At 70.0% G+C, this 54,650-nt stretch carries 54 protein-coding genes and 2 tRNA genes (1 of these 56 running past the window's edge); 21 read left to right on the forward strand and 35 right to left on the reverse strand.

From position 1 onward, the window contains the following. The first annotated feature begins 127 nt into the window (after positions 1-127). The 5 genes from VFR90_RS05325 to VFR90_RS05345 all read left to right on the forward strand — a co-directional run bounded on the left by VFR90_RS05325 (position 128) and on the right by VFR90_RS05345 (position 8,488). Complete coding sequence (locus tag VFR90_RS05325) at positions 128-4,933, forward strand: hypothetical protein (protein ID WP_326405050.1); 4,806 nt, start codon at positions 128-130, stop codon at positions 4,931-4,933. Between the two features lie 121 nt (positions 4,934-5,054). After that, entirely contained in the window at positions 5,055-5,483 is a 429-nt protein-coding gene (locus VFR90_RS05330) for a hypothetical protein (protein ID WP_326405051.1), read from the forward strand. A gap of 619 nt (positions 5,484-6,102) precedes the next feature. Further along, positions 6,103-6,474, forward strand: coding sequence for a DUF3489 domain-containing protein (locus VFR90_RS05335; protein ID WP_326405052.1), 372 nt, complete (start codon positions 6,103-6,105; stop codon positions 6,472-6,474). After that, the gene (locus VFR90_RS05340; protein WP_326405053.1) at positions 6,471-6,872 is read left to right on the forward strand and encodes a DUF2924 domain-containing protein; all 402 of its coding nucleotides are present in this window, start codon (positions 6,471-6,473) and stop codon (positions 6,870-6,872) included. The genes VFR90_RS05335 and VFR90_RS05340 overlap by 4 nt, the downstream gene beginning before the upstream one ends. After that, complete coding sequence (locus VFR90_RS05345) at positions 6,869-8,488, forward strand: recombinase family protein (protein ID WP_326405055.1); 1,620 nt, start codon at positions 6,869-6,871, stop codon at positions 8,486-8,488. The genes VFR90_RS05340 and VFR90_RS05345 overlap by 4 nt, the downstream gene beginning before the upstream one ends. A gap of 219 nt (positions 8,489-8,707) precedes the next feature. On the opposite strand, the gene VFR90_RS05350 is transcribed toward VFR90_RS05345, so the two are convergent. From VFR90_RS05350 to VFR90_RS05365, 4 genes are all read right to left on the reverse strand, one after another. Then, a tRNA-Ser gene (locus tag VFR90_RS05350) sits at positions 8,708-8,795 on the reverse strand. 60 nt (positions 8,796-8,855) lie between these two features. Continuing rightward, the gene (gene serS / locus VFR90_RS05355) at positions 8,856-10,151 is read right to left on the reverse strand and encodes a serine--tRNA ligase (RefSeq protein WP_326405057.1); all 1,296 of its coding nucleotides are present in this window, start codon (positions 10,149-10,151) and stop codon (positions 8,856-8,858) included. 1 nt (position 10,152) lies between these two features. Further along, positions 10,153-11,112 (reverse strand): 4-hydroxy-3-methylbut-2-enyl diphosphate reductase, encoded by a 960-nt coding sequence (gene ispH, locus VFR90_RS05360; protein WP_326405058.1) that lies wholly within the window; start codon positions 11,110-11,112, stop codon positions 10,153-10,155. Further along, positions 11,112-11,567, reverse strand: a complete 456-nt coding sequence (locus tag VFR90_RS05365) for an FKBP-type peptidyl-prolyl cis-trans isomerase (protein ID WP_326405059.1) — start codon at positions 11,565-11,567, stop codon at positions 11,112-11,114. The genes ispH and VFR90_RS05365 overlap by 1 nt, the downstream gene beginning before the upstream one ends. Before the next feature lie 115 nt (positions 11,568-11,682). Between VFR90_RS05365 and radC the strand changes: the two genes are divergently transcribed. Together radC and VFR90_RS05375 are read left to right on the forward strand one after the other, a co-directional pair. Next, positions 11,683-12,351, forward strand: coding sequence for a RadC family protein (gene radC / locus VFR90_RS05370; protein WP_326405061.1), 669 nt, complete (start codon positions 11,683-11,685; stop codon positions 12,349-12,351). Positions 12,352-12,389: 38 nt separating this feature from the next. Further along, positions 12,390-13,061, forward strand: coding sequence for a Smr/MutS family protein (locus VFR90_RS05375; protein WP_326405129.1), 672 nt, complete (start codon positions 12,390-12,392; stop codon positions 13,059-13,061). A gap of 7 nt (positions 13,062-13,068) precedes the next feature. On the opposite strand, the gene VFR90_RS05380 is transcribed toward VFR90_RS05375, so the two are convergent. From VFR90_RS05380 to VFR90_RS05400, 5 genes are all read right to left on the reverse strand, one after another. Beyond that, the gene (locus VFR90_RS05380; protein WP_326405063.1) at positions 13,069-13,797 is read right to left on the reverse strand and encodes a TetR/AcrR family transcriptional regulator; all 729 of its coding nucleotides are present in this window, start codon (positions 13,795-13,797) and stop codon (positions 13,069-13,071) included. A 118-nt stretch (positions 13,798-13,915) separates the two neighbouring features. Next, the gene (locus VFR90_RS05385) at positions 13,916-14,842 is read right to left on the reverse strand and encodes an AraC family transcriptional regulator (protein WP_326405065.1); all 927 of its coding nucleotides are present in this window, start codon (positions 14,840-14,842) and stop codon (positions 13,916-13,918) included. Between the two features lie 26 nt (positions 14,843-14,868). Continuing rightward, positions 14,869-15,267, reverse strand: a complete 399-nt coding sequence (locus tag VFR90_RS05390) for a group II truncated hemoglobin (RefSeq protein ID WP_326405067.1) — start codon at positions 15,265-15,267, stop codon at positions 14,869-14,871. A gap of 37 nt (positions 15,268-15,304) precedes the next feature. Beyond that, positions 15,305-16,126 (reverse strand): MinD/ParA family protein, encoded by an 822-nt coding sequence (locus tag VFR90_RS05395; RefSeq protein WP_326405069.1) that lies wholly within the window; start codon positions 16,124-16,126, stop codon positions 15,305-15,307. Then, positions 16,123-16,869, reverse strand: coding sequence for a GGDEF domain-containing protein (locus tag VFR90_RS05400; RefSeq protein WP_326405070.1), 747 nt, complete (start codon positions 16,867-16,869; stop codon positions 16,123-16,125). The genes VFR90_RS05395 and VFR90_RS05400 overlap by 4 nt, the downstream gene beginning before the upstream one ends. Before the next feature lie 184 nt (positions 16,870-17,053). On the opposite strand from VFR90_RS05400, the gene VFR90_RS05405 reads away from it, so the two are divergent. The 3 genes from VFR90_RS05405 to cheB are packed head-to-tail and all read left to right on the forward strand — an operon-like array spanning position 17,054 to position 19,722. Next, entirely contained in the window at positions 17,054-17,896 is an 843-nt protein-coding gene (locus tag VFR90_RS05405; RefSeq protein WP_326405072.1) for a CheR family methyltransferase, read from the forward strand. Positions 17,897-17,921: 25 nt separating this feature from the next. Beyond that, the gene (gene cheD / locus VFR90_RS05410) at positions 17,922-18,590 is read left to right on the forward strand and encodes a chemoreceptor glutamine deamidase CheD (RefSeq protein ID WP_326405074.1); all 669 of its coding nucleotides are present in this window, start codon (positions 17,922-17,924) and stop codon (positions 18,588-18,590) included. Positions 18,591-18,600: 10 nt separating this feature from the next. Further along, a complete protein-coding gene (gene cheB / locus VFR90_RS05415) occupies positions 18,601-19,722 on the forward strand; it encodes a protein-glutamate methylesterase/protein-glutamine glutaminase (RefSeq protein WP_326405076.1) in 1,122 nt (373 codons plus the stop codon). Here the strand turns inward: cheB and hemW are convergent. The 5 genes from hemW to VFR90_RS05440 all read right to left on the reverse strand — a co-directional run bounded on the left by hemW (position 19,709) and on the right by VFR90_RS05440 (position 24,348). Then, positions 19,709-21,007, reverse strand: coding sequence for a radical SAM family heme chaperone HemW (hemW, locus tag VFR90_RS05420; protein ID WP_326405077.1), 1,299 nt, complete (start codon positions 21,005-21,007; stop codon positions 19,709-19,711). The genes cheB and hemW overlap by 14 nt on opposite strands. Next, positions 21,004-21,630, reverse strand: coding sequence for a non-canonical purine NTP pyrophosphatase (locus tag VFR90_RS05425; RefSeq protein ID WP_326405078.1), 627 nt, complete (start codon positions 21,628-21,630; stop codon positions 21,004-21,006). Before VFR90_RS05425 ends, hemW begins: the two co-directional genes overlap by 4 nt. Positions 21,631-21,640: 10 nt before the next feature. Beyond that, positions 21,641-22,366, reverse strand: coding sequence for a ribonuclease PH (rph, locus tag VFR90_RS05430; protein WP_326405079.1), 726 nt, complete (start codon positions 22,364-22,366; stop codon positions 21,641-21,643). 80 nt (positions 22,367-22,446) lie between these two features. Continuing rightward, entirely contained in the window at positions 22,447-23,367 is a 921-nt protein-coding gene (locus VFR90_RS05435; protein ID WP_326405080.1) for a PP2C family protein-serine/threonine phosphatase, read from the reverse strand. 12 nt (positions 23,368-23,379) lie between these two features. Further along, a complete protein-coding gene (locus VFR90_RS05440; RefSeq protein WP_326405081.1) occupies positions 23,380-24,348 on the reverse strand; it encodes a serine/threonine protein kinase in 969 nt (322 codons plus the stop codon). Between the two features lie 28 nt (positions 24,349-24,376). Here VFR90_RS05440 and VFR90_RS05445 point away from each other — a divergent pair, with 28 nt between their 5' ends. The 4 genes from VFR90_RS05445 (at position 24,377) to VFR90_RS05460 (ending at position 28,592) form a co-directional block, all read left to right on the forward strand. Next, a complete protein-coding gene (locus VFR90_RS05445; protein ID WP_326405082.1) occupies positions 24,377-25,297 on the forward strand; it encodes a YicC/YloC family endoribonuclease in 921 nt (306 codons plus the stop codon). Positions 25,298-25,311: 14 nt separating this feature from the next. After that, entirely contained in the window at positions 25,312-25,992 is a 681-nt protein-coding gene (gene gmk / locus VFR90_RS05450) for a guanylate kinase (RefSeq protein ID WP_326405083.1), read from the forward strand. A 26-nt stretch (positions 25,993-26,018) separates the two neighbouring features. Next, on the forward strand, positions 26,019-26,222 hold the full coding sequence (gene rpoZ / locus VFR90_RS05455; protein WP_326405084.1) for a DNA-directed RNA polymerase subunit omega: 204 nt from the start codon (positions 26,019-26,021) through the stop codon (positions 26,220-26,222). Between the two features lie 141 nt (positions 26,223-26,363). Beyond that, positions 26,364-28,592 carry a RelA/SpoT family protein gene (locus tag VFR90_RS05460; RefSeq protein WP_326405130.1) on the forward strand — a complete coding sequence of 743 codons (2,229 nt, stop codon included), beginning with the start codon at positions 26,364-26,366 and terminating at the stop codon, positions 28,590-28,592. A gap of 36 nt (positions 28,593-28,628) precedes the next feature. Here the strand turns inward: VFR90_RS05460 and VFR90_RS05465 are convergent, their stop codons facing one another. Both VFR90_RS05465 and greB read right to left on the reverse strand, forming a co-directional pair. Continuing rightward, a complete protein-coding gene (locus VFR90_RS05465) occupies positions 28,629-29,000 on the reverse strand; it encodes a hypothetical protein (RefSeq protein ID WP_326405085.1) in 372 nt (123 codons plus the stop codon). Beyond that, positions 28,997-29,614 carry a transcription elongation factor GreB gene (greB, locus tag VFR90_RS05470; RefSeq protein ID WP_326405086.1) on the reverse strand — a complete coding sequence of 206 codons (618 nt, stop codon included), beginning with the start codon at positions 29,612-29,614 and terminating at the stop codon, positions 28,997-28,999. Before greB ends, VFR90_RS05465 begins: the two co-directional genes overlap by 4 nt. A gap of 74 nt (positions 29,615-29,688) precedes the next feature. Between greB and VFR90_RS05475 the strand changes: the two genes are divergently transcribed. Further along, a complete protein-coding gene (locus VFR90_RS05475) occupies positions 29,689-30,174 on the forward strand; it encodes a hypothetical protein (protein WP_326405087.1) in 486 nt (161 codons plus the stop codon). A gap of 63 nt (positions 30,175-30,237) precedes the next feature. Here the strand turns inward: VFR90_RS05475 and paaZ are convergent, their stop codons facing one another. The 10 genes from paaZ to paaK all read right to left on the reverse strand — a co-directional run bounded on the left by paaZ (position 30,238) and on the right by paaK (position 40,555). Continuing rightward, positions 30,238-32,304, reverse strand: a complete 2,067-nt coding sequence (gene paaZ, locus VFR90_RS05480; protein WP_326405088.1) for a phenylacetic acid degradation bifunctional protein PaaZ — start codon at positions 32,302-32,304, stop codon at positions 30,238-30,240. After that, positions 32,304-33,446 carry an ABC transporter substrate-binding protein gene (locus VFR90_RS05485; RefSeq protein ID WP_326405089.1) on the reverse strand — a complete coding sequence of 381 codons (1,143 nt, stop codon included), beginning with the start codon at positions 33,444-33,446 and terminating at the stop codon, positions 32,304-32,306. Before VFR90_RS05485 ends, paaZ begins: the two co-directional genes overlap by 1 nt. 35 nt (positions 33,447-33,481) lie before the next feature. Beyond that, positions 33,482-34,708, reverse strand: a complete 1,227-nt coding sequence (gene pcaF, locus VFR90_RS05490; RefSeq protein ID WP_326405090.1) for a 3-oxoadipyl-CoA thiolase — start codon at positions 34,706-34,708, stop codon at positions 33,482-33,484. Between the two features lie 22 nt (positions 34,709-34,730). Next, entirely contained in the window at positions 34,731-35,354 is a 624-nt protein-coding gene (locus VFR90_RS05495; protein WP_326405091.1) for a TetR/AcrR family transcriptional regulator, read from the reverse strand. A gap of 8 nt (positions 35,355-35,362) precedes the next feature. Further along, the gene (gene paaE, locus VFR90_RS05500) at positions 35,363-36,460 is read right to left on the reverse strand and encodes a 1,2-phenylacetyl-CoA epoxidase subunit PaaE (protein WP_326405092.1); all 1,098 of its coding nucleotides are present in this window, start codon (positions 36,458-36,460) and stop codon (positions 35,363-35,365) included. A 109-nt stretch (positions 36,461-36,569) separates the two neighbouring features. Then, positions 36,570-37,085, reverse strand: coding sequence for a 1,2-phenylacetyl-CoA epoxidase subunit PaaD (paaD, locus tag VFR90_RS05505; RefSeq protein ID WP_414676493.1), 516 nt, complete (start codon positions 37,083-37,085; stop codon positions 36,570-36,572). Beyond that, on the reverse strand, positions 37,079-37,864 hold the full coding sequence (gene paaC / locus VFR90_RS05510) for a 1,2-phenylacetyl-CoA epoxidase subunit PaaC (RefSeq protein WP_326405094.1): 786 nt from the start codon (positions 37,862-37,864) through the stop codon (positions 37,079-37,081). Before paaC ends, paaD begins: the two co-directional genes overlap by 7 nt. A 9-nt stretch (positions 37,865-37,873) precedes the next feature. Beyond that, positions 37,874-38,182 (reverse strand): 1,2-phenylacetyl-CoA epoxidase subunit PaaB, encoded by a 309-nt coding sequence (gene paaB / locus VFR90_RS05515; protein ID WP_326405095.1) that lies wholly within the window; start codon positions 38,180-38,182, stop codon positions 37,874-37,876. A 56-nt stretch (positions 38,183-38,238) separates the two neighbouring features. Continuing rightward, entirely contained in the window at positions 38,239-39,237 is a 999-nt protein-coding gene (paaA, locus tag VFR90_RS05520; RefSeq protein WP_326405096.1) for a 1,2-phenylacetyl-CoA epoxidase subunit PaaA, read from the reverse strand. 10 nt (positions 39,238-39,247) lie between these two features. Then, complete coding sequence (paaK, locus tag VFR90_RS05525) at positions 39,248-40,555, reverse strand: phenylacetate--CoA ligase PaaK (RefSeq protein ID WP_326405097.1); 1,308 nt, start codon at positions 40,553-40,555, stop codon at positions 39,248-39,250. Positions 40,556-40,704: 149 nt separating this feature from the next. Here paaK and VFR90_RS05530 point away from each other — a divergent pair, with 149 nt between their 5' ends. Next, complete coding sequence (locus tag VFR90_RS05530; RefSeq protein WP_326405098.1) at positions 40,705-41,307, forward strand: phenylacetic acid degradation protein PaaY; 603 nt, start codon at positions 40,705-40,707, stop codon at positions 41,305-41,307. Positions 41,308-41,407: 100 nt separating this feature from the next. Here the strand turns inward: VFR90_RS05530 and VFR90_RS05535 are convergent, their stop codons facing one another. Genes VFR90_RS05535 through VFR90_RS05545 form a run of 3 tightly spaced genes read right to left on the reverse strand, consistent with a single transcriptional unit; the run spans position 41,408 to position 43,844 of the window. Next, positions 41,408-42,820 (reverse strand): sensor histidine kinase, encoded by a 1,413-nt coding sequence (locus VFR90_RS05535; protein WP_326405099.1) that lies wholly within the window; start codon positions 42,818-42,820, stop codon positions 41,408-41,410. Next, positions 42,817-43,482 (reverse strand): response regulator transcription factor, encoded by a 666-nt coding sequence (locus VFR90_RS05540; protein ID WP_326405100.1) that lies wholly within the window; start codon positions 43,480-43,482, stop codon positions 42,817-42,819. Before VFR90_RS05540 ends, VFR90_RS05535 begins: the two co-directional genes overlap by 4 nt. Beyond that, on the reverse strand, positions 43,479-43,844 hold the full coding sequence (locus VFR90_RS05545) for a PepSY domain-containing protein (RefSeq protein ID WP_326405101.1): 366 nt from the start codon (positions 43,842-43,844) through the stop codon (positions 43,479-43,481). The genes VFR90_RS05540 and VFR90_RS05545 overlap by 4 nt, the downstream gene beginning before the upstream one ends. Before the next feature lie 227 nt (positions 43,845-44,071). Between VFR90_RS05545 and VFR90_RS05550 the strand changes: the two genes are divergently transcribed. Together VFR90_RS05550 and VFR90_RS05555 are read left to right on the forward strand one after the other, a co-directional pair. Further along, entirely contained in the window at positions 44,072-44,320 is a 249-nt protein-coding gene (locus VFR90_RS05550) for a PepSY domain-containing protein (protein WP_326405102.1), read from the forward strand. Then, positions 44,317-44,781, forward strand: a complete 465-nt coding sequence (locus VFR90_RS05555) for a hypothetical protein (RefSeq protein ID WP_326405103.1) — start codon at positions 44,317-44,319, stop codon at positions 44,779-44,781. Before VFR90_RS05550 ends, VFR90_RS05555 begins: the two co-directional genes overlap by 4 nt. A gap of 43 nt (positions 44,782-44,824) precedes the next feature. Here VFR90_RS05555 and VFR90_RS05560 read toward each other — a convergent pair. The 5 genes from VFR90_RS05560 to hemC all read right to left on the reverse strand — a co-directional run bounded on the left by VFR90_RS05560 (position 44,825) and on the right by hemC (position 49,147). Next, positions 44,825-44,901: transfer RNA gene (locus tag VFR90_RS05560), tRNA-Arg, on the reverse strand. Between the two features lie 37 nt (positions 44,902-44,938). After that, positions 44,939-46,186: a heme biosynthesis HemY N-terminal domain-containing protein gene (locus VFR90_RS05565; protein WP_326405104.1), complete on the reverse strand. Its 1,248-nt coding sequence runs from the start codon at positions 46,184-46,186 to the stop codon at positions 44,939-44,941. Positions 46,187-46,205: 19 nt separating this feature from the next. Continuing rightward, complete coding sequence (locus tag VFR90_RS05570; protein WP_326405105.1) at positions 46,206-47,348, reverse strand: uroporphyrinogen-III C-methyltransferase; 1,143 nt, start codon at positions 47,346-47,348, stop codon at positions 46,206-46,208. Between the two features lie 12 nt (positions 47,349-47,360). After that, on the reverse strand, positions 47,361-48,191 hold the full coding sequence (locus tag VFR90_RS05575) for a uroporphyrinogen-III synthase (protein WP_326405106.1): 831 nt from the start codon (positions 48,189-48,191) through the stop codon (positions 47,361-47,363). After that, entirely contained in the window at positions 48,188-49,147 is a 960-nt protein-coding gene (hemC, locus tag VFR90_RS05580) for a hydroxymethylbilane synthase (protein ID WP_326405107.1), read from the reverse strand. Before hemC ends, VFR90_RS05575 begins: the two co-directional genes overlap by 4 nt. A 128-nt stretch (positions 49,148-49,275) precedes the next feature. Between hemC and ppc the strand changes: the two genes are divergently transcribed. From ppc to VFR90_RS05595, 3 genes are all read left to right on the forward strand, one after another. Continuing rightward, complete coding sequence (gene ppc / locus VFR90_RS05585; RefSeq protein WP_326405108.1) at positions 49,276-52,086, forward strand: phosphoenolpyruvate carboxylase; 2,811 nt, start codon at positions 49,276-49,278, stop codon at positions 52,084-52,086. Positions 52,087-52,144: 58 nt separating this feature from the next. Continuing rightward, positions 52,145-53,149, forward strand: coding sequence for an acyltransferase family protein (locus VFR90_RS05590; RefSeq protein WP_326405109.1), 1,005 nt, complete (start codon positions 52,145-52,147; stop codon positions 53,147-53,149). 77 nt (positions 53,150-53,226) lie between these two features. Further along, positions 53,227-54,234 (forward strand): DUF1996 domain-containing protein, encoded by a 1,008-nt coding sequence (locus tag VFR90_RS05595; protein ID WP_326405110.1) that lies wholly within the window; start codon positions 53,227-53,229, stop codon positions 54,232-54,234. A 73-nt stretch (positions 54,235-54,307) separates the two neighbouring features. Here the strand turns inward: VFR90_RS05595 and VFR90_RS05600 are convergent, their stop codons facing one another. Continuing rightward, positions 54,308-54,650 carry the 3' end of a ZIP family metal transporter gene (locus VFR90_RS05600; RefSeq protein ID WP_326405111.1) on the reverse strand. 527 nt of this gene lie beyond the right edge of the window, so the window shows 343 of its 870 coding nt (coding positions 528-870); its start codon lies off the right edge, out of view; its stop codon occupies positions 54,308-54,310.

Consider the following 54,650-nt stretch of genomic DNA (forward strand, 5'->3'; position numbering starts at 1 on the left):
GCTTCGCAAGGGCGGCGATGAACTGGGGTTCGGCAAGCTGTGCGCCGCACTCGTCGTCTTGGCCCGGCCGGTACCGGTCAAGCTTCTGGCTGCTGTCCTCGGTGTCAGCGAAGCGCACGTCCATGACTTGTGCAACGACCTCGCCCCCGGCCTTCGCCGCGATGGTGACTACCTGGCATTCGCAGATGAGGACTTCGAGGCGTTCATCTCTGAACGCGCCGATGCTTTCCTGCCCGTTGCGCGCGAGACGGCAGCGGCGATCCTTCTCGCAAAGCACGGGGAAGACGAATACTGCGCCGAGCACGTCGCGGCGGCGCTGCTGGCGGCGGGCAACGGAGCCAAACTCCTACAACTCGCTCAGGCACACCCGGATCCGAGAGTCATAAGGGATCCCGTCAGAAGGCGGGAGGTACAGCTGCATCGGCTGAAACTTGCAATGCGCGTGGCGCGATTGGCGGGTCAACGCGCAGAGGCGATCCTTGTGCTCCTGCGAGGTGCGCGCGCTCTGAAGACCGACGAGGCCGTTCGCAAGATGCTGACGGACAACGTGGACCTTTCGGCTCGCTTTGCGCAGAGGAGTCTGCGGAAGACCGTGCTGCAGGAGCGGAAGCATGTTGGGCTGCATGGGCGCACGCTCTGCCACTTGATGCTCGATTGCGCGGTGAGAGGCGATGCGCTTCGAGCGCGAGACTGGCGACGGCAATTCATGGCATGGCTCGAGTCCTACTTCGAACGGCAAAAGGAGAAAAAGGACAGGCACCCGGAGTGGAAGTTGGACCATGGCGACCTTGCGGCCGAGGGCGAGGCTGTGTTGCGCGCCGAAGGTCCTCGCCACGGAGTCGCCACCTTGCGTCGTTGGAAGCCGAAGACTCTGATGCCCAGGGTCGTAGACACCATCACGCACCGCTTGCTCGCGTCTGGGGAGCAGAAGCTTGTGAGAGCCGTACTCGGCAGTCTTCAGCGCGCGCCGCTTTGGGACGTGACCATTCGGGTTCCACTTGCGCTCGCAGGTGAAGACGCAGGCCTCGCGGAGTTGCAGACTAACCTCGGACGGTGGGTGAGACGTGGCTGGCTCGGCCAGAGCGTGGCTCCGCGTGACCTGGATGAGTCCGGCCGACACGGTCCGCTGGTCGGACTGCTGCTGACCGGCGCCGAGGTGGTCGTGGCGCAGAGGGGCATCGTGCGTGAGGTGCGTCAAGTCCTCGAAGTCATTGCGAGTCCGTCTTGGCGTACACGTCAGAACATCTATCGAAGCTCACGCGAGTTCATTGATGCCACTCTTCGCGCCCACACTTTGCTCGAGCTGCTCGACGGCAGGGATGCCACTGTTGAGTCTTATCTCGGACCGGCCAAGCCTTCTGGGAGTGAGAGCGGCGAGGCTGGCCAGAAAGGCAAGAAGAACCATGAAGACGAGCGTGTGGAGCGGCTCGAAAAGTTCATTCGAGACTTGTTGCCAATCTATAACGCTCGGGCCAAGTGCATCGTTCCCTGGTCCGACCGTAGCGCCGAGTGGGATCGGTTCGGTGCTGCGGTGGCTGGCTATGGGCGCGGCGACTACTCGATGCGCGACGACCACGACATTAAGACCATGAGGGATCGGATCGGCCAATCGATCGCGGCAATACAGCACGTGCCCGAGATTGGCGGGCCAGAATGTGCGGAGCTGGCCTACGGCGCTTGTCATGTTCAAGAGGGCCGTCTCTCACGCGAAGAGCTGAGCGTGCTGCGGACGCTTTCGCTGCACAGCGGCGTGCATACGTTCGTGCTAGAGAAGGCAGTAGCGCACGCAGTGGCCGTCAAGAATGACAGGGCTCCAGCTACCGACAGGGCGGAGCGGCTGGTGGAGTTGGCCAGGCTGATCAGCCCATTCAGCCCGAGTGACGCCGAAGCCCTCTTCGCTGACGCATCGGCCGTGCTGGAAGATGTTGACGTCGACAGCATCTTTCACCTTGAGATGCTCGGGCCATTCGCGCGCACCGCCATTGGCGCAATGGGCACAGACGAGCGGCGGGTTGCGGCTTGCCAGCTCGCCGAACTGGCGGCAGAGTTTTGGGGCGTACTGGGGGATCACGAACGTTTTCCGTGGGAGTCCTTGGCAGCATCGCTGACGACGCTCGACCTTCCCGTCGCCCTTGGGGCGGCCGGCCGTTGGGACGACGCGGGTCTCGTCCGCGCGCACCGACTGATCCCCGACATCCTGACAGTTGGCTTGGAAGCGGGGTCGATCGCAGTTGACTCCGTCGTGCCGCTTCTGTGCCTCGGTGTTGATTTGGACAGTAACGTGCTCGACCCGATCGCCAAAGCACTTTCAGCGCCAGGACATGCGTCAGAGAGGTCTGACGTTGCCGAGGAGTTGGCAAGGCTGACGGTCATGGGTATCGATGGCCATGACGGGCTGTCAGAGGTCAGGGCGTCTATCGACATCGCTCAGACGGATCAGTCGACACCATGGGTCCGGCGTGGACGAAACATCCTGCGGTTCTTCGACGTACAGAACGGCGGGATTGGCGAAGTGCAGGCCGATAGCTCCCCACCGCCGGAGAACCCTTCGGGGGCTGACATTCGTGCGGCTGTGCAGCAATCCGGCCGACACACTTCGGCCGCGGAAGTCGAAGCGACACTTTGTCGGGTCGAGGCCGAAGCCCGTCGGAACGAGCGCTACATCGATGCTCTCGAAGTCCTGCGAGAGATTCGGCGGGGCGTCAAAGTGGTCGATCGACGAGCACATCTGGATGCGCTTGCGTTGTGCGATTTCGAGCGACGACGGAGTGATCTCGCCGCCGCGATTGCTGGAGCCGTTACCGAGTGGGCTGCTGCTTCGCCGTCAGTCGCAAGCTGGTGCCGAGAGACTCTGCCTTCACTCATCGCCAAACGACTGCCAGATTTCTACTACGCGGCCAAATTCCGCCGGGAGTCAGCTGTCTTGCCCGGAATGTGGGCAGCCAGTGGCCTGTCGAACGATCGGGTGTGCGAGTCGCTCTTGGAAGGACTCGAGTTGCATGCCAACAAGTGGGACGCCGCCTCGGTGTACGGCATCCTGGAGTTGCTTGCTGTGCACATCGCGCCCGTTGAGGCAGCGGACGCGTTGACGCGGCACCTCGCAAAGGAGGTTGCCGATTTGAAGCGTCGCGAGGACAGATTCGAAGCTGGCGACATACCCGAGAGCGTCGTCGAGTCAGTGGGTCGCCTGCTCTATGCGATGCTGGGTGACGCCGACCTAAGAGTGCGTTGGGGCGCGGCGCATGCGCTGAGAGTCGCAGCGCGACTGGGTCAGCATGCCGTCGTCGACGCGGTGGTCGAACAGTGGCCTCGGTCAGTTGAGGTCACCTTCCGGGACGCGCGGGCCCCGTTCTACTGGCTTGCGGCGAGGCTCTGGTTGCTCATCGCGATGGAAAGGATCGCCGACGAATCACCCGCCGCCGCGGAGAAGCATGGTCGCTTCCTCTTTTCGATTGCCACCGACGGCAGCTTTCCACATCTCCTTTGCCAGCGTTTCGCCAAGGGCGCCGTTGGTGTGCTGCTCGGGCGCGGATTGGTTTCGTTGAACGCCGCGGAGGAAGCAGCTCTCGACAGTGCGACCAAGTCCGTCCTGCCCACAGTGCCTTCGGCCTGCCACAAGGCCTTTGGTCGGTTCGGAGACCAGGATGGCCGTCGCTTCCGATTCGACTCGACCGACACGCTTCCATACTGGTACGACGAACCGCTTCAGCTCTTCGCTGATGTAAGCGGCAACGAGTTCTTGGATGTGGCGGAACGCTGGGTTGTTGACCGTTGGAAGGCGGATACAGATGCCTGGATGTGGGCTAACGAGCCCAGGAAACACCGATTCCAGCGCGAGCCGTACTCGAGTTCGCATCGTCACGGGTCGTTGCCGACGATCGAGCGGGCCCACACGCATCTCGAGTGGCACGCGATGTGGTGCACCGTGGGCGAACTGCTCTTGACCAAGCCACTGGCGGAGAGTCGCGAGGACCGCTGGCGCGATTGGGACTATTGGTGGTCGCGCAGTGGCTTGACGGAGCCGCCCTACTGGCTCTCCGATCTCCGGGGCTTCAAGCCGCTGGAAGCGCGCCTGTGGTACGGAAGTGGCGAGAAGGATGAGGATTGGCTGCAAAGCGTTCGCTTTGAAGACCTACTCTCCGAGGTAGGCCTGAACGAGACGAGCGGCGATGTTGTCGTCGCTGGCTATGTTTCTTGCTCCGAGGGCAAGCAACGCTCGACGATGAACATCTCGAGCGCTTTGGTTTCGCCCGAGGCGGCCTCCGCGCTGGTCCGCGCTCTGCAGTCGATCGGCAACGCCTGGGACTACAAGATTCCAGAGGAAGGCGAGGACATGGAGATCGATAAGGCGCCATATCGCCTGGTCGGTTGGCTGTGTCACCCGCAACGCGACACCAGACTGGACGACGAAGACGTCCTTCGGCGCCAGGTCGCGGCCTGTGCTGTCAAGCCCGGGGACAGGGTCTCAAAGGTTCTTGGTCTCGTGCAGGACAGGAGCAGCGAACCCGCGTGCTGGGTGGGACTCGGCGGCGATGTCAAGTTTCGGTACGTCGCCTGGAGCGACGACATGTCGGATGCGACGGCCAGGTATTCGTCAGGCTATTTGCGTTCGTACGGCCATCGGCTGATGGCGTCGAGGTCCGCGATCCTCGACTTTCTGATCGCACGAAAGATGGACTTGATCGTAGAGGTGGATCTGACACGAAGAACGGGGGATGGCTATGGCAGCGACGATTCGCAAGACTCCAAGGAGGCGTCGTACGACTTCGTCGTCGTCCTTCGGAGGGACGGGCGCATCGAGGGAGCCGACGGATATCTTGGAACTTGGACAGTACCTCGTCGAGCAGCTCGGGCTGGACGACGGCGTGGACACACTGGGCCGGTGGATGGCACACCACTTGGCGGAACTCCTGGTCGCAGCAAGAAGCGCTGATGTCGCAGAGCGAGGGGCCGCGGAAGATCGAGTTGCCGCTCTGATTGCGCGCATCTGGGAACAGCGACACGTCGCGTCCCCGAGGCTGAATCCGCTGGCTGAGTACGCAAAGGCGGCACAGGTGCTTGCCGCGATCCATCCAACGACCAATCAGTTCGCGCCATTGAATCTGTCCGGAACGTCGACACGCACCGTGCTTTCTCTGGAGGCCTTCGACCTCGCTTCTCGGTTGGCAGTGCTGGGGCTCGTGGAAGTCCTGCCGGACGTGCCCCCTAAGGTGGCAACCGCAGTCGAGAAGTTTCTCTCTGCGGAAGAGATGGACTTTTTGCGCGCAGCTCGCAAGATCTACGACCTTCTAGCAACGGCGCCGGCTACTGCTGCGGCAAGCAAGAAGAAGGCGGCTGCGCCAAGCCTGGGTGATGTCGAAAGCGCTCGTTTGAGGTTGCTGGCGCGCTTACAGGCTGTTGTCGAAAAGCTGCTGGCGAGTCCCTCGGCGGGTGATCAGACTGCGGGTGTAGCTGCATCGCTGAGTGCGCGAACGAAGCGCTGAGGGTCGAGGGACCATGGCGAATCAACGGGTCAGACAAGCGGGCCATGTTTGGGTGGAGGCGCGGCCCCTTCTATGACGCTGCAGAGCTGTTTTGGGGTACCGGCGCGGGCTGCCGCCTGCCGCGAGCTTCCTGCGAAGCGCCGGCATCCGAGGGAAGGATGACAAGCGCGGCGCACACGGCAGTCGCGATCCGTCGGACTTCAGCAGTGGCCGTGCTGGCGCGCTCGTGCCCAGGATCTCCCATAGTAGCGGGAGCCGCCCTCCGGGCCGTGGTGATCTGTGCGACAGGTTTGGGTCGAGAGTGCCAGCTCGAGCGGTAGGTCAGGGGTCGCTGGCGCGACCTGGACGGGCGCATCAGGCCCTACGACTGCAGTACCTCGTACAGCCGCCGTTCGAACTAGAGCCGATCGCCTGGCCGAGCGACTGCTTGATGCGAGTCAGCGTAATCACGCCCGCCAGCCGTCACCGACCGCAACCGCTGCTAAGCAGTAGATGGCGGTACACCACCAAGAATGCGGCCATGCGCCGCAAGAACAACCAAACTGGACTTGATGTCTTCCCCAAGTAGAGCGGTACTGGTGCCCGCCGCGGTCGTCGCGGCGCAATACCAGGATCACTCATGCCAACTACCAAGTCCGTCCGCTCGCAACGCGCCAAGGCTACGAAGGCGCCCGCGAAGCGCAACAGTCGCCCGGCGCCTTCGCCTGCGCACCGCTCACCCAAGGCGAGGTCAAGTACCCGCAAGGCTTCGCCTGCTCCACGCAAGCCCCAGCCGTCCTCATCGACAGGTTCGAAGCAAGCTCGACTGATCGCCCTGCTACGCGGCGCTTCCGGGGCGACGGTGACACAGATGACCGATTTGACCGGCTGGCAACCTCACTCCGTGCGAGGTGTGATCAGCGGCGTGCTTCGCAAGAAGCTGGGACTGACCGTCTCTTGCGCAGCGGACGACGGCGGGTCGCGGATCTATCGCATCGTCGACGCCGCATGAACAGGGAGTCGATCGACTTGGCAGAACTCGAAGCCATGTCGCGCGACGAGCTCGCCGAACGCTGGTGTGTAGCGTTTGGCTGCCCAGCGCCTCGGGGCTCGCGCGCTGCCTTCTTGCGATCGGCACTCGGTTGGCAGTTGCAGATGGCTCAGCACCTCGGCAGCACCGATCCGAAGCGGTTAATTCGATCGCTGCAACGGTCGGCAGCGCCGGCGCCGCGGACGCTGTCGACCGGCACCCAGCTCCTGCGCGAATGGCAAGGCCGGACCCATCGGGTTTCGGTGCTGCCTTCCGGCTTCGAGCACGAGGGCATCCGCTACCGCAGCCTCTCCTCGATCGCCCGACGGATTACCGGTACGCCGTGGTCGGGGCCGCTGTTCTTCGGGCTGCGCAAGTGAGCCTCGTCTGCGCGATCTACACCCGCAAGTCGTCCGAGGAAGGCCTGGAACAGAGCTTCAACTCGCTCGATGCCCAGCGCGAGGCGAGCGAAGCCTTTGTGCTCAGCCAGAAGTCCCAAGGCTGGAAGGTCTCCAAGACGGCCTACGACGACGGCGGCTACTCCGGAGGGAATCTGCAGCGCCCTGCCCTTCAGCGCCTGCTGGCCGACGTAGCGGCCGGTCGCATCCAGATCATCGTGGTCTACAAGGTCGATCGGCTCACGCGCTCGCTGGCGGACTTCGCGAAGCTGGTCGAGCGCTTTGATGCTCAGGGCGTGTCCTTCGTGTCGGTGACACAGCAGTTCAACACCACGAGCTCAATGGGCCGACTGACCTTGAACGTGCTGCTGTCCTTCGCTCAGTTCGAGCGCGAGGTCACTGGCGAGCGCATCCGCGACAAGATCGCGGCGTCCAAGCGCAAGGGGTTGTGGATGGGGGGCGTCGCTCCGATCGGTTACCGGCCCCACGAGAGGACGCTGGTGATCGATGAGGGCGAAGCTGAGCGCGTGCGGGACCTGTACCGCCTGTACCTACGGCTCGGCTGTGTGAGCCAGCTCAAGCGGCACGTCGATGGTCAGGCTTGGTCCACCCCTGCGCGGCCGGACAACGCTCGCAGCACTGGCGACCGGCCCTTCAGTCGGGGTCACCTGCATCGGATCCTCTGCAACCCCATCTACGCCGGCCGGATCGCGCACAAGGATCAGGTCTACGACGGTCACCATCCGGCGATTATCGATGACGCTACCTGGCAGGCGGTGCAGCAACGGCTGGCGGACAACCGGCAAGGGCAGCGCGGCAAGCGCGATGCGAGCCAGGCCAGTCTGTTGGCTGGGATGCTCTTCGACGAGCAAGGCCAGCGCCTCACGCCAAGCCATGCGAAGAAGGGGCAGCGGCGCTACCGCTACTACGTCGGCGTAGGAGACGAGCCGATGCGTTTACCCGGGCAGCAACTGGAGCAGGCGGTGCTGCAAGGTCTGATCGCCTTCCTCAACGATGAAGGTCGAGTGCTCGAAGTGATCGGTGCCGATCGACCCGACGAGGTGATGGGCGGGCTCAAACAAGCCAAGGCGCTTGGGACCAGCTTGGCAGCGATGGGCACCGAGAAGACCAACGCCGTGAAGCGGCTGGTCGAACGCATCATCGTTGCCACCTCGAACCTCCAGATCGTCATTCGAGGCGAGCCGCTCGGCGCACCGCAGCAGACCGTTCGAGAGGACGTGCCAGTGAAGCTCAAGCGTTGCGGCATGGCGATGCGGCTGATCGTCAGGGACCGCACGATCGCCCCAGCACCGCAGTTCGACGCCAAGTTGATCGCCCTGATCGGTAAGGCGCAAGGATGGTTTGCGGCTCTGGCCTCAGGGCGATGCAAAGGCGTGGCGGAGATCGCCGAGCAGGATGTCGTAGGCGCCTCCTACGTCGCGCGCGTAATTCGCCTTGCGTTCCTTGCGCCGGACATTGTCGAGCGCATCACGAAAGGTGAAGCGCCACCTGAACTGACCACTGAGCGGCTGAGCCGGATCGGCGAGTTGCCGATGGATTGGCAAGCGCAGCGTCGCTTGCTCGGTATGGACGCTTAGCGATCCATTTGCATCGTCAACAGGCCCCGCGGTGCGGGGCCTTCTTGTTGGCGCCGCACATTCCTACGTACCGTCAGCCGGCCTCACTGAGAAAGTCCTCGGCAAACCGGCCTGCAGGCGCAGAACAGCGACAACAGAGAAAGCCCATCGCCCCGCAAGCCCGCACCGCGCGGGCCTAGCGCAAGAAAAAGCCCGCGACGGGCGCGGGCTCGGACTAGCTGGCGGAGAGGGTGGGATTCGAACCCACGGTACCTTGCGGTACGCCTGATTTCGAGTCAGGTACGTTCGACCACTCCGCCACCTCTCCTGATGGGTTCGCCGTGGTCGGCGAGGCGCGGAGTGTAGCCGAGGCACCCGCAGCGAACGCTCACGCGCGCAGGCTCTCCAGGCCGCCCAGGTAGGGCCGCAACGCCGGGGGAAGCGTGATGCTGCCGTCGGCGTTCTGGCCGTTTTCGAGCACCGCGACGAGCGCCCGGCCGACCGCGAGCCCCGAGCCGTTGAGCGTGTGCACGAACTCGTTCTTGCCGCTTGCGGTCTTGTAGCGCGTCTGCATGCGGCGTGCCTGGAAGGCTTCGCAGTTCGAGCAGGAGCTGATCTCGCGGTAGGTGTTTTGCGCCGGCAGCCAGACCTCGAGGTCGTAGGTCTTCGCGGCACCGAAGCCCATGTCGCCGGTGCTCAGCAGCATCACGCGATACGGCAGTTCGAGCTTGCGCAGGATCGCTTCGGCGTGGCCGACCATGTCTTCGAGCGCGGCATCGCTCGTCTCGGGCGTGGTGATCTGCACCATCTCGACCTTGTCGAACTGGTGCTGGCGGATCATGCCGCGGGTGTCCCGGCCGGCGCTGCCGGCTTCGCTGCGGAAGCACGGCGAGTGGGCGGTCAGCCTGATCGGCAGCGCGTCGGCGGCGAGCAGCGCTTCGCGCACGCTGTTGGTCAGCGAGATCTCCGAAGTGGAGATCAGGTACTGCTTGCTCGCCGCGTCGTCGCCGCCGCGCGTGACCCAGAACATCTCGCCCTCGAACTTCGGCAGCTGGCCGGTGCCTTCGAGCACCTCCCGGTTGACGATGTAGGGCGTGTAGCACTCGACGTAGCCGTGCTCCTGGGTCTGCATGTCGAGCATGAACTGGGCGAGCGCGCGGTGCAGCCGCGCGATCGGGCCGCGCAGGAAGGAGAACCGAGCCCCGGCGAGCTTGGCGCCTGCGTCGAAGTCCAGCCCCAGCGGCGCGCCGAGATCGACGTGGTCCTTCACCGCGAAGTCGAACTCGCGTGGCTCGCCCCAACGCCGCTGCTCGACGTTCGCCTGCTCGTCGCTGCCCAGCGGCACGTCGGCCTGCGGCAGGTTCGGCAGGCCCATCAGCATCGCGTTGAGCTCAGACTGGATCGCCTCGAGCCGTTCTGCGCTGGCCTTCAGGCCTTCGCCGAGCCCGCCGACTTCGGCCATCACCGCCGCCACGTCGCTGCCCCTGGCCTTCAGCTGGCCGATCTGCTTCGACAGCGCGTTGCGCCTGGCCTGCAATTCCTCGGTGCGCGTCTGGATCGTCTTGCGCTCGGACTCCAGCTCGCGGAAGCGCGCCACGTCGAGGTACGGCTGCGGCGACTTGCGCGCTTCGAGCCTCGCGACGACGTGATCGAGATCCTTGCGCAGCAGATTGATGTCCAGCATCTCAGGCCACACCTTCCATCGACTTGTCGCCCAGGCCCAGGGGCAAGGGGAAGCGGATCGTCTCCTCGACGCCGCTCATCTTGCGCACCGCGACCGCACCGAAGCTGCGCAGCCGCTCGATCACCTGCTGCACCAGCAGCTCGGGCGCCGAGGCGCCGGCGGTCAGGCCGACGCGCGCGCGGCCCTCGAGCCACTCGGGCCGCAGGTCGTCGGCCGAGTCGATCATGTGCGCCGGCGTGCCCAGGCGCTGGGCGAGTTCGCGCAGCCGGTTGCTGTTCGAGCTGGTGAGGCTGCCGACGACGATCAATACGTCGACCTGCGGCGCGAGCACCTTCACCGCGTCCTGGCGGTTCTGCGTCGCGTAGCAGATGTCCTGCTGCTTCGGCTCCTTGACGTGCGGAAAGCGGCGCTTGACCGCGGCGAGGATCTCGGCCGCGTCGTCGACGGACAAGGTCGTCTGCGTCACGACGGCTAGCTTGTCGCCCGACAGCTGCACGTGCTCGACGTCCTCGACGTCCTCGACCAGGTGGATGCCGGCGTCGAGCTGCCCCATCGTGCCCTCGACCTCCGGGTGTCCCTTGTGGCCGATCATGATGAATTCGTAGCCCTGCTTCGCGAGCTTGGCGACCTCGACATGCACCTTGGTCACCAGCGGGCAGGTGGCGTCGAAGATCGAGAAGCCGCGCGCCTCGGCATCGTCGCGCACCGCGCGGCTCACGCCGTGCGCGCTGAAGACGAGCGTCGCGCCGGGCGGCACATCCGCCAGGTCCTCGATGAAGACCGCGCCCTTGGCCTTGAGGTCGGCGACGACGTAGGTGTTGTGCACGATCTCATGGCGCACGTAGATCGGCGCGCCGAACCTGCGGATCGCGCGCTCGACGATCTCGATCGCGCGATCGACGCCGGCGCAGAAGCCTCGCGGCTCGGCCAGCACCACATCGACTGGGTTGGTCGTCGTCATCAAAGAACTCCGATCAGCTTGACTTCGAAGGCCACCGGCTGGCCCGCGAGCGGATGGTTGAAGTCGAACACCGCCCAGTCCTCGCCGGTGGGCCCGAGTTCGCGCAGCACGCCGGCGAAGCCGGGGCGGCCGTCGGGCGCGGGGAACTGCACCACGTCGCCGACGCGGTAGCACTCGTCGGGGTCGCCGTGCTCGCGCAGCACCGAGAGCGCGACGCGCTGCAGCAGTTCGGGATTGCGCGGCCCGAAGGCCTCGCCGGGCGCCAGCTCGACGCGCATGTGCGCGCCCTCTTGCAGCCCGAGCAGACGCGCCTCGATTGCCGGGGCCAGCTCGCCGGCACCGATCGACAGCGTCGCCGGCTTGTCGGCGAAGGTGTTGACCAGGTCGGCCCCGTCGGGGCCGCTGAGCCGGTAGTGCAGCGTGAGGAAGGAGCCGGGGCGGACCGTGGGCAGCATCGCGGGGTTCAGGAGGCGTCTGCGCGAGGGGCTTCGCTAGACTGAGCCGCGGATTTTCGCACCGGCCCTCTCCCTCTCCTCGGCGCCGCCCGGGCGCCTCCGTCCGCTCCCCGCCTTGAAAGATCTCCCCGCCGACGCTCGCCCACGCGAGAAGCTGCTCGAACGCGGGCCGCAGGCGCTGGCCGACGCCGAGCTGCTCGCGCTGCTGCTGCGCACCGGGCTGCCCGGCCAGGGGGTGCTGCAGCTCGCGCAGTCGATGCTCGATCGCTTCGGCGGCCTCGACGGCCTGCTGCACGCCGAGCCGCGCGCACTGGCCGATGTGAAGGGGCTGGGTCCCGCGAAGCGCGCCGAGCTCGCCGCGGTGATGGAGATTGCGCGGCGCTGCCTCGCCGCGCGTCTGGCCGACGCGCCGGTGTTCGGCTCGCCGCAGGCGGTCAAGGACTACTTGCGGCTGCAGCTCGCGAACCGGCCGCACGAGGTGTTCGCGGTGCTCTTCCTCGATGCGCGCCACCGGCTGCTGGCTTTCGAGGAGCTGTTTCGCGGCACGCTGACGCAGACCAGCGTCTACCCGCGCGAAGTGGTCAAGCGCGCGCTCGCGCTCAACGCCTCGGCGGCCATCCTGGCGCACAACCATCCGTCGGGCGTCGCCGAGCCGTCGCGCTCGGACGAATGGCTGACGCAGCAGCTGAAGTCGGCGCTGAAGCTGGTGGATGTCACGGTGGTCGATCACATCGTCGTCGCGCGCAGCGGGCTGGTCTCGTTCGCGGAACGGGGCCTGCTGTGAAAGCCGCGCCTCCGCGTCGCACGGCCGCGCTGCGCGGCATGGACGGCCTGCGCGAGTTGCAGCGCACCCTTCAATCGCTCGAACGCGAAGCGCAGGCGGAAACCGCCGCCCGGCGCGAGCGCGAACGCCGCGAGCAGCTCGAACGCGAACTGTTCGCGCGCAGCGTCGGGCCAGTGTGGCCGCTGCGCGCCGGCGCGCGCGCCGAACTGGCGCGCGAGCGTCCGGCGCCGCTGCCGCTGCAGCGCCTGCGCGACGAGCAGGCGGTGATGCGCGAGGCGCTGTCGGACGACTTCGACGTCGAGTCGCTGCTCGACACCGACGAGGCGCTGTCCTGGCGCCGCAGCGAGATCGGCGCCGAGGTCGTGCGCAAGCTGCGCCGCGGCGTCTGGGCCACGCAGGCGCAGGTCGATCTGCACGGGCTGCGCCGCGACGAAGCGCGCGAGCGGCTCGCCGACTTCCTGCGCGAAGCCGGCAAGCACGGGCTGCGCTGCGTGCGCGTGGTGCACGGCAAGGGGCACGGCTCGCCGGGCCGGCAGGCGGTGCTCAAGGGCAAGGTGAAAAGCTGGCTGGTGCAGAAGGCCGAGGTGCTGGCCTTCGTGCAGGCGCGCGCTTCGGAAGGCGGCGCGGGTGCGCTCATCGTGCTGCTCGCAACCCGCGTGGTAGGTGCAGCGACGAGCGCGCCGGCCGACTCGCGCGCGTCGCGTCGCTGAGCGCGCGTCAGCCGCCGTCGCGCAGTCGCTGGAACATCGGCGCGAAGGCGCTCGCCATGTGCTCGCGCGCGGCGCCGGTGGCGTCGGCCACCTGCTCGGCCGACGGCGCCGCCGGGGCCTCGCCGTCGGTGTGCGATTCGAGCTCGCGCAGCACCACCGCGACGCCGTTGCCGAACGTCAGCCGGCACAGCCAGCCGAGCGCCTCGCGCATCGCGGCGGCGCGCTCGCTCGGCAGCCCGGCCAGCGCCGCCTCGGCGGCGCGTGCCTCGACCGGTGCAAACGCCTGCCGCAGCACGGCCGACACCTCCGGCGTCGGGTCGTTGCATTGCCGCTGCCAGAACTGCAGCAGCCCGAGCCCCGGGCGGCCGCGCGCGGCCAGCGTCTCGATCGGCGCCGCCAGCGCCGAGGTCACGACGAGCCTCCAGGTGCCGTCGTGACCGAGGCCGCGCGCACCGGCCGGCTCGAAGACTTCCGGCGCCTGCTGCGCGAACGCAAGCTTCAGGGGCGCGACGACTTCCGCGAGCAGCCGCGCCTTGCCGCCGAAGTGGTGGTCGATCAGTGCGAGCGCGACGCCCGCCTGCTCGGCCACGCGCCGCAAGGTGAGGTCGCCATAGCCATGCGTGCCCCACAGCCGCGTCGCGACGTCGAGGATCGCCTGCCGGCGCGCTGGCGTCGGCACGGCAGGCCGCGCGTGTTCGCGCGTCGAACCCCAGTCGAGTTGCGTGTGTTCGTTCATCGATCGATCCCCCCTGTTGCAATCGATCGTAGGTAGCGCGCTTGCGACGTGCTACGGCTGAAATTGCGCCGGGCCGGAGCTAGCTCGCGGAAAATTGCGCTTCGGCTCGCCGCCCGCTTCAGTTCGAGCCGGGCTCCCAGGCGGCCGTGGCGCGGCTGTCGGCCAGCTCGGCCTCGATGCGCCTTTGCCACTGCGAAGGCGAGCAGCCGGCCACCCGCCGGAAACATTCGATCAGCCGGCTGTGCGAACCGAAACCGGCTTCGAGCGCCACGTCGGCCAGCCGCTGGCGCCTGCGCGTGCGCAGGTTGTCCGCGAGCAGCTGCTGTGCACGGCCCACCCGCTCGGACATCAGGTACTGGTAGGGCGTGACGCCCATGCGCGCCTTGAACGCACGGATGAAGTGGTACAGGCTCAGGCCGGCATCGTCGGCCAGCTGCGTGATCGTGAGCGGCCGGTCGAGGTTGCGGTGGATGCTGAGCACGGCGTCTTCGATCGCCTCGTCGGTCGCCGGCGCAGGCTCCCGATGCACGGCCGGATCGCCCCGGCGTTCGACCAGCCAGGCCGCCAGCGCGGCCGCGATCTGCTCGGTGAGCACCGCACTGGCGCCGTGGAAGGGGTCGAGCGCGGCATCGAGCGAGCGTGCCAGCGCGAGCGCCGGTGCGTCGAGCGCGAGCGATTGCAACTGCGGCAACAAGCCCGTCTCGATCACCAAGCCGAGCCGGCGCGCCGCCTGCCGCCAGACGATCGGCCGCAGGGAAATCAGCAGCAGCCGGTCGACGCCTGCCCACGCCGCCGTGGGCGCGGAGCGTCGGGGCCGCATGGCGAGCGCCAGCCCGGGCGGCACGCACAGCAGGCCATCGCGCAGCAGGTTCAGGCGTCGCAGCTCGATCGGCTCGCTGACTTCGAAGGCGAGTTCGGCGCCGAAGTTGATCGCAAGCCGCAGGTTGGCCGCCGGCTCGAAGCGGAAGCCGGGATCGCCCGCCGGCCAGGCTTCGCGCCGGACCGTCGGCACGGTGCGCAAAACGTCGGAAGCGGGGTCGTTCATCGCAGCGGCCCGGGAGACGGCGGCTGTCAGCGGTTGCGCATCCAATCGGCGGTGTTCGCGAACGAGGCCAGCAATCGAGCGGCCAGCCCGCTTTCGACGCCGCATGCGTGCATGGCCTGCTGCATGCAAGCCGTCCACTGGTCGCGCTCGCGGAGACCGATCGCGTAAGGCAAATGCCGAGCCCGCAGGCGTGGGTGACCGAAGCGCGATTGGTAGAGATCGGGCCCGCCGAGCCAGCCGCTCAGGAACCAGAAGAGCTTGTCGCGCGCGCCTTCGAGCGACGACGGATGCACCGCGCGCAGCTCCGCGTAGGCCGGCTCCAGGTCCATCAGGTCGTAGAAGCGGTCGACCAGCGCGCGGGTCGCGGCTTCGCCGCCCAGGCGTTCGTAGGGCGTGGCGGGATCCGGTTCGTCGATCGCTTGCATCGGCCCGATTTTCGGCCCGCGGCGCCGACGGGCGCGCTCAGCCCACCAGCTTTCCCGCGAGCGCCGAAAGCGCCTGGGCCGCCGCGGTCCCGGGCATCGTCTCGACGACGAGCTGGCGCTTCTTGACCGCCTCGCGCACCGCCGCATCGAGCGGCACGTCGCCCAGCAGCTTGAGCGTCACCTTCGCGCCGACCGCGGGCACGACGAAGCGGTCGATGACCTGCTGCAGCTGCGCCGCGACGCCGCGGCCGTCGCCGCCGCGCGGCGCCTGGTTCACGACGACGTTCAGTTCGCGCCGCTGCTGCTGCGCGGCCAGCACCTTGACCGTCGCATAGGCGTCGGTCATCGCGGTCGGCTCGGGCGTCACCACCACCAGCACCTCGTCGGCAAGCGACACCGTGTAGAGCACCACGTCGGAGATGCCGGCGCCGGTGTCGAGCAGCACCACGTCGAAACGCGGCGCGACCTGGCCGATCACTTCGAGCAGCTTGTCGCGCACCTCGGGGGTCAGCCGCGAATACTCGACCAGCCCCGAGCCCGCCAGCAGCACATGGAAGCCGCCGGGCGCGGGCAGCAGCGCCTGGTCGAGCGTGGCCTTGCCGGTGAAGACGTCGTGCAGCGTGATCTTCGGATGCAGGTTCAGCACCACGTCGAGGTTCGCGAGGCCGAGGTCGGCGTCGAGCACCAGCACCTTCTGGCCGCGCCGCGCGAGCGCGGCGGCGAGGTTGGCCGAGACGAAGGTCTTGCCGACGCCGCCCTTGCCGCTGGTGACGGCGAGGATGCGCGCGCGGCGCGGCGCCGCTGCGCGCTCGGCCGGCGTCGGGACGGGGCTGGGCTCGAGGGTGGCTGGCGCGTTCATGGCTTGGATCGGACTTCGTGGGGTTCGGGCGGGGGCTCGTCGAGGCTCACCGGCATCGACGGCGCGAAAAGGAACTGGCGCTCTTCGGCGCTGACCTGCATCGACACTGCCGGCTCCAGCCGGCTGCGGTTGCGGCCCTCGCGCTTGGCGCGGTAGAGCTGCTCGTCGGCGCGCGCGGTCCACAGGCTGGCCGACGAGCGCACCCACGGGGGCGCGAAGGCGCCGCCGAGGCTCGCGGTGACGCGCAGCACGAGCTCGGGCGCGACGGCGATCTCCAGCGCTTCGACGGCACGCCGGATGCGCTCGGCCGCGCCCGCGGCGAAGGCGGGCGGGCAGTTGGGCATGACGATCGCGAACTCCTCGCCGCCGTAGCGCGCGACGATGTCCATCGGCCGCACGCTGTGCGCGAGCGTGCGCGCCACCGTCTGCAGCACCAGGTCGCCGGCGGGGTGGCCGTGGCGGTCGTTGATGCTCTTGAAGTGGTCGAGGTCCAGCAGCAGCACCAGCGCCGGCTCGCCGGCGCGGGCGACCCGATCGACTTCGCGCTCGAGCGCGAGGTCGAACTGGCGGCGGTTGGCCAGTCCGGTCAGCGCGTCGCGGCTCGAAAGATCGCAAAGCGCATCGATCACGTGCTGCAGCCAGGCCGCATCGCGCGGGCCTGCCGCGAGCGTGTGCCCGGCGCGCTGCAACAACTGCAAGGCGGCGTCGAGGCGCAGGCGGTCGGTGTCGAGCAACGCGGTCATGGCCAGGGCAGTCTAGCCAGCGGGTCGGGGGGCGAAGCGGCGAACTGGGCGGTGCGGCCTGGCCTTCTTTCGGGCTGCGCCGGCCTCAAGACCGGGAGACTGCCGCCGATAGCCCAGAAGCGCGCCGGCCTGGCTCGAGTGCGCTGCCGATCCACGACGACACCCGCCCCGAGCCGCCTTGCCGATGACCGCCGTCCTCTCCCCACCCGCCGCCGGCGACCGCGAGTTCGACCTCAGCGGGCGCGACTTCGACCGCGTGCGCCAGCTGATCTACCAGCGCGCCGGCATCAACCTGCAGGCGGGCAAGCAGGCGATGGTCTACAGCCGGCTCTCGCGCCGGCTGCGCGAGACCGGGCACGCATCGTTCGCGAGCTACCTCGCCTTCCTCGAAAGCGCGGGCGACGACACCGAATGGCAGGCCTTCGTCAACTGCCTGACCACCAACCTCACCAGCTTCTTCCGCGAGGCCCACCACTTCCCGCTGCTGGCCGAGGCGATCGCCCGGCGCCGCGGCGAGCCGATGCGGCTGTGGTGCTGCGCCGCCTCCACAGGCGAGGAGCCGTACTCGCTGGCGATGACGGTGGCCGAGACCCTGGGCGCGAAGGCGCAGCTGCCGATCGTTGCCAGCGACATCGACACCGACGTGCTCGCCACCGCCGAGCGCGGCGTCTACGGCGCGGATGCGCAAGGCTTGAGCCCCGAGCGGCTGCGCGCGCATTTCCTGCGCGGCACGGGCCCCAACGCTGGATCGATCCGCGTGCGTCCCGAGCTTGCCCGCAACGTGAGCTTTCGCCCCTTCAACCTGATGAGCCGCCGCTGGGACCTGGGCGAGCCCTTCGACTTCGTCTTCTGCCGCAACGTGATGATCTATTTCGATGCGCCGACGCAACGCCGCGTGCTCGAAGGCATCCATGCGGCGATGAAGCCCGGCGGGCTGCTGTTCGTCGGCCACTCCGAGAACTTCAGCGACGCACGAACGCTGTTCGCGCTGCGCGGCAAGACGGTCTACGAACGGGTCGGTGCCTGAAGCCGTCCACCCTCACCCACCCACGATGACCTCCGCTTCCGCCACCCTGCCGACGCCGGCGCGCCTTGCGGGCGCCGCGCCCGCCTCGCGCGTCGAGCAGCTCAAGTCCCGGCCGCGCCGCCCCGGCGAGGCCTCGTTCTTCTTCTACGACGCGCATTTCAAGGCCGACGCGGTGAAGGTCCTGCCGGGCGAGTACTTCGTGCACGACGAGGACCTGCTGATCATGACCACCCTCGGCTCGTGCATCGCCGCCTGCCTGTGGGACCGCCAGCGCCGCGTCGGCGGGCTCAACCACTTCATGCTGCCGGAAGGCTCGGGCGACTCGGGTCGCTACGGCTCGTTCGCGATGGAGCTGCTGATCAACGAGCTGCTCAAGCGCGGCGCGACCCGCAGCTCGATGGAAGCCAAGGTGTTCGGCGGCGGCGCGGTGATCAGCGGCATGAGCAGCCTCAACGTCGGCCAGAAGAACACCGAGTTCGTGCTCGACTACCTGAAGACCGAGCGCATCCCGGTCGTCAGCAAGGACGTGATGGACGTCTACCCGCGCAAGGTCTGCTTCTTCCCGGCCAGCGGCCGGGCGATGGTCAAGCGGCTCGCGCCGGCGCAGGGCGAGACGGTGGTCGCGCAGGACCGCGAGGCCGCGGCGAAGGCCCAGCCGCTGGCTTCCGCCGGCGGCTCGGTCGATCTGTTCTGAAGGCCTCGCGATGACGACGACGAAGACGCGCGTGGTGGTGGTCGACGACTCGGCGCTGGTGCGCAGCCTGCTCGCCGAGATCATCAACCGCGAACGCGACATGCAGTGCGTGGGTACCGCGAGCGATCCGCTGGTCGCGCGCGAGATGATCCGCAACCTCGACCCCGACGTGATCACGCTCGACGTCGAGATGCCGCGCATGGACGGGCTGGATTTCCTCGCGCGGCTGATGAAGCTGCGGCCGATGCCGGTGGTGATGGTCTCGACGCTGACCGAGCGCGGGGCCGAGATCACGCTGCGCGCGCTCGAACTCGGCGCGCTCGATTTCGTCGCGAAGCCGAAGATCGGCGTCGCCGACGGCCTGCGGCAACTGGGCCACGACATCACCGACCGGATCCGCACCGCGGCCGTCGCACGGGTGCGCCGGCCGACGCCGCCCGCGAACGGGATGAACGGGACGAGCGGGCCGCGCGCGAGCGCGCCGGCGCCGCTGACCCCGACGCCGTCGGCGCCAAGCGCGCTTGGCCGGCTTTCGACCGAGAAGCTGATCTTCATCGGCGCCTCCACCGGCGGCACCGAGGCGACCAAGGAACTGCTCGTCGCGCTGCCGGCGGATACGCCGGGCGTCGTCATCACCCAGCACATGCCGGCCGGCTTCACCAGCAGCTATGCGAAGCGGCTCGACAGCCTGTGCCGCATCCGCGTGCAGGAGGCCCGCGACGGCGACCGCGTGCTACCCGGCCATGCCTACATCGCGCCGGGCGGCTTGCACACGAGCGTCGAGCGCAGCGGCGCGAACTACCAGCTGCGCGTGCAGGACGCCGAGCCGGTGAACCGGCACAAGCCGAGCGTCGAGGTGCTGTTCCGCAGCGCCGCGCGCGTGGTGGGGCCGAACGCGCTGGGCGTGATGCTCACCGGCATGGGCGCCGACGGCGCACGCGCGATGCGTGAGATGCGCGACGCGGGCAGCTGGAACGTCTGTCAGGACGAGGCGAGCTGCGTCGTCTTCGGCATGCCGCGCGAGGCGATCGCCGCCGGTGCGGCACACGAGGTGCTGCCGCTGAGCCAGATCGCGACCGCCTTGCTCGACCGGCTGCGCAAGGGCGGCGGGATGATCCTCAACCGCGTCTGACCGACGCGGCGCGCGGCAGGAACAGCGCCTGCAGGTCGTTGAGGAAGTCGAAACCGCGCGGCGTCGGCTTCAGCAGCAGGCCGTCGTCTTCGAGCAGGCCGCGTGAGCGAGCCTCGGCCAGGGGCTCGGCGATCGCTTCGATGCCGAGCCCGGTGCGTTCGCGAAACAGCGCGAGCGGCACGCCTTCGGCCAGCCGCAGCGCGTTGAGCATGAATTCGAAGGGCAGCTCGTCAGCGCCGATCTCCTGCTCGTTCGATACCGCCTGGCCATCGAGGGCATGGCGCATGTAGGCCGCAGGCTCGCGCCAGCGCGTCTGCCGAAGGATGCGATGCGCGAAGCTGAGCTTGCCGTGGGCGCCGGCGCCGAGGCCGAGGTAGTCGCCGAAGCGCCAGTAGTTGAGGTTGTGCTGCGCACGGTGGCCGGGCTTCGCGTAGGCCGACACCTCGTAGCGCGCGAGGCCGTGGGCGGCGACGGTGGCGATCGTGTCGTCGAGCATCGCGAAGGCCGCGTCGTCGTCGGGCAGGCCCGGCGGCGGCTCGGCGGCGAAGCGCGTGTTCGGCTCGAGGCTCAGGTGGTAGACGCTCAGGTGCGGCGGCTCGAACGCCAGCGCTTGCCGCAGATCGGCCGCGTGCTGCTCGCGGCCCTGGCCGGGCAGCGCGTACATCAGGTCAAGGTTGAAGGTGTCGAAGCAGCGGCTCGCCTCTTCCACCGCGGCGCGGGCCTGGGCCGCGTCGTGCACGCGGCCCAGCGCGGCGAGCTTCGCGTCGTCGAAGCTCTGCACGCCGATCGACAGCCGCGTGACGCCGGCCTCGCGAAACGCGCGGAAGCGCTCGCGCTCGAAGGTCCCCGGATTCGCCTCGAGCGTGATCTCGCAGCCGGGCTCGAGCGGCAGGCGCGCGCGCACGTCGTCGAGCAGCCGGCCGATGGCCTCGGGCGCGAACAGGCTCGGCGTGCCGCCGCCGAGGAAGACGCTCGTGACGCGCCGGCCCCACACGAGCGGCAGCGCGGCTTCGAGGTCGGCACGCAGCGCGTCGAGGTAGGCCGCTTCGGGCAGCTCACGCGCCGGCTCGGGGACGGGGCTGGCGGTCCGCAAGGCGCCTTCCCGCGGGCCACGGACCCGCGCACGCGTGGCGGCCGGCATCTCGTGCGAGTTGAAGTCGCAGTACGGGCACTTCTTCAGGCACCACGGGATGTGCACGTAGAGCGCGAGTGGCGGCAGCGCCTGCAGCTCGATCGCACCGGGCTTGCGGTGCAGGCCGGTGATGTCGATGCGGCTGGCGTTCACGGCAGCCAGTGCGTGCGCATCAAGGCCAGCATGTCGCGCGCCGCGAGCGCGCGGTGGCCGATCGCGTTCTTCTCTTCGGGCGCAAGCTCGGCGACGCTGCGGCCGAGCGCCGGCACGAACACGAGCGGGTCGTAGCCGAAGCCGGCCGCGCCGCGCGGTGCGTCGAGCACCGTGCCGGGCCAGCGGCCGAAGGCGACCAGCGGCTGCGGATCGTCGGCATGGCGCAGCGCGACCAGCGTGCTGACGAAGGCGCAGCGGCGGTCGCGCGTGCCCTGCAGCCGTTCGAGCAGCAGCCGGTTGTTGGCGGCGTCCTGTTCGCGCCGATGCGCCTCGCGATCGCCGCTCGTCGGGGCGATCGCCGCGTAGTGCGCCGAGATCACGCCCGGCGCGCCGCCGAGTGCGTCGACGCAGAGCCCCGAGTCGTCCGCGATCGCCGCGGCGCCGGCCGCTCGCGCCGCATGGCGCGCCTTCGCGAGCGCGTTCTCGAGAAAGGTCGGATGCGGCTCCTCGGCCTCGGCGATGCCGAGCGAGCCCTGCGTCGCCAGCTCGATCGGCAGCGCCGCGAACAGCGTGCGCAGCTCGGCCAGCTTCTTCGCGTTGTTCGACGCGAGCACCAGCCGCATCACCGCGATCTCAGTCGCGCAGCGCGTCGGTCTGGGCCTGGACCAGCGTGCGGATGCCGGCTTCGGCGAGCGCGAGCAGCCGGTCCATCTCGACGCGGCTGAAGGCGGCTCCCTCGGCGGTGCCCTGCACTTCGACGTAGTGGCCGGCGCCGGTCATCACGACGTTCATGTCGGTGTCGCAGGCCGAGTCCTCGACGTACTCCAGGTCGAGCAGCGGCGTGCCTTCGACGATGCCGACGCTGATCGCGGCAACCGCGTCGCGGATCGGCGACTTGGCCAGCTTGCCGCGCGCGATCAACCAGTCGACCGCGTCGACGGCCGCGACGTAGGCGCCGGTGATCGCCGCGGTGCGGGTGCCACCGTCGGCCTGCAGCACGTCGCAATCGAGATGGATGGTTCGCTCGCCGAGCGCCGCCAGGTCGAACACCGCACGCAGCGAGCGCCCGATCAGGCGCTGGATCTCCTGCGTCCGGCCGCTTTGCTTGCCGCGTGCGGCCTCGCGGTCGCTGCGCGTGTGCGTCGAGCGCGGCAGCATCCCGTATTCGGCGGTGACCCAGCCCTCGCCCGAACCGCGCTTGTGCGGCGGCACCTTCTCCTCGACCGAGGCGGTGCACAGCACCTTGGTGTCGCCGAAGGCAATCAACACCGAGCCTTCGGCGTGCACGGTGTACCGGCGGGTGATGGCAAGCGGCCGCAAGGCGTCCGCTGCTCGGTCCTGCGTGCGGGTGTAGGTCATGGGGCTCAGACGCCGCCGGGCCGCCCCAAGGCGGCCGACGGGTCCCTGGAGACAGGCGCAACGCGGCGTGGGATCACGATTCAGTGCTTCTTGGTTTGCGACGAGCGCTTGATCGCTTCGTTGATCTCGCGGATCGAACGCTCGATCTCGGCTTCGTCGAGGTCGTCGGGATCGGCCGAGCCGCCGCCGACGCTGGCCTGGATCGTCGAGGCGAAGACCTCGTCGCCCAAGGCGGTGGTGGAGATCGCGCGCGGCGCGTCGGTGTCCTCGGCCGATTCCCATTCGACCGACAGCACGGTGACGTTGTCGCTCTTCGCGCCGCCCCTGCGCAGGGCCTGCTCGACCAGTTCGGGCACCGCGTCCGAGATCGGCCGCGAGCTCAGCTGCTGCGCGATCTCTTCGTCGCTGACGTGGCCCCAGAGACCGTCGGAGCACAGCAGCAGGCGGTCTTTCTTCTGCAGGATCAACGGGCCGACGGTGTCGACCACCGGCTTGCCCGGGCTGCCGAGGCAGGTGAAGAGCACGTTGCGGTTAAAGCGGTCGCCCATCGGCACGACCTGCGCCATCGTTTCCTGCAGTTCGGAGTACGAGTGGTCGCGGGTGCGGGCGATCAGCTTGTCGCCGCGCACGAGGTAGAGCCGCGAGTCGCCGCAATGCGCCCAGTAGGCGTGGTTGCCTTGGAGCACGCAGGCGACGACCGTGGTGCGGGGCGTGTCGATCAGGGCCTTCTCGGTCGCATAGCGGATCAGCTGATGGTGGCCCGCCATGATCGAGTCGTGCAGGAAGCGCATCGGGTCGCCCAGCACCGGCTTGGCATCGCGCTGGAACATGGCAGCCAGCGTCTGCAGCGCGAGCTGCGAGGCCACCTCGCCCTCCGGATGGCCACCCATGCCGTCGGCCAGCGCGAACAGGCCGGCATCGCGCGTGTAGCAATAGCCCATGCGGTCTTCGTTCTTGTCGCGGCCGCCCTTGCGGCTGACTTGGTAGACGGAGAACCGCATGACTGCTTTGCCTCAGGCCTTGGCGCCGGTCTTGATGTTCTCGAGCTGGAGCTTCAAGCGTTCACTGAAGCTCAGCTTGGTGTAGCGCCGCTCGGTCTCGCGCGCCAGTTCCTTCTGCAGCGCGAACACGCTCTGAGGGCGCGACAGCGGATCGAGCGACATGCACCACTCGGTCACTTCGATCAGGTTGTCGGAATAGACGTTGCGCAGGCGGCTGAGCGAGAGGCCCAGGCGATCCTTGTCGAGCCGCTGCGGCGCGTCGTTCGGCGGGTAACCCTGCATGCAGGCGTAGATGCAGGCGCCGATCGCGTAGATGTCCGTCCAGGGGCCGAGCGTGCCGTCGCGGCGGTACATCTCGGGCGCTGCGAAGCCGGGCGTGTACATCGGCCGGATGAAGTTGCCTTCCTTGCTGAGCACCTCGCGCGCGGCGCCGAAGTCGAGCATCACCGCCTTGTTGTCGTTGGTGATGAAGATGTTCGCGGGCTTGATGTCGAGGTGCAGCATCTTGTGCTGATGCACGATGCGCAGGCCGCGCAGGATCTCGTCGAACAGCGAGCGGATCGTGCTTTCGCGGAACACCTTGTCGCGCTTCAGGTCGCGCGCGGTGACGATGAAGTCCTGCAGCGTGTCGCCCTGCAGGTAATTCATCACCATGTAGACGGTTTCGTTCTCGCGGAAGAAATTCAGCACCGAGACGACGCTCGGATGGCTGATCTGCGCGAGGCTGCGGCCTTCCTCGAAGAAGCTCTTCAGGCCCAGCCGGTAGAGCGGCTGCTTCTCCGGCTTGACGCGCGGCGTGAGTTCGCCGGGCGAGCGCTCCGCGAGCGAAGCGGGAAGGTATTCCTTGAGGGCGATGAGACGGCGCTCGCTGTCTTCGCAGAGGTAGACGACGCCGAAGCCGCCGGCCGCCAGCTTCTTCACGACCTGGTAGCCCCCGACCACCGTGCCCGCAGGCAATGGAGCGGGTTTGGCCTTCGACATAATCCAGGTTTCGTCCGGCGATTGATCGATGTCAGTCTACAGCATGACCGGCTATGGAAGCTGCGCTTGCGGCCCTCGCGAGGACGTGCAAAACGCGCACAAAGACGGCCTTGTCGACGGTGGCGAAGTGCTCGTCGAATTGCGCTCGGTCAACAGCCGCTTCCTCGACATTGCCTGGCGCCTGCCCGACGAACTGCGCGGGCTCGAAGCCCCGCTGCGCGAACTGCTCGCCGGCCGGCTTCGGCGTGGCAAGCTCGAGGTGCGCATCGCCGCGCGCAAGCCGCAGGTCCACGGGCCGCGCACGCTCGATGCCGCCCGGCTGAGCGAACTCGCCGCGCTCGAAGCTCAAGTGCTCGCGCATCTGCCGCAGGCCGCGCGGCTCGGCGTGGCGGAGGCGATCGACCGCTGTCGGCCGACAGAGGACGCGGCGTTTGCCGACGCGCTCGTGCTCGACGCCGCGCGACGCGCACTCGCCGCACTGGTCGACGCTCGTGAGCGTGAAGGGGCAAAGCTCGTGCAGGTGCTGCGCGAGCGCCTGGGCGCGTTGCGCCACCTGGCTGCGCAGGCGGCGCCGCTCGTGCCTCAGGCGGTGCAGCGTCAGCAGGCGCGCTTCCTCGAACGCTGGAACGAGGCGCTTGCCGCGACGAATGTCAGCGGCGCCTCGGCCGAGGCCGCGCGTGAACGCGCGCTGCAGGAGGCCGCGGCCCACGCGCTGCGCATCGATGTCGCCGAAGAGCTCGCGCGCCTGGGCGCGCACCTTGACGAGATCGACCGCCTGCTCACCAAGGGCGGCGAAGTCGGCAAGCGCCTCGACTTCCTGATTCAAGAATTGCAGCGCGAGGCCAACACGCTCGGCTCGAAAGCCGCAGCGATCGAACTCACGCGCATTTCCGTGGAGATGAAAGTCGCGATCGAGCAGATGCGCGAGCAGGTGCAGAACATCGAGTGAAGATTCGACCGACGATGAACCAAGTTTCCGGCCTGCGTTCGACCGATTACCCGGGCAACCTTTTCGTCGTCGCCGCGCCCAGCGGTGCGGGCAAGTCGAGCCTCGTCAAGGCGCTGCTGCAGCTGGACGCGCAGCTGGCCGTCTCCGTCTCGCACACCACGCGGGCGCCGCGCGGCCAGGAGCTCGATGGCCGGGAGTACCACTTCGTCGGCGATGCCGTCTTCCGCGACATGGTCGCGCGCGACGCCTTCTTCGAATGGGCGGAGGTGCACGGCCATCTCTACGGCACCTCGCGACAGGCGATCGCCGAGCGGCTTGCGCTCGGAGCCGACGTGGTGCTCGAAATCGACTGGCAGGGCGCATTACAGATCAAGCGCCTTTTCGCCGAGGCGGTGCTGATCTTCATCCTTCCGCCGAGCTGGGACGAGCTGCGTCAGCGCCTGCAGCGCCGCGCCGAGGATCCGCCCGAGGTGATCGAGACCCGGCTGTTCAATGCACGGCAGGAGGTCGCCCAGGCGCGGCATTTCGATTACGTGGTGATCAACGCACTGTTCGAGACCGCGCTGTTCGACCTGAAGACGATCGTCCACGCACGCCGTCTAAAATACGCAGTTCAGCGGCGCGCCAGGTCCTCGGTCTTCGAAGCCTTGAACCTGGTCGGCGACGATGGCCCCGAGCCCGGCTCGGCCGCCTGACGCGCCGCATCCTCGTTGGAGTTCCCATGGCCCGCATCACCGTCGAAGACTGCCTCGAGCAGATCCCCAACCGCTTCCAGCTCGTGCTCGCCGCGACCTACCGCGCGCGCATGCTGAGCCAGGGCCACGCGGCCAAGGTCGACAGCAAGAACAAGCCGGGCGTCACCGCGCTGCGCGAGATCGCCGAAGGCCACGTCGGCATCGAGATGCTGAAGAAGGTGCCTGTGTAAGGGCACTCCGTTCGACGGGGCCCCGGCCCCAATGACCGCGCAGGCCGTCCGCGCAGCGGCCTCCGCTACGATGGCCGTTCGATGGCTTCGCGCACCGTCTCCGCCGTTCGCAAGACCCTGAGCCTTGCGCTGCCGGGCTTCATGCTCGGCGGCGACGAGGTCGATGCCGCCGCGCCGACGGAAGCGCGGGCCGCGTCCTTCGCGACGCTGACGGCCAAGCTCGGCTACCTCGGCGCCGCCGATGTCAAGCGCGTGCGCGAGGCCTACAAGTTCGCGGACGAGGCGCACCTGGGGCAGTTCCGCGCCAGCGGCGAGCCCTACATCACCCACCCGATCGCAGTCGCCGGCCTGTGCGCCGACTGGAAGCTCGACGCCCAGGCCATCATGGCCGCGCTGATGCACGACGCGATGGAGGACTGCGGCATCGAGAAGCCGCAGTTGATCGAGCGCTTCGGCGCGCCGACGGCCGACCTGGTCGACGGCCTCACCAAGCTCGACAAGCTGCAGTTCAGCACCCGCGAGGAATCGCAGGCGGAGAGCTTTCGCAAGATGCTGCTGGCGATGGCGCGCGACGTGCGCGTGATCCTCATCAAGCTCGCCGACCGGCTGCACAACATGCGCACGATCCACGCGGTGCCCGCCGCCAAGCGCGGCCGCATTGCACGCGAGACGATGGAGATCTACGCGCCCATCGCCCACCGGCTGGGCCTGAACGAAACCTACCGCGAGCTGCAGGAGCGCTCGTTCGAGCAGATCCACCCCTGGCGCCACGCGGCGCTCGCCAAGGCGCTGGAGCGCGCGCGCGGCACGCGGCGCGACATCGTCGACAGGGTGCAGCGCGAGGTCGAGCGCGCGTTCAAGGAGCAGAAGCTTGGCGTGCAGCTCTCGGGCCGCGAGAAGACGCTGCACTCGATCTACGGAAAGATGGACGAGAAGCACCTGTCGTTCGCGCAGGTGAACGACATCTTCGGCTTCCGCGTCGTCGTCAAGACCCTGCCGGAGTGCTATCTCGCGCTGGGCGTGCTGCACCAGCTCTACAAGCCGGTGCCGGGCCGCTTCAAGGACTACATCGCGATTCCCAAGGCCAACGGCTACCAATCGCTGCACACCACGCTCGTGAGCCCGCTGGGCACGTCGGTCGAGTTCCAGATCCGCACCGAGCCGATGCACATGGTCGCGGAAAAGGGCATCGCGGCGCACTGGCTCTACAAGGCGCACGGCGGCGCCGATGCGCAGCGCGTCGGCGCGGTGTGGCTGCAGTCGCTGCTGGACATCCAGGACGAGACGCGCGACTCGGCCGAGTTCCTCGAGCACGTCAAGGTCGATCTCTTTCCCGACTCGGTCTACGTCTTCACGCCGCAGAGCAAGATCCTCGCGCTGCCGCGCGGCGCGACCGCGGTCGACTTCGCCTACTCGATCCACAGCGACGTCGGCGACCACTGCGTGGGCGCCAACATCAACGGCGAGGCGGCGCCGTTGCGCACCGTGCTGCGCAGCGGCGACACGGTGGAGATCATCACCGCGGCGGGCGCACGGCCGAACCCGGCTTGGCTCAATTTCGTCGGCACCGGCCGCGCGCGCTCGCGCATCCGCCACTACCTGAAGAACATGGAGGCCGAGGAGTCGCTGCAACTCGGCGAGCGGCTGCTCGCGCAGGCGATCCGCGCCGAAGGTCTGGCGCTGCCGTCCGGCGACGAGACCAGCCCCGGCGCCGACGGCCACCTCTGGCAGGCCCTGCTGCGCTGGAGCGGCACCCGCAGCCGCGACGAGCTGATGGTCGAGATCGGCCTCGGCAAGAAGATCCCGGGCATCGTCGCGAAGCGGCTGGCCGCGCTGCTCGCCGAGCGCGGCGCACGGCCCGACGCGGTGACGCTCACGCTTGGCCGCTACGGCGCGCAGGACGCCGGCGACGCGCCGCACGCGAGCGTCGCGATCGACGGCACCGAAGGCGCGACAGTGCAGCTGGCCGAATGCTGCCGGCCGGTGCCGGGCGACGCGATCCTCGGCTACCTCGGCCGCGGCGAAGGCCTGGTGGTGCACACCGCCGAATGCGCGACCGCCAAACGTCTGTTCGCGCGCGACAGCGAGCCCTGGATCGCGGTCGAGTGGGCCGAGCACCTGACGCGCAGCTTCGAGACCGCGGTGTCGGTGCTGCTGAGCAACGGCAAGGGCGTGCTCGCGCAGGTGGCCGCGGCGGTCAGCGACGCCGAGGCCGACATCGTCCACATCGACATGGCCGACGACCGCGCCGCCGCGACCACCGAGCTGACGCTGCTGATCGCGGTGCGCGATCGCGTGCACCTCGCCGACACGCTGCGTGCGCTCAAGCGCTCGCCGGCGGTGTTGCGGGTCGGGCGCGTCAAGCCCTGACCGACGCGGTCGGGGCGCCGCGCCTCCGCGCAGCCGCTACTTCGGGCTCCCGTCGTCGACAGGCGCTTCGCGCTTCGACGTGCCCGGCCCGTCCGAGGCGCCGACCCAGCCCTCGGCGCGACGCACGCCGCGCTTGACGCCTTCGGCCGTGCGCTCGGCCGTCGTCTTGACGACCTCGACACCCTTCTCGGCACCGCGTTTCGCCGCGCCGCCCGCCTTCGTCAAGCCCCGCCCGGCCGCCGAGGCCGCGCTTTCGGCGCCCTTCTTGACCGCATGGCCGGCCCGCGTGGCCGCGCCGGAGGCGGCCGAGCCCGCCTGCTCCGCCTTCGACGGCTCCGCGGCGTGCGCCGCCATGCCGATCGACATCGCGGCCAGGATCGCCGCCGGGCTCTTCAGCATCGCGTTCATCGTCGATCTCCGTTTTTCGATGCGGGCTTGGAAGCGGCCGCCGCGGCGGAGTTCGGCGCCGGGTAACGCACCGACACGATCGTGATCGTCTGCCGCCCGCCGGGCGTGTGCAGCTTGACCTCGTCGCCTTCGCGCGCCTTCAGCAGGGCGCGCGCGATCGGCGCGATCCAGCTCACCTCGCCGGCCAGGTTGTCGGCCTCGTCGATGCCCTTGATCGTTACGGTGCGCTCGGCGCCGTCGGGCAGCGCGTAGGTGACGGTCGCGCCGAAGTAGATCTGGTCGCTGCCATGGTGCGCGCTCGGGTCGGTGACTTCGGCAATCTCGAGCCGCTTGGTCAGGAAGCGGATGCGGCGATCGATCTCGCGCAACCGCTTCTTGCCGTAGAGGTAGTCGCCGTTCTCCGAACGGTCGCCGTTCTTCGCGGCCCAAGACACCGTCTCGACGACCTTCGGCCGTTCGTCGTCGATCAAGGCCATCAGTTCGCCGTGAAGCCGCGCGTGGCCCTCGGGCGTGAGGTAGTTCTTTGCGCCGGCGGGGATGGGCGCGGCGCCGGGCTCGTCGGCGTCGGCGTCGTCCGGCGCGTCGTCGCGCTCGCGGGTGAAGGCCTTGTTCATCGTGCAGGCGAGCCTATCCGAGGCGCCAGCGCGCCGGCGGCTGAACCGCAGCGCGCCGCTCGACACCAAGGGGCATGCTTGCCCGCGCCAGCGCACCCGTCGCCTTCGCGTTGATCGCGGCGTCGATCCACGCTGCCGGAGCCGATCCGATCGACGCGCCCGCCTGCCGCGCGGCCCTCGCCGCGCTCGACCGCGAGGAAGCCGCCGCCCGCTCGCGGCCGCGCGACGAACCGGCGCCGCCGACCTTGATCGACGCGCGGCGCCGCGCCGCATCCGACTGCCTCGGCAGTGCGCGCGACGAGCCGCCGCCGCGTTCTTCGGCCGCGCCGATCGCCGTGCCGCCGATCGCATCGCCGCTGCCTTCGCCTCGATCGGCGCCGCCTCGCGCAAGCGCCGGACCGCCGCCCGTGCTGCCCGCGCCGGCGCAGCAGACCATCACGAGCTGCGATGCCCTGGGCTGCTGGACGTCCACCGGCAGCCGCCTGCAGCGCGCCGGCCCCAACCTGCTCGGCCCGCGCGGCGCGTGCAGCGGGCCGGGGCCGGTGGTCTCCTGCCCTTGACGAGCTCGGCGCTCCTGGCAGCGCCGGCCGGTGGCCCGGGCGATCGCCGCGGCGCCGCGTCGCTCAGGCCGCGTCGCCGCGCTTTGCGACCAGCGTCAAGATGTCGTAGCTCGCGACCAGCTCGTCGCGCTGGTTGGTCACCTCGACGTCCCAGGCCACGACGCCCTGCCCCACGCCCTTCGCGTCCTTCCTGCGGCGATCGGTCTTGCGCTTCGCGGTCAACCGAGCGCGGATCGTGTCGCCGATGCCGACGGGCTTGACGAAGCGCAGCGTGTCCAGCCCGTAGTTCGCAAGCACCGGCCCGGGCGCGGGCGAGACGAACAAGCCGGCCGCCGCCGACAGCACGAAATAGCCGTGCGCGATGCGCTGGCCGAAGGCCGAGTCCTTCGCCGCGATCTCGTCGAAGTGCATGTAGAAGAAGTCGCCCGACAGGCCGCCGAAGGCGACGATGTCGGCCTCGGTCACCGTGCGCCGGTGCGTCAGCAGCGAGTCGCCGATCGCGAGCTCCTCGAAGTGCTTGCGGAAGGGGTGCACCCCGGATTCGTTCACCTGGGCGCCGCGCACGTGCTCGCCGGTCACGGCCGCCAGCATCGTCGGCGAGCCCTGCACCGCCGCGCGCTGCAGGTAGTGCTTCACCGCGCGCAGGCCGCCGAGCTCCTCGCCGCCGCCGGCGCGGCCGGGCCCGCCGTGCTTAAGCAGCGGCAGCGGCGAGCCGTGGCCGGTCGACTCGACCGCGGCCTCGCGATCGAGGACCAGCAGTCGCCCGTGGTACGGCGCGACGGCCGCGACGACGTGCGCCGCGGTCGCCGGCGTCCTCGTCACCAGCGTGCCGACGAGGCTGCCCTTGCCGCGCGCCGCGAGCGTGATCGCCTCGTCGAGGCCGTCGTAGGCCATCAGCGTGCTCACCGGGCCGAAGGCCTCGATGTCGTGCACCGCGTCGCTCGCGAGCGGCCGCTGCGCGAGCAGCAAGGTCGGCGCGAAGAAAGCGCCTGCGGCGACGCCCTCGCCGACCGGCGCGAAGCCGTCGCGCGCGCCGCACACCAGCTCGGCCTGCTGCTGCAGTTGCTCGACGCGCTCGCGCACGTCGTCGAGCTGCGCATGCGACGCGAGCGCGCCCATGCGCACGCCCTCGCGCGAGGGGTCGCCGACGGTGATCTTCTTGAGGCGATCACGCAGCTTCGTCGCCACCGCGTCGACGTGCCGGCGCGGCACGATCGCGCGCCGGATCGCGGTGCATTTCTGGCCGGCCTTGACCGTCATCTCGCGCGCGACTTCCTTGACGAAGAGGTCGAACTCCTCGTCGTCGGGCGAGACGTCCTCGGCCAGGATCGCGCAGTTCAACGAGTCGGCCTCGGCGTTGAACGGCACCGAATGGCGCACGAGGTTCGGATGCACCCGCAGCTTCGCGGCGGTGTCCGCCGAGCCGGTGAAGGTGACCACGTCGCTGCCCTGCAGGCGGTCGAGAAGATCGCCGGTGCCGCCGATCACCAACTGCAGCGCGCCTTCGGGCAGCAGGCCGGATTGCTCGATCAGGCGCACCGCGGCCTCGGTCAGGTAGCTCGTCGCCGTCGCCGGCTTGCCGATGCAGGGCATGCCGGCCAGGAAGCACGGTGCGAACTTCTCGAGCAGCCCCCACACCGGGAAGTTGAAGGCGTTGATGTGCACGGCGACGCCGTGGCGCGGCACGAGGATGTGCGTGCCCGCGAAGCCGCCCTGCTTGCCCAGCGGCAGCACCGGGCCTTCGTGCAGCAGGTTGCCGGAAGGCAGCTCCGCGCTGCCGACGCCGGCGTACGCGAACAGCGTGCCACTGCCGCCCTCGATGTCGATCCAGCTGTCGGCGCGCGTCGCGCCGGTGTGCGCCGAGACGGCGTACAGCGCCTCCTTGTGCTCGATCAGGTACTTCGCGAGCGCCTTCAGGCGCTCGGCGCGTTGCTGGAAATCGAGCGCGAGCAGCGCCGGCAGCCCGACCTGCCGCGCGTGCGCGAGCGCCTCGCCGAAGTCGATGCTCTCGGCATGCGTCGCCGCGACCACGCGCCCGTCGATCGCGCTGCGCAGCGGCTGCGCGGCGCGTTCGCCGATCCAGCGGCCGGCGATGCGGCTTTGCAGCGTCGGAGTGGGGGTCGTGCTCATCAGGGCTGGTACTTCCAGGTGCCGTTCTCGATCTTCACCGTGACCCGCGCGCGCTGGTCGAGCCCCAGGTGATCGCTCGGCGACATGTTGAAGATGCCGTGCGCGCCGGCCGCGTCCTTCACGTTCTCGAGCGCGTCGCGCAAGGCCGCGCGGAACTCGGGCGTTCCGGGCTGCGCCTTCTTGAGCGCGGCCGGCAGCGCGGCTTCCATCAGCACGCCCGCGTCCCAGGCATGGCCGCCGAAGGTCGAGACCGTCCCTTTGCCGTAGGCGGCCTCGTAGGCGTTGACGTAGGCCATCGCAGACCTCTTCACCGGATGGTTCGCCGGCAGCTGGGAGGCCACGAGCACCGGCCCCGACGGCAGCAGCGTGCCCTCGACGTCCTTGCCGCCCACGCGCAGGAAGTCGGCGTTCGCGACGCCGTGCGTCTGGTAGACCGGGCCGGCGTAGCCGCGCTCCTTCAACGTCTTCTGGGGCAGCGCGGCCGGGGTGCCGGAGCCGGCGATCAGGATCGCGTCGGGCCGCGCGCCGATCAGCTTGAGCACCTGGCCCGTGACGGCGGTGTCGGTGCGCGCGTAGCGCTCGCTCGCGACGATCTCGATGCGCTTGAGCGCCGCGGCCTTGCTGAACTCGCTGAACCAGCCTTCGCCGTAGGCATCGGAGAAGCCGACGAAGCCGACCTTCTTCACGCCGGCGTTCGCCATGTGCTCGGCGATCGCGAGCGACATCATGATGTCGTTCTGCGGCGTCTTGAACACCCAGCGCTTCTTCGCGTCCAGCGGCTCGACGATGCGCGCCGACGCCGCCATCGAGATCATCGGCACCTGCGCCTCGGCGACCACGTCGATCATCGCCAGCGAGTTCGGCGTGGTGGTCGAGCCGATGATCAGGTCGACCTTGTTCTCGGTGATCAGCTTGCGCGCGTTCGCGACCGCGGCGGTCGTGTCGCTGGCGTCGTCGAGCACGACGTAGTTGATCTTCTGCCCCGCGACCTGCTTGGGCATCAGCGCGACGGTGTTCTTCTCCGGCAGGCCGAGCGAAGCCGCCGGGCCGGTGGCCGAGACGGTGACGCCGACGGTGACGTCGGCCAGGGCGGCGGTGGCTGCGGCGGCCAGCACGAGGGCGATCACGGGCTTGAACTTCATCGGGGGTCTCCGGTGGTTGGGGCTGCGGGAAATCCTCAGGCGCGTTCGAGCGCGAGCGCGATGCCCTGCCCGACGCCGATGCACATCGTCGCCAGCGCGCGCTTGCCGCCGCTGCGTTCGAGCTGGCGCAAGGCCGTCAGCGCGAGCCGTGCGCCGGAGGCGCCGAGCGGGTGGCCGATCGCGATGGCGCCACCGTTCGGGTTGACCTTCGGCGCATCGTCGGCGAGCCCGAGCGCGCGCAGCACCGCGAGGCCCTGTGCCGCAAAGGCTTCGTTCAGTTCGATCGTGTCGACCGAGTCGAGGCTCCAGCCGATGCGCGCGAGCAGCTTCTTCGTGGCCGGCGCAGGGCCGACCCCCATCACGCGCGGCGCGACGCCCGCGACGGCCATGCCGACGACCCGCGCGCGCGGCTTGAGATCGAAGCGCTTCACCGCGCCGTCGCCGGCGAGCAGCAAGGCGCAGGCGCCGTCGTTCACGCCCGAGGCGTTGCCCGCGGTGACCGAGCCGTCGGGGCGCACGACGCCCTTCAGCTTCGCGAGCTGCTCGAGCGTGGTCGAGGGCCGCGGGTGCTCGTCCTCGGTGATGCGCAGCGCCTCGCCCTGCTTCTGCGACGTCTTCTGCGGCAGCACGACCGGCGCGATCTCGCCGTCGAAGAAGCCGGCCTGCCGTGCCGCCTGCCAGCGTTGCTGCGAGCGCAGCGCGAAGGCGTCCTGGTCGGCGCGTGCGATGCCGTGCTCGGCAGCGACGTTCTCGGCGGTCTCGGGCATCGAATCGATGCCGTGCTCGGCCTTCATCCGCGGGTTCACGAAACGCCAGCCGAGGGTGGTGTCGTAGACGGCGTTGCTGCGGCTGAAGGCGCTGTCGGCCTTCGGCATCACGAAGGGCGCGCGGCTCATGCTTTCGACGCCGCCGGCGATCATCAGCTCGGCCTCGCCGCAGGCGATCGCGCGCGCGGCCGTGCCGACGGCGTCGAGGCCCGAGCCGCAGAGGCGGTTCAAGGTCGCGCCGGGCACGTCGATCGGCAGCCCGGCCAGCAGCGCGGCCATGCGCGCGACGTTGCGGTTGTCCTCGCCGGCCTGGTTGGCGCAGCCGTAGACGACGTCGTCGAGCGCGCTCCAGTCGACGCGCAGGTTGCGTTCCATCAGCGCGCGGATCGGCATCGCGCCCAGGTCGTCGGTGCGCACGCCCGAAAGCGCGCCGCCGTAGCGGCCGAAGGGCGTGCGGATGCCGTCGACGATCCAGGCGTTGCGGTTCGAGTCCATGTCGTTCGCTCCTTGCTGCGATTCAGGCCGCCTCGGCATCGAGCCGCGCCGGCAGCTTCACCGCGGCGAGCCCGCCGAGAAACAGGTCGGCGACGATCGGCGCCATGTCGTCGTAGTCGAGTTCGCCGTCGGGCTTCATCCAGGTGAACATCCAGTTGACCATCCCGAACAGCAGCATCGTGAGCGGCGTGCCCATCACGCTGCCGGCGAGATCGGGCCGCAGCGCCGTCACCACCTGCGCGAAGCCGCGCACCACCGCGCGCTCCTTGTCGAGCACGCGCTCGCGGTCGGCCGCGTCGAGGAACTTCACGTCCTCGGTGAGCACGCGGTGCGCATGCTGCGCGTGCGCGTATTCCTGAACGAGCCGCGCGATCAATGCGCGCATCCGGCGCTTCGGCGTCGCCTCCTGCGCGAGTTCCTCGGCGACGATGCGTTCGAGCCGCGAGACGTGCGTGTCGGCGATGCTGAGCAGCAGCGCGTACTTGTCCTCGTAGTAGTGGTACAGCGTCGCCTTCGACAGCCCGCAGGCCTCGGCGACCTGGTTCATCGAGGTGGCTGGGTAGCCGCGCTGCGCGAACAGCTCGGCGGCGCGCGCCACGATCGCGTCGCGCTGTTCGTCGTAGGTGGCGGCGCGGCCTCGGCCCATCGTCTTGCTCAGCGTTCGTCGAAGGACAGCACGACCCGCTCGGTGAGCGGATGCGCCTGGCAGGCCAGCACGAAGCCGGCGGCGACCTCGTGCTTGTCGAGCGCGAAGTTGCGTTCCATCCGCACCTCGCCTTCGAGAAGCTTCGCGCGGCAGGTGCCGCACACGCCCGAGGTGCAGGAGAACGGCAGCTCGAGCCCCGCCGCCGAGGCGCAGTCGAGGATGCTCGGCTGGTCGGCGGCGTAGTCGATCTCGCGCTTCATGCCGTCGCGCACGATCACGATGCGCGCGCGTGCCGCGTCGCCCGGCCTGGCTTCGTGCATGACCGCTCCCACCGCGGCGCCGACCTGCGTGCCCGGCTGCTGCGCGACGCCGAAACGCTCGACGTGGATGCAGCCCTCCGGCACGCCGGCCGCGAGCAGCGCGGCCTCGGCCTCGTCGTTCATCTGGAACGGGCCGCAGACGTAGGCCTGGTCGACCTGTGCCGCGGGCACGACGCTGCGCAGGAAATCGCCGAGCTTGGCGCGGTCCATCAGGCCCCTGTTCAGCGGCGAGTCCGTGGGCTCGTCGGAGAACACGTGATGCAGCACGAGCCGCGCGAGGTACCTGTTCTTCAGGTCCTCGAGCTCCTCCTTGAACATCGTCGAGCTCAAGCGCCGGTTGCCGTAGATCAGCGTGAAGCGGCTGCCCGGTTCGCGCGCGAGCACCGTCTTCATGATCGACAGGATCGGCGTGATGCCGCTGCCGCCGGCGATGCCCAGGTGGTGCCGGCGCGCGCCGGCATCGAGCGGCACGAAGAAGCGGCCCTGCGGCGCCATCACGCTGATCGTGTCGCCGGGCTTCAGGGCCGCGTTGATCCAGTTCGAGAACACGCCCCCCTTGACCTTGCGCACCCCGACGCGCAGTTCGCCGTCGTCGACGCCCGCGCAGATCGAGTACGAGCGGCGCAGGTCGACGCCGTCGATCTCCTTGCGCAGCGTGAGGTACTGGCCCTGCGTGAAGCCGAACACCTCGCGCAGCGGCTCGGGCACGTCGAAGGTGACGATCACGGCTTCAGCGGTGTCGGGCTCGACGCTTTTCACGCGCAGCGGGTGGAACACGGCGCTCACGACGCCGCCCGATCGTGTTGGCGAGCAGCCGCCGCGGATCCGGCTCTGCCGGACCGCTGAGGGCGCCCCCTCGAGGGGGAGCGCCGAAGGCGCAACGGGGGTGGTTGATTCATATCGGCTTGAAATGCTCGAAGGGTTCGCGACAAGACGAGCAGCGGTACATGGCCTTGCACGCGGTCGAGCCGAAAGCGGAGAGGCGCTCGGTCATCAGGCTCGCGCAGCGCGGGCAGGCGACGGCTTGCGCGCGGCGGCCAATGAAGCGGATCGGAGTCGCGTCTTCATGCACGACCGGCCCGGGCGGCGCGATGCCGTAGTCGGCCAGCTTGCGCCTGCCTTCGGCGCTGATCCAGTCCGAGGTCCATGCCGGCGCGCGCCGCAGCGACACGCGCGTCGGGCCGAGGCCGGCGGCGTCGAGGGCCGCGATCACGTCCTGCTCGATCGCTTCGGTCGCGGGGCAGCCGGAGTAGGTCGGCGTGAGCACGACCTCGAGCGCGTCGCCGTGATCAAGCACTTCCCGCACGAGACCGAGGTCGCGCACCGAGAGCGCGGGCACTTCGGGGTCGAGCACGGTGTCGAGCACCGACCACGCCCGCTCGGCGCGGCTCGCGATCGCGAGGCTCACCACACGCCCCCGGGGAAGGCGCGTTGCAGGTGCTGCATTTCCGCGAGCATGCGGCCCATGTGCTCGGTGTGCACGCCCCGCTTGCCGGTGCTGCGGAAGGCGGTGCTCTGCGGCATCGCCAGGCCGGCCTCGTCGAGCAGCGACTGCATCCGCGACATCCAGGCTTCGCGCAGCGAAGACCACCGCGGGCCGAGTCCTTGCGCTTCGGCCGCCGCGTCGATCGCGTCGTCGTCGAACAGCTCTTCGACGTAGGGCCACAGCGCAGCGAGCGCCGCGACGCTGCGGCGCCTCGATTCCTCCGTGCCGAGGCCGAGCCGCACGACCCAGTCGCCCGCGTGCTGCTCGTGGTAGCGCGCTTCCTTCACCGCCTTGCCCGCGATCGCGGCGAGTTCGGCGTCGCCCGAATCGGCGAGCCGCTCCCACAGCAGCTTCAGCAGCGTCGCGACCATGGCGCAGCGAAGCATCGTGTGGGCGAAGTCGCCGTCTCTCGGCCCACCGGGCAGTTCGACGAGCGACGGGTTGCGGTAGTCGCGCTCGTCGCGCAGGAAGGCGAGCTGGTCCTCGTCATGCCCGCCGCCTTCGACCGCGCCGGCATGCGCCAGCACCGCGCGCGCCTGGCCGAGCAGGTCGAGCGCCATGTTCGACAACGCGATGTCCTCTTCGAGGATCGGCGCGTGACCGCACCATTCGGCGAGGCGCTGCGCGTGGATCAGGCAGGTGTCGCCGATGCGCAGCAGGTAGTGCAGCGCGGGGCGGTCGTCGAGTTCGATCGAGGCTTGCATCGCTTCGGCTCACATGTGATCGACCGAGCCGGGCAGCTCGTAGAAGGTCGGGTGCCGGTAGACCTTGTCCTCCATCGGGTCGAAGTACATGGCCTTGTCGCCGGGGTCGCTCGCGACGATCTGGTCCGAGCGCACCACCCAGATGCTGCTGCCTTCCTGCCGGCGCGTGTAGACCTCGCGCGCCAGCTGGATCGCGAGCTTGGCGTCGGCCGCATGCAGGCTGCCGCAGTGCTTGTGATCGAGGCCGGCCTTGCTGCGCACGAACACTTCCCACAGCGGCCACTCGGCTCCCGCGGAGCCGGTGGCCCGGGGCCGCAACGGGCCCGACCCCTCCCCGTCCCTCTCCTGTCCAGCGGAAGGTGATGTGTCGTTCGTCATGCGGCCTCCCGCTCGATGCGGCGCGCATGGGCGTCGGCCGCCTCGCGCACCCAGGCACCGTCGTCCCAGGCCTTCACGCGGGCCGCGAGCCGCTCGCGGTTGCACGGCCCGTCGCCGCCGATCACGCGCCAGAACTCGGCCCAGTCGATCGCGCCGAAGTCCCAGTGCTGGCGCGCTTCGTTCCACTTCAAGTCGGGATCGGGCAGCGCGACGCCGAGCACCTTGGCCTGCTCGACCGCGGCATCGACGAACTTCTGCCGCAGCTCGTCGTTCGAATGGCGCTTGATACCCCAGCGCATGCTCTGCGCGCTGTTCGGCGATTGATCGTCGGGCGGGCCGAACATCATCACCGAGGGCCACCACCAGCGGTTCACCGCGTCCTGCACCATCGCGCGCTGCGCGTCGGTGCCCTTCGTCATCATCACGAGCAGGCTCTCGAAGCCCTGGCGCTGATGGAAACTTTCCTCGCGGCAGATGCGGATCATCGCCCTGGCATACGGCGCGTAGGAGCAGCGGCAGATCGGCACCTGGTTCATGATCGCCGCGCCGTCGACCAGCCACCCGATCGCGCCCACGTCCGCCCAGCTGAGCGTCGGGTAGTTGAAGATGGAGCTGTACTTGGCGCGGCCGGTGTGCAGCGCCGCGAGCATCTGGTCGCGCGAGGTGCCGAGCGTCTCGGCCGCCGAATAGAGGTAGAGCCCGTGACCCGCCTCGTCCTGCACTTTCGCAAGCAGGATGGTCTTGCGCTTGAGCGTCGGCGCGCGGGTGATCCAGTTGCCCTCGGGCAGCATGCCCACGATCTCCGAATGCGCGTGCTGGCTGATCTGCCGCACCAGCGTCTTGCGGTAGTGCTCGGGCATCCAGTCCTTGGCTTCGATGAAGTCGCCGGCGTCGATGCGGGCGTCGAAGCGCGCTTCGAGCTGCGCTTCCTCGGCCGAGCGGACGGCCTTCGGCGCGGCGTCCTTGCCCATCGTGTCCATCGCTTGCGTGTACATGCAGGCTCTCCTACTTCTTGCGTTGGTCGATGACGCGCTTGGCCTTGCCGACCAGCGTGCGCTCGATGCTGTCGGGCGCGCCGACCACCACCGTGGTGCTGACGCCGACCATCGTCTTGATGCGTTCGCGCAACCAGCCGCCGATCGCGCCCGTGTCCTCGCCCGATGCGCCGGGCTGCAGCTCGCAGCGCACTTCGAGCTGGTCCAGCGCACCCTCGCGGCTCACGACGAGCTGGTACTGCCCCGACAGCTTCTCGTGCTGCAGCACGATCTCCTCGATCTGCGTCGGGAAGACGTTGACGCCGCGGATGATCAGCATGTCGTCGCTGCGGCCGACGATCTTGCCGATGCGCCGGAAGCTGCGCGAGGTGGGCGGCAGAAGGCGCGTGAGGTCGCGCGTGCGGTAGCGGACGATCGGCAGCGCCTCCTTGGTCAGCGAGGTGAAGACCAGCTCGCCCTCCTCGCCGTCGGGCAGCACGCGGCCGGTCTCGGGATCGACGATCTCGGGGTAGAAGTGGTCTTCCCACACCACCGGGCCGTCCTTCGATTCGATGCATTCGCTCGCGACGCCCGGGCCCATCACTTCGGAGAGGCCGTAGATGTCGACCGCGTCGAGCCCCGCGCTCGCTTCGATGTCGCGACGCATCGCTTCCGTCCAGGGCTCGGCGCCGAAGATGCCGACCTTCAGCGACGACTCGCGCGCATCGAGCCCCCGGCGCGCGAACTCCTCGACGATCACCTGCATGTAGCTCGGCGTGACCATGATGATGTCGGGCTCGAAGTCGCGGATCAGCGCGACCTGCTTCTCGGTCTGCCCGCCCGACATCGGAATCACCGTGCAGCCGAGCCGCTCCGCGCCGTAGTGCGCGCCGAGGCCGCCGGTGAACAGGCCGTAGCCGTAGGCGACGTGCACCAGGTCGCCGGCCCGGCCACCGGCCGCGCGGATCGAGCGCGCGACGAGATCGGCCCAGGTCGAGATGTCGTTCGCGGTGTAGCCGACCACCGTCGGCTTGCCGGTCGTGCCCGACGAGGCGTGCACCCGCACCAGCTGCTCGCGCGGCACCGCGAACATGCCGAAGGGATAGTTGTCGCGCAGATCGTTCTTCACCGTGAACGGAAACCTCGCGAGGTCGTCGAGGCTTTCCAGATCCTCGGGCCGCATGCCGTGCGCGTCGAAGGTCTTGCGGTAGTGCGCGACGTTCTCGTACGCCCGCGCGAGCGTCGCGCGCAGCCGCCGCAACTGCAGCGCGGCGATCTCGTCGCGGCTCGCAGTCTCGATCGGCTCGAGTTCGCCGGCAGCGGGTTGCTTCACGGGCATGGGCGCCTCCTTGACCGGCCTTCACAGAGTACTACCGACCGGTCGGTCGATGTTAGGATCCACCTCGCTTCGGCGCAAGGCCAACCCGTTCGGGGCTTACCCGCGACTGCACCTGCACCCTCCGCCAGCGTCGTTTCCCGGAGCCGACCATGCCCAGCTATTCGATCGAAGGCGTGATCCCGGTCGTCGACCCGAGCGCCTACGTGCACCCGACCGCGGTGCTGATCGGCGACGTGATCGTCGGGCCGCGCTGCTACGTGGGCCCGAACGCGTGCCTGCGCGGCGACTTCGGCCGCATCGTGCTCAAGGAAGGCGCGAACGTGCAGGACACCTGCGTCGTGCACGGCTTTCCGGCGCAGGACACCGTCGTCGAAGAGAACGGCCACGTCGGCCATGGCGCGGTGCTGCACAGCTGCGTCGTGCGACGCGATGCGCTGGTCGGCATGAACGCGGTGGTGATGGACGAAGCCGAGGTCGGCGAGCGCGCGATCGTCGCGGCCTGCGCCTTCGTGCCGGCGGGCATGCGCGTGCCGCCGGCGACCCTGGTGGCCGGGCTGCCGGCGAAGGTCATGCGGGCGCTGCGCGACGAAGAGATCGCATGGAAGCGCGCCGGCACCGAGGTCTACCAGACCCTGACGCGGCGCTGCCGCGCCTCGATGCGCGAGGTCCAGCCGCTGGCCGCGCCCGAGGCCGACCGCGCGCGGGTCGACGCGCCCGACTACCCCTCGTTGATCGCCAGCAAGCGCGAGTGACGCGCTCGCCCTTCGCGCCGCCGAGTGCGCCGCGTCGACCCGCCCGCCCGAGCCGCCGACGGGTGCGAGGCCGCCGCGAACCGCACGTCGCCCGCGCGGCTCACCGCGGCGGCACGGCCACCGGCAGCGTCAGGCTCACGCGCAGGCCACCAAGCGGCGCATCGTCGAGTACCAGAGCGCCTGCGCTCAGGCGCACCAGCTGATCGGCGATCGCGAGGCCCAGTCCGCTGCCGGGCTGGGTCTCGTCGAGTCGCCGGCCGCGCTGCAGGGCCTCGGCGCGCCGCTGTGGCGCGATGCCCGGGCCGTCATCGTCGATGTTGAGGCGAAGGCAGCGCTGCGCGTCGTCGGCCACGATCGCGACGCTCACGCGGCGGCGCGCCCAGCGGAACGCGTTGTCGAGCAGATTGCCCAGCAACTCGTGCAGCACTTCGGCTTCGATCGCCACGGCGGGCGGCGAGGCAGCGCCCGAACGCTCGACCTCGATGCCTCGATCGGCGTGCAGCCGCTGCAAGGTTCGCAGCAGCGCATCGACGACGGCGGGCGCATCGCTGCGCCGATCGCCGCTGCGCCCCGCGGCCCGGGTCGTCGCGGTGGCGCGCGCGCGGGCCAGGTGCAGCTCGACCTGGCGCTCGATCTGCAGCAGCTGGCCGCGCAAGCCCGCGCCTTCGTCGCCGCTCCAACCCGCCGCGGCGTTGCGCAGCACGGCCAACGGTGTCTTGAGCGCATGCGCCAGGTTGCCGCCGTGCTCGCGCGCCTGGCTCACGAGCCGGTCGTTGTCGGCCAGCATCGCGTTGAGGTCGTCCACCAGCGGCTGGACCTCGATCGGGAAGCGGCCCTCCAGCGTGCGCGCATGACCGGCGCGCAAGCCGGCCAGCGCCTGCTGCAAGCGCGCGAGCGGCGCCAGGCCGAGCCGCACCTGCAACCAGCATGCGGCCCACAGCGACACGGCCAGCGCACCGAGCGCCAGCGCGACCGTGCGGGCGAAGTCGCGCGTCATGCTCTCGAGTCGCGAAGCGTCGAGCGCGACGGCCACGACCAGCGGCCGCTCCCAGCCGCCCAGCTCCGCCCGCCGCGCCCAGACCGCGAGCGGTTGCCGTTGCGGGCCGAGCGCGTCGTGGCGGCCGATGCCGGGGTCGGTCGGGCGCGCCAGAGACTGGTTCAGTGATGCCGGGGGCTGCGTGTCCCACCACGACCGCGACCGCAGCGGCGATGCCGAACCATCGGCGACCCACCAGTACGCGCCGCCGTAGGGACGCCGGAAGGCATCGTCGGCCGGCTCGCCGCTCAAGCGCAGGGCAGCGCCGCCGTCGGCGGTGCGCTGCACCTCCAGCGCGGCGGCCAGGGCATCGAGCGGCTGGGCGGCGCGTGCCGCAAGTTCCTGACCGGCGTGGTGGCGGAACAGGGCCACGAGCAGCAAGCCGACCGCGAACAGCGCCAGCGCGATCCACAGCGCCGCGGCCGACAGCAGCCGGCGGTGCAGCGAGCCGCCGCCGGATGTGACCCTGGAGCTCACGGCCCGGCTCCGTCCACGCGCCAGCCGATGCCGCGCACCGTGGTGATGAAACCTTCCGGCAGCTTGCGGCGCAGCCGTGCGACGAAGACGTCCAGCGTGTTGCTGTCGCGGTCTGCGTCCTGGCCGTAGACATGCTCGGCCAGTTCACCCCGGTCCACCGACCGCCCCCGTTGATGCATGAGGTAGGCGAGCACGCGGTACTCGTGGGCCGTCAGCGCCACCGCCTGGCCGCCGACGTCGAGCGTGCAGGCCCGGGTGTCGAGCGCGACGTCGCCCTGCTGCAGCACCGGGCTGGCCAGGCCGGCGCTGCGGCGGATCAGCGCACGCAGGCGCGACAGCAGCTCCTCCATCTGAAAGGGCTTGGCGAGGTAGTCGTCGGCGCCGGCATCGATGCCCTGCACCTTCTCCTGCCAGCTCGCGCGCGCCGTCAGCAGCAGCACCGGTCGGTCGACGCGGGCGCGGCGCCAGGCGGCCAGGACGCTCAGGCCGTCGCGGCCCGGCAGGCCGATGTCGAGGACGACGGCGTCGTAGGCCTCGACGCACCCGAGGTGTTCCCCGTCGATGCCGTTGTCGGCCAGGTCGACCGCGTAGCCGGCGGCCTGGAGCGCGGCGTGCAACTGCCGGCCGAGTTGCGGCTCGTCCTCGACGACGAGCAGCCTCATCGGCCTGCACCGCCCGGTGCGACGAGCACCGCGGGCGAGCGGCGGAAGACGGTTTCCAGCCGGGCGCCCTTCAGCTCGCGCCATTGGCCGTCGTGGGCGTCGACCTCGATCTCCAGCCGGCGGCCGTCGGGCAGCTGCCAGCGGATCTCGTAGACGGTGATGCCGTCGTCGTCGTCCAGTTCGGCGTCGAGAAGTCGGCCCGGGATCACCGCGTCGATCCGGTCGATGATCGTGGCGAGCGCCAGGATGCGTCCCCCCTCGCGTGCACCGAGGGCCCGCGCACCTTCGTCACGACCGGATCCGGCGACGCCCGGCACGGCCGCCATCGAGGCGCCGACCGCGAGCAGCGTCGCCGCGAGCACGCGGCGGGGCCGGCTCATCGTCAGACAACGTCGGGTCGGCTTGGCTTCAAGCATCGCGTCGGACCATGCCTCACGCACCGTGAACCTTCCATGAACGCCGGGACGTCGCCGTTCAGACTGCGTTCATGCGGCCGACGCGAGCATCGGCTTCCTGATCCCTCACCGTGCAAGGAGCTTCCATGAATCAATCACTGCTTCGCCGCCAAGCGGCTTCGTGTGCGGCGGCATTGCTGCTGGCGTTCGGCGCCGCGACCGCGGGCGCCCAGACGGCCGCGCCTGCTGCGATGGCGGCTCCGATGAACTTCCAGCAAGTCGTCGAACGGGTCGTGGCCAAGGGCTACAGCGACGTGCGCGAGGTCGAACGCAAGAGCGAGAAGCTGTACGAGGTGAGTGCGCGCGACGGCCAGGGCCGGCGCGTGGAACTGTATGTCGATGCTCGCAGCGGCGAGGTCCTGCGCGAAGAGGTGAAGCGATGAGCCGCCGCATGCGCCTGGCTCTGGGCGCCGGCGCGACCGTTGCGGCGGCGCTGTGGACGCTTGCGGCGATCACCGCCTGGTGGCTGCTCCAAGCCGCAGGCGCGGCACTCGAGGGCGGCTCGAGCGCCGCGACCGTGCAGGCCGTCACCGCATGGACCGAGCGTCCTTGGGTGCAGCACTGGCTCGATCCCGACGAGGCGGTCGCCCTGCGCGACGGCATCGACTGGCTGCTCGGCCTCGGCGGCGGGCCGGCCGTCTGGCTGGGCTCCGCGATGACGCTGCTCGGCGTGGCGCTGGTCCTGATCTGGGCCGGCGGCCTGGTGCTTGCGGCACTCCTGGCATGGGGCGCTCTCGCACTCGGACGTCGGCTGGTCGAAGGATGGCGCAGCGGCGTTCGGTGGCGCTGGCTTCCCTTCGAGCGACAGGACGCGCACGCAAGCCCGCGACCGCTCGCGCCATGAAAAAACGGGCCAGCTCGGTGTGAGAGCTGGCCCGTCGTTCGTTTGGCGCGGCTGGCAGGATTCGAACCCACGACCCCTTGGTTCGTAGCCAAGTACTCTATCCAACTGAGCTACAGCCGCGAAGGCGCGCAGTCTAGCAGAGGCGCATGCGGTCTCTTCAGCGCACGCAGGCCGCGGCGCGGTAGCAGCGGGCCGCGGTTGCATCGTCGCGTTCGCGCTCGGCGAGCGTCGCGAGTTCGAGCCAGGCTTCGCGGCGCAGCGCGGTGTCGAGGTCCTGGCTGTCGGCCGCCTGCTGAAGGAATTGGCTGGCCTTGCCCCAGATCTCGCGCGCGAGCAGCGCCCGCGCCATCGCCCACGCGAGCGCGCCTTCCTGCGGGCGAGCAAGCTGCGCGGCTTCGAGGCGCGGCAGCCAGTCGGCCGGGATGCCGCGGGTCGCGCGGGCGAGCGCGATCGCGAGCGCGTCGCGCTCCTCGCGCGGCAGCTCGGTGATGCGTTCCCAGAACGGCCGCAGCCAGGCGCGCGCTTCTTCGGGCGCGCCCAACGCGAGCAACTGGGCGGAAGCCCGCGTCGCGACGATCACGTCGCGCCGATCGGCCGGATCGAACTCGCGCCACACCGCGCGCAACTGATCGGCGTCGCGCGCACCGGCGATCGCATCGACGGCCAGGGTGCGCAGCAGCCCCTGCGCCGCGCCGGGCGAGAACGCCTGGTGCTTCGCGAGCAGCCGTGCCGTCTTCAAGGCCTCGATCGGCTCGCGCGCGAGCCGCGTGGCCTGCAGCTTGAGCCGCAGCGCCTGCGTGCGGCGCGCGACGCCGGGCGGCAGTTGCTCGATCAATTCGAGCGCGCGCAGCGCATCGCGGTCCTCGAGCGCCCATTCGGCCGCGAGCAGCCGCGCGCCTTCCCCGGCCGCGCGTGCGGTCGGGCTGCGGCCGGCCCAGTCGAGCGACAAGGCCAGCTCGCGATCGCGGCGCGCGCGATCCTGCAGGCGGTGCAGGCTGCCGGCCGCGAGCAGGTGGCCCAGCACCGCGAACTCGGCGTCCTGCTTGAGCTCGGGCGTGTCGGACTGGATCGCGACCGCGCGCTGCGCGGCCTTCTCCGCGCGCGCCCAGCGTCCGCCGAAGTACTGCGCCAGCGCTTCGCGCAGCGCCGACTGCGCAATGCGATCACGCCGCGAGATGCGCCACTCGCGCGCGCGCTGCGGCAGATCGACCAGCAGCCCGAGCGCGCGCAGCAGCGCATACAGCAGCCCGCAGAACGCGATCAGCCCGACGAGGAAGAGGTTGAACGAAAGATCGAGCCGCCACGGCGCCCAGTAGATCGTCACCAGGTGATCGTTGCGGCCGAGCAGCGTGGCCGCAAGGATCGCGCAGGCCGCGAGCAGCAGCAGCCAGACCAGCGCGCGCAAGCTCGTCCTCGCTCGCGCGTCAGCGGCCGACGCCGGCGGCGGCCAGCGTCGCGAGCGTCTCGTCGGGCCGCGGCACCGCGGCCTGCTTGGCCTGCTGGGCGACGCCACGCAGCAGCTCGGCGACGAGCATCGTCTTGCGCATGCCACGGTCGAAGTGCGCTTCGAGCGCGGCGAGTGCCGCCTGCACGTCGGCCTGCGCGGCGTCGAACTGGCGGCTCAGCAGCGCGAGCCGCGCGTTGAGCAGCCGCAGCTTGAGGTTCTCGCGGAGGAACCAGGCCTGCTCGGGCGCGAGCAGCATCGCCTGCGGCTGGTCGATGCGGGTCACCCGCACCAGGGCGCGCAATTCGTCGGCGAAGCCGGCCGACCAGATGCGCCAGCGCTCGGCCAGCGGCTCAGGCCACCACGGCCGCGCGCCGCTTGCGGCGGACGCTGCCGGCGGCGGGGACGCCGCGCCGCGCGCTGGCGGAAGCTTCGGCGCGCTCGCTGCGCGCGCAGCGACCGTCGCCGCATCGGGCACCAGCAGCGGCAGCTCGTCGACGAGCCGCACCGCTTCGTCGAGCTTGATCGCGAGCGAGGCGATGTCGGCGACGCTCGCGGCCTTGATGCGCTCAAGGTCGCGGCCGATGGCGCGGCGCGCGGCTTCGAGCCGCGGCTGGTTCAGGCGCTGCAGGCGCTCGTCGGCCGATTTCAGCGCGGCGACCAGTGGCGTCGCGCTGCCCGTGATCGCGGTCTGCTGCAAGGCGACGCGCACGCCCGCTTCGAGATCGGCCACGACGTTCTCGTCGCGCGAGCGCGAAAGCGACTGGATCAGCTCGTCGACCTGGCCGCGCTGCGCGCCCACCTCGGCCACGCGCGTGTCGAGCAGCGTGGCCTTCGCGACCGCCTCGCGCGCCAGCACCTGCGACTGGTCGGCGAGCAGCTTCGCCTGCGCCGCGAGGTTCGCGCTCTCCTGCTGCCGGCGCACCAGCTCCTGCTCGAGCAGCTGCAGGCGCTGCTGGCCCTGCCACGCGACCGCCAGCGCCACCGCCGCCAGCACCAGCGCGACGATGCCGAGCAGCACGACGAGCTGCCGACGCCGTGCCGCGGCATCGATGCGCGCCGCGACGATGGGCAAGGCGCTTGCGGCGCTGGGCTGGGGGGTCGCTTCGGCGGGCTCGTTCACGGGGCGTGGAGTTTATCGACGGCCCTGCGAAGCCTCGTGGTCGCGCAGCGCCTGCAGCACGGCGCCGAAGGTCGGCGGCGCTTCGAACACTTCGACGAAGCCGCAGGCCCGCGCGCGCTCGGCGATGCGCGGATGCGTCGCCAGCGCCGCCGAGCGGTGCCAGTCGTCGCTGCGGCCCGCGCGGCGCGCGATCGCCTCGCCATGCCCGATCGCCTCGGAGCTGCCGAACAGCCACAGGTGCTGCGCGGGCGCGTCGAGCGCGCCGTCCCAGCAGCGCGCCTGCGCCGCGTCGAACACCGGCGCGCTGCGCCGGTAGACCGCGAGGCTCGCGACCTCGGCGCCCGCTTCGCGCCAACGCTCGGCGAGCCACTCGCGGCCCTGGCCGTCCGGCGAATGCGCCTCGCCGGCGGAGTCGCTGGCGCCGCGGACGACGAGCACCGAGCGGCCACGCCACGGCCCCTGCCGGCTCAGCACGGCCCACAGACTTTCCGAATCGAACTGCGCCGCGTCCGCCGCGGGCTCGACGATCGCGGCGGCAGGCACGCCTGCCGCACGCAGCGCCGCGGCCGTGCCCGGGCCGGGTGCGGCGGCGCGCACGCCTGGCGGCCAGCCGCTACCCGCCGGCTTGGCCGCAAAGAATTGCGCGACCGCGTTGGCACTGACGAACATCAGGCTCGCCTGCCCGCCGAGCGCCTGCCAGGCGGCAACCACCGGCCGCGCGTCGGCCACCGGCTCGATGCCGATCAACGGCAAGGCCTCGGCATCAAATCCCGCGGCGCGCAAGCGCTCGACCCAGCCCTGCGCCTGCTCGATCGGGCGCGTGACCAGGACGCGGCGCGTCATCGCAGCGTCGCGAGCAGCGCTTCGCCGCCGTCTGCGCGCAGCGCGTCCGCGACCGCGAGGCCCAGCGCTTCGGCGGCGGCGGTGTCGGCCACCGCGGCGTGCTGCTCGGCACGTACCAGCGTCGGCTCGGCAGCCTCGGGCGCGCCCAGGGCGGCGGCCAGGTGCAGCCGGCCATCGGCCGTCCAGCTTGCGTGCGCGGCCAGCGGCATGCTGCAACTGCCGCCCAGGGCCCGCGAGACCGCGCGCTCGGCATGCACCGCAAGCCAGCTCGGCCGGTGCGTCAGCGCCTGCAGCGCCTGCCACAGCGCGGGGCAGCGCTCGGGCGCGTCGGCGCGCACCTCGATGCCGAGCGCGCCCTGCCCGGCAGCGGGCAGCATCTCGGTGGGTTCGAAGACGCCGCGGATGCGCTCTGCCAGGCCCAGCCGCTTCAAGCCGGCCGCGGCGAGCACGATCGCGTCGTACTGGCCCTCGTCGAGCTTGCGCAGCCGCGTGTCGAGGTTGCCGCGCAGCGGCTCGATGCGCAGGTCAGGGCGGCGCGCGCGCAGCTGCGAAAGGCGCCGCAGGCTCGAGGTGCCGACCACCGCGCCGGCCGGCAGCGCCGCCAGGTCGGGGTGGCGCGGCGAGACCCAGGCGTCGCGCGGGTCCTCGCGTTCCAGCACCGCGGCCAGCACGAAGCCGGCCGGCAGGTCCATCGGCACGTCCTTCAGCGAGTGCACCGCGAGCTGCGCCTCGCCGGCCTCGAGCGCGGTCTCGAGTTCCTTGACGAACAGGCCCTTGCCGCCGACCTTGGACAGCGTGCGGTCGAGGATCTGGTCGCCCCGGGTCGTCATGCCCAGCAGCTCGACGCCCGAGGCCAGCCGCGCTTCGAGCAGCGCCTTCACATGCCGCGCCTGCCACAGCGCCAGGCGGCTCTCGCGCGTCGCGATGATCCAGGGGCGCGGGCTGGTCGGCGTCATCGGTCGATGCTAGCAGCGGCTCTTTTGGCAGCGGGCCTGCGAACTGCGGTCCGGTTCGTCGGCATCATCCGCCGCGGTCGTGGCATGCGCGGTGCTTGCCTTCGCCCGCCCGCACTTCCCGCCTCGCCATGCCCAGCAAAGCCGCCCCGAAGAAGACGAACAAGAACGACGAGAAGGATCGTCCGCTGGTCGAGGACATCCGGCTGCTCGGCCGCATCCTCGGCGACGTGATCCGCGAGCAGGAGGGCGCGGGCGAGTTCGAGCTGATCGAGCGCATCCGCCGGCTCGCGGTCGCCTTCCGCCTCAAGCGCGACGCGAAGGCCGGCCACGACCTGGACCGGCTGCTGAAGAACCTGTCGGTCGACCAGGCGGTCTCGGTGCTGCGCGCGTTCAGCTACTTCTCGCACCTGGCCAACATCGCCGAGGACCGCCATCACGTGCGTCGCCGCAGCCACCACGAGCGGCTCGGCCACATGCAGGAAGGCTCGCTCGCGATGAGCTTCGAGCGCCTCGCGCGCGCCGGCGTGCGTGCGAGCGAGATCGCCGAGGCGCTGGGGCGCGCGCACATCTCGCCGGTGCTGACCGCCCACCCCACCGAAGTGCAGCGCCAGAGCATCCTCGCGGCCGAGCGCGCGCTGGCCGAGCTGATCGCCGAGCGCGACGGCCTCGCGACCGAGCGCGAATGCGCGGCCAACGAACGCGCGCTGCGCGCCCGCGTCACCCAGCTGTGGCAGACGCGGCTGCTGCGCACCTCGAAGCTGAGCGTCGCCAACGAGATCGACAACGCGCTGTCGTACTACCAGAGCACCTTCCTGCGCGAGATCCCGAAGCTCTATGCCGAGCTCGAAGAGCGTCTCGCCGGCTTCGAGATCGCGCCCTTCTTCCGCATGGGCAACTGGATCGGCGGCGATCGCGACGGCAACCCCAACGTCGTCGCCGCGACGCTGCGGCTCGCGGTGGCGCGCCACGTCGAGACGGTGCTGCGCTTCTACCTGACCGAGGTGCATCTGCTCGGCAGCGAGCTGTCGATGTCCGCGATGCTGGTGCCGGTGACGCCCGAGCTCGCGGCGCTGGCCGAGCGCTCGGGTGACGACAGCGAGCACCGCATCGACGAGCCCTACCGGCGCGCGCTGATCGGCGTCTATGCGCGGCTCGCCGCGACGCTTTCGCAGCTGACCGGCACCGAGGCGCTGCGCCACGCGATCGCACCGACCACCGCCTATGCCGGCGCGCACGAGCTGCTGGCCGACCTGCGCATCGTCGAAGCGTCGCTCGCCTCGCACTTCGGCAACGCGCTCGCCGCGACGCGCCTCGCGCCGCTGATCCGCGCGGTGCAGGTCTTCGGCTTCCATCTCGCGACCATCGACCTGCGGCAGAGCTCCGACCAGCACGAGGCCGTCGTCGCCGAGCTGCTGGCCACCGCGCGCATCGAAGCGGACTACGCCGCCTTGAGCGAGGCCGGAAAGATCAAAAGGCTGCTCGCGGTGCTGAACGACGCGCGCGGCCTGCAGGTGCGAGGCGCCGTCTACAGCGAGCGGGCGCGCGGCGAGCTGGCGATCTTCGAGGCCGCCTGCGAGCTGCGCAGGACGGTCGGCAGGCAGACGATCCGCCACGCGATCATCAGCCACACCGAGACGGTCTCCGACCTGCTCGAGGTGCTGTTGCTGCAAAAGGAGTGCGGGCTGCTGCAGGGCACGCTCGACGACGACGCGCGCGCCGACCTGATCGTCGTGCCGCTGTTCGAGACCATCGGCGACCTGCGCCGGGCCGCGACGATCATGCGGGAGTTCTATGCGCTGCCGGGCGTGCTGGCGATGATCGCGCGCGGCGCACCCGACGGCTGGCGCGAGCAGGACGTGATGCTCGGCTACTCCGACAGCAACAAGGACGGCGGCTTCTTCACCAGCAACTGGGAGCTGTACCGCGCGGAGATCGCGCTGGTCGAACTGTTCGAGCCCTTGCGGCGCGAGCACGGCATCACGCTGCGGCTGTTCCACGGCCGCGGCGGGACCGTGGGGCGCGGCGGCGGGCCCAGCTACCAGGCCATCCTCGCCCAGCCGCCGGGCACGGTGAACGGCCAGATCCGCCTCACCGAGCAGGGCGAGGTGATCGCCTCGAAGTATGCGAACCCTGACATCGGCCGGCGCAACCTGGAGACGCTCGTCGCCGCCACGCTGGAGGCGACGCTGCTGCCCGTCAAGCGCGGCGTGCCGAAGCTCTTCCTCGACAGCGCCGACGAACTCTCGTCGCTGTCGATGGCGGCCTACCGCAGGCTCGTCTACGAAACGCCCGGCTTCGCCGACTACTTCTTCGCCGCGACGCCGATCCGCGAGATCGCCGAGCTGAACATCGGCTCGCGCCCTGCGTCGCGCAAGTCGACGCGCGCGATCGAGGACCTGCGCGCGATCCCCTGGGGCTTCAGCTGGGGCCAGTGCCGCATCGCGCTGCCGGGCTGGTACGGCTTCGGTTCGGCGATCGAGGCCTTCCTCGGCCGCGACGCGGCGCGCCGCAAGGAGCGGCTCGCGCTCCTGCAGCGCATGCATGCGCAATGGCCGTTCTTCGGCACGCTGCTGTCGAACATCGACATGGTGCTCGCCAAGAGCGACCTCGGCCTCGCGACCCGCTATCTGGAGCTGGTGCCCGACAAGCGCGCGGCGAAGAAGATCTTCGCGGCGATCGAGGCCGAGTGGCAGCGCACCGACGCGGCGCTGGCCCTGATCACCGGCCAGCCGAAGCGGCTCGCGGCCAACCCCTCGCTCGCGCGTTCGATCGAGCACCGGCTGCCCTACCTGGATCCGCTGAACCACTTGCAGGTCGAGCTCATGCGCAGGCACCGCGCCCATGCGGCGGCGGGCAACGCGGAGCAGGAAGCGCGGGTGCGGCGCGGCATCCACATGTCGATCAACGGGGTCGCGGCGGGCCTGCGCAATTCGGGCTAGGCGCGACGGGGCGGGCGCGCGCCTTGCCCCTGCGTCGGAATCGCTCTCGCCGCGTCCGATGCAGAACTCTCGCTACACCCAACTCGACGGCTGGCGCGGCATCAGCATCCTGCTGGTGCTAGCCGCCCACCTCCTGCCGCTCGGGCCGAAAGCGCTGCGTGCCAACGAAGCGGCGGGGATGGCCGGCATGGCGATCTTCTTCACGCTGTCCGGCTTCCTGATCACCACCTTCTTGCTGAAGCGCCCGGCGGTGCTGGACTTCCTGGCGCGTCGCTTCTTCCGCATCGTGCCGCTGGTGTGGCTGGTCGCGGCGATCGCGCTGGCGGTGTTCGACGGCACCGCCGAGCAGCTGTTGGCGCACCTGTTCTTCTACGCGAACCTGCCGCCGTTCCAGTTGATCGACGCGACCGCGCCGCTGTGGAGCGTGTGCGTCGAGGTGCAGTTCTACGTCGGCATCGCCTTGCTGTACGCGGCCTTCGGCGTGCGCGGGCTGTGGCTCGTGCCGGTGCTGGCGCTCTTCTTCACGCTGCTGCGCTTCGATGCCGGCCTCGTCGACAACATCGTGACCTGGGCGCGCGTCGACGAGATCCTCGCCGGCTGCTGCGTGGCGCTCGCCTTGCACCGCTGGCCGAAGCTGCACGACGACGAAGGCCTGCGCCGCAAGGCGGTGCTGGCGCGATGGCTGCTGCTGCCCCTGTTCGTCGCCTCCTGCCACCCGTCGATGCCGTTCGGCTTCTCGCTGCTGCGGCCGTACGCGACGGCCGCGCTGGTCGCGACGACGCTGCTCGCGCCGGTGGGCCTGCTGGAGTCGCGCCGGCTCGCCTACGTCGCCGCCATCTCGTTCGCGCTGTACGTGATCCATCCGCTGCTGGTGCACAGCCCCCTTGGATCGGGGGATACGCTGGAGCGCTATGCGAAAAGGCCGCTGCTGATCGCGGTGCTGTGGGCGCTGGCCCACCTCTCGACCTTCCACTTCGAGCGACACTGGATTCGCCTCGGCCACTGGCTCGGGCGGCGTTTCGGCAGCGGGCGGCAGCCCGCGCTCGAAGCGCGCCGCACCTGAGACGCCGACGGCCGCACGCGCCGGCGGAACCTCGCCGGCGCCGTGCCACGAACGAAGCTTCGCGAGGAACGCCCACCATGAACCGACCCGCCTTGCCGCCTCGAAGCCGTCTCGCCTGGGCCATGCTGGCCGCCGCGGGCATCGCGCTCGCGTCGTGCGGCGCCGCGCCATCGTCGAGGGACGGGGCCGCCGACGCGCTGCCCTATGTCGACGCGAGCCGCCTGCCGCCGGCCGATCCGGGCAAGTCGGGCCGGCTGATCAGCAAGACCGGCGAGCAGCCCTACCGCGATCCGGACGGCATGGGCGCCTTCCGCACGGTGTGCCGCTACAGCCACATGAACTTCGACGATCCGCTCGTCTACCCCGGGCAGCCCGGCAAGAGCCATCTGCACGTGTTCTTCGGCAATGCGGGCGTGGACGGCAACAGCACGCCCGAGTCGATCCGGGAGCGCGGCAACAGCACCTGCCGCGGCGGCACCGTCAACCGCAGCGGCTACTGGGTGCCGGCGATCATCGACACGCGGGATGGACGGCCGGTCGTGCCCGCCAGCGAGCACGACTTCTATTACAAGACCGGCTACCACCTCTTCGGCCAGGACGCGAAGGTGAGGCCCTTTCCGGTCGGCTTCCGCATGATCGCCGGCGACTCGAAGAGCCGCGAGCCGCAACGCAACGTCGGCCACTTCGAGTGCAAGGGACGCAAGTCGGACACCTTGCCCGATTGCCCGAACGGCGAGCTGCGGCAGATCGTCGAGTTCCCGCAGTGCTGGGACGGCGTGAACCTCGACAGCCCCGATCACCGCAGCCACGTGGTCTATGCGCGCAACGGGCAATGCCCGAAGTCGCATCCGGTGCACTTCCCGCAGGTCACCTACATCATCAAGTACCAGGTGCCTGCCTCGGGCTCGGCGAGCTGGCGGCTGAGCAGCGACCTGGCCGGCGCGCCGGCCGGCAGCTCCAACCACGGCGACTGGGTCAACGGCTGGGAGCAGGAGGTGATGGACACCTTCGTCGAGCGCGTGGTGAGCAAGGGCCTCTCGGCGGGCTCGCACATCGTCGGCGACGGCCGGGTGATTTATTACTGACCACCCCGTTGCGGCTTCGCCGCTCCCCTCAAGGGGCGCCGCTGGCGGCCCGGCGGAGCCCGATCCGCGGCGGCTACTCGGTCGGTGTCGTGACTCTCGCGGGTGCCGCGCCGTGCTCGTGGCCGTGGCTGTGCTCATAACCGACCAGCCCGTGCGCCAGGCCGGCCGCGGCGGCAATCGCGAGGCCGACCGCGAAGAAGCCGAGCTGCGCCGCGGTGTCGCGCCCGCTGAGGCGGCGCTGCAGTTGCGGGATCAGGTCGGCCACCGCGACGTAGACGAAGCTGCTCGACGCGACCACCAGCAAGAAAGGCAGCCAGGCCTCGAAGGGCTGGATCACCCACCAGCCGAGCACGCCGCCCGCCACCGCGGCCATCCCCGACACCGCGTTGTAGGCCAGCGCCCGCGCCCGTGACAGC

Source organism: Methylibium sp. (assembly GCF_035762065.1).
Classification (GTDB): Bacteria; Pseudomonadota; Gammaproteobacteria; order Burkholderiales; family Burkholderiaceae_C; genus Methylibium.

What these genes read in the sequence shown, in the direction of transcription:
- VFR90_RS05405 (WP_326405072.1), top strand. Translation starts at nt 17,054, where the DNA reads ATGACCGCCGTCCTCTCCCCACCCGCCGCCGGCGACCGCGAGTTCGAC.
- VFR90_RS05475 (WP_326405087.1), top strand. Translation starts at nt 29,689, where the DNA reads ATGCTTGCCCGCGCCAGCGCACCCGTCGCCTTCGCGTTGATCGCGGCG.
- cheD (WP_326405074.1), top strand. Translation starts at nt 17,922, where the DNA reads ATGACCTCCGCTTCCGCCACCCTGCCGACGCCGGCGCGCCTTGCGGGC.
- VFR90_RS05365 (WP_326405059.1), bottom strand. Translation starts at nt 11,567, where the DNA reads ATGCTGCCCACGGTCCGCCCCGGCTCCTTCCTCACGCTGCACTACCGG.
- VFR90_RS05385 (WP_326405065.1), bottom strand. Translation starts at nt 14,842, where the DNA reads ATGAACGACCCCGCTTCCGACGTTTTGCGCACCGTGCCGACGGTCCGG.
- VFR90_RS05390 (WP_326405067.1), bottom strand. Translation starts at nt 15,267, where the DNA reads ATGCAAGCGATCGACGAACCGGATCCCGCCACGCCCTACGAACGCCTG.
- paaZ (WP_326405088.1), bottom strand. Translation starts at nt 32,304, where the DNA reads ATGAGCACGACCCCCACTCCGACGCTGCAAAGCCGCATCGCCGGCCGC.
- VFR90_RS05575 (WP_326405106.1), bottom strand. Translation starts at nt 48,191, where the DNA reads ATGACGCGCCGCGTCCTGGTCACGCGCCCGATCGAGCAGGCGCAGGGC.
- hemC (WP_326405107.1), bottom strand. Translation starts at nt 49,147, where the DNA reads ATGACGCCGACCAGCCCGCGCCCCTGGATCATCGCGACGCGCGAGAGC.
- VFR90_RS05555 (WP_326405103.1), top strand. Translation starts at nt 44,317, where the DNA reads ATGAGCCGCCGCATGCGCCTGGCTCTGGGCGCCGGCGCGACCGTTGCG.
- VFR90_RS05460 (WP_326405130.1), top strand. Translation starts at nt 26,364, where the DNA reads ATGCTCGGCGGCGACGAGGTCGATGCCGCCGCGCCGACGGAAGCGCGG.
- paaA (WP_326405096.1), bottom strand. Translation starts at nt 39,237, where the DNA reads ATGTACACGCAAGCGATGGACACGATGGGCAAGGACGCCGCGCCGAAG.
- VFR90_RS05495 (WP_326405091.1), bottom strand. Translation starts at nt 35,354, where the DNA reads ATGGGCCGAGGCCGCGCCGCCACCTACGACGAACAGCGCGACGCGATC.
- VFR90_RS05400 (WP_326405070.1), bottom strand. Translation starts at nt 16,869, where the DNA reads ATGACCGCGTTGCTCGACACCGACCGCCTGCGCCTCGACGCCGCCTTG.
- VFR90_RS05375 (WP_326405129.1), top strand. Translation starts at nt 12,390, where the DNA reads ATGGACGGCCTGCGCGAGTTGCAGCGCACCCTTCAATCGCTCGAACGC.
- cheB (WP_326405076.1), top strand. Translation starts at nt 18,601, where the DNA reads ATGACGACGACGAAGACGCGCGTGGTGGTGGTCGACGACTCGGCGCTG.
- VFR90_RS05445 (WP_326405082.1), top strand. Translation starts at nt 24,377, where the DNA reads ATGTCAGTCTACAGCATGACCGGCTATGGAAGCTGCGCTTGCGGCCCT.
- VFR90_RS05435 (WP_326405080.1), bottom strand. Translation starts at nt 23,367, where the DNA reads ATGCGGTTCTCCGTCTACCAAGTCAGCCGCAAGGGCGGCCGCGACAAG.
- serS (WP_326405057.1), bottom strand. Translation starts at nt 10,151, where the DNA reads ATGCTGGACATCAATCTGCTGCGCAAGGATCTCGATCACGTCGTCGCG.
- gmk (WP_326405083.1), top strand. Translation starts at nt 25,312, where the DNA reads ATGAACCAAGTTTCCGGCCTGCGTTCGACCGATTACCCGGGCAACCTT.
- VFR90_RS05590 (WP_326405109.1), top strand. Translation starts at nt 52,145, where the DNA reads ATGCAGAACTCTCGCTACACCCAACTCGACGGCTGGCGCGGCATCAGC.
- VFR90_RS05340 (WP_326405053.1), top strand. Translation starts at nt 6,471, where the DNA reads ATGAACAGGGAGTCGATCGACTTGGCAGAACTCGAAGCCATGTCGCGC.
- VFR90_RS05380 (WP_326405063.1), bottom strand. Translation starts at nt 13,797, where the DNA reads ATGAACGAACACACGCAACTCGACTGGGGTTCGACGCGCGAACACGCG.
- VFR90_RS05395 (WP_326405069.1), bottom strand. Translation starts at nt 16,126, where the DNA reads ATGAACGCGCCAGCCACCCTCGAGCCCAGCCCCGTCCCGACGCCGGCC.
- ppc (WP_326405108.1), top strand. Translation starts at nt 49,276, where the DNA reads ATGCCCAGCAAAGCCGCCCCGAAGAAGACGAACAAGAACGACGAGAAG.
- VFR90_RS05540 (WP_326405100.1), bottom strand. Translation starts at nt 43,482, where the DNA reads ATGAGGCTGCTCGTCGTCGAGGACGAGCCGCAACTCGGCCGGCAGTTG.
- paaK (WP_326405097.1), bottom strand. Translation starts at nt 40,555, where the DNA reads ATGCCCGTGAAGCAACCCGCTGCCGGCGAACTCGAGCCGATCGAGACT.
- VFR90_RS05595 (WP_326405110.1), top strand. Translation starts at nt 53,227, where the DNA reads ATGAACCGACCCGCCTTGCCGCCTCGAAGCCGTCTCGCCTGGGCCATG.
- ispH (WP_326405058.1), bottom strand. Translation starts at nt 11,112, where the DNA reads ATGACGACGACCAACCCAGTCGATGTGGTGCTGGCCGAGCCGCGAGGC.
- VFR90_RS05425 (WP_326405078.1), bottom strand. Translation starts at nt 21,630, where the DNA reads ATGCGGCTGGTGCTCGCGTCGAACAACGCGAAGAAGCTGGCCGAGCTG.
- greB (WP_326405086.1), bottom strand. Translation starts at nt 29,614, where the DNA reads ATGAACAAGGCCTTCACCCGCGAGCGCGACGACGCGCCGGACGACGCC.
- paaC (WP_326405094.1), bottom strand. Translation starts at nt 37,864, where the DNA reads ATGCAAGCCTCGATCGAACTCGACGACCGCCCCGCGCTGCACTACCTG.
- VFR90_RS05440 (WP_326405081.1), bottom strand. Translation starts at nt 24,348, where the DNA reads ATGTCGAAGGCCAAACCCGCTCCATTGCCTGCGGGCACGGTGGTCGGG.
- pcaF (WP_326405090.1), bottom strand. Translation starts at nt 34,708, where the DNA reads ATGGACTCGAACCGCAACGCCTGGATCGTCGACGGCATCCGCACGCCC.
- VFR90_RS05485 (WP_326405089.1), bottom strand. Translation starts at nt 33,446, where the DNA reads ATGAAGTTCAAGCCCGTGATCGCCCTCGTGCTGGCCGCCGCAGCCACC.
- VFR90_RS05530 (WP_326405098.1), top strand. Translation starts at nt 40,705, where the DNA reads ATGCCCAGCTATTCGATCGAAGGCGTGATCCCGGTCGTCGACCCGAGC.
- rpoZ (WP_326405084.1), top strand. Translation starts at nt 26,019, where the DNA reads ATGGCCCGCATCACCGTCGAAGACTGCCTCGAGCAGATCCCCAACCGC.
- VFR90_RS05335 (WP_326405052.1), top strand. Translation starts at nt 6,103, where the DNA reads ATGCCAACTACCAAGTCCGTCCGCTCGCAACGCGCCAAGGCTACGAAG.
- VFR90_RS05465 (WP_326405085.1), bottom strand. Translation starts at nt 29,000, where the DNA reads ATGAACGCGATGCTGAAGAGCCCGGCGGCGATCCTGGCCGCGATGTCG.
- rph (WP_326405079.1), bottom strand. Translation starts at nt 22,366, where the DNA reads ATGACCTACACCCGCACGCAGGACCGAGCAGCGGACGCCTTGCGGCCG.